A 57671-nucleotide genomic window follows, 5' to 3' on the forward strand; every position below is an offset into this window, starting at 1 on the left:
GGGGGGGGTGGTGGGGGTGGTGGGGGTGGTTGTGATGGCGACGTCGGCCGCGTTCTCCTTGACCACCGTGAGGGCGGACTGAGCCTGGGCCTGGGCCTCGCTCTGCACCTCATGCCGCGCCTTCGCCTGTGCGGCGGCGCGGGCTGCCTTGGCGCCCCGGATGGCCTGGGCGCCCCTCACCTTGGCGGCACCGACCTTGGCGTCCGCCTGACGGTGGGCCCGGTGGGCAGTGCTGGTGACGTCGGAGGCAGTTGACCTCACCGTGCCGACGGTGCCGGTGACGACCCCGTCCACGGTGTCGGTGACCACCCCGTCCACGGTGTCGGTGAGCGGCCCCGCCAGCCCCCCGGCCTCCACGTCCGCGCCGGCGTCGGCCGTCGGGTCCGGGACGGAGAGGGAGGAGGCGGGCAGCTCGTCGGCGCAGGCGACGGTGGAGCCGAGCGCCCAGGCGCCGGTGACTCCGGCGGCCATGACGATGGAGCGGCGGATGTTCTTGTTCATGCGTACGTCAGATCCTTCGGGAATCCGGGACTTCGGGAGGCTTGGAGACATTCCGTGGGCGGGCAGACCTGTGCCGCCCCCGCGCGGCAGGTCCGGGCGGGGAGGCCTGCCCTAGGCGGGGAAAACCGGAATGTCCCGGTACCTGTCCCGGGTACCGGCCGCGTCCGTACGCACGGTGGTGCCCGACATGAGCGCCGACGGCACCCGCTGGTGAGGGGTGACGGCGTGCGCGTCGCCGTGCCGCGAGGTGCCGTTGTCGAGGGACGCCTGGCTGTTCAGCACACCGCTCGAGCCATCACCGGGCGCCTGCTGGGCCGGGAGATGACCGGGGCGGGCGGCACCAGAGGCGTGGGCGTACGGGACCGCGCTGTCCGCCCTGCCTACGACGGCCAGGTGCGGCCCGGGGGGACCGTAGGGGGCGGGAGCGGCCGTCTCGGCTTGCCGGTGGAGTCCGTGATCCGGCTCGCCCGAGGACTGCGTCGGCGTGCCCGACGTCTGCCCGGCCGGGTGTGGCGTGGGCACCGTCACGGGCGCCGCCAGGGGCTGACCCGGTGCGGTGAGCAGATCGGGGGTGCTGGGCAGGTCAGGGGTGTCGGGCAGGTCAGGAGTGTCGGGCAGGCCAGGGGGGTCGGGCAACGACGGCACCGAGGGAGCGGCGGGCTTCGAAGGCAGCGACCGTATCTCCGAGGTCACCGTCGCCTGGGCCGCCTTCTGCGAGGTCACCGGCCGGGAAGTCACCGCCGGTGTCGTCTCCGCCGCCTGCGCCTGTGCTCCGCAGAGGAATCCGAGCACGAGCAAGCCGCCCACCAGCAGCGCCACTTCGAGCGCACGCCGTCCGGCCGCCGTGCGCAGGTCGCGCAGGGCGGCACCGGACAGGACTGCCGGCCAGGTCATGAGAGGGATCGTCCTCCCGTACGGCGGAACGAGGTTCGTGTCGGCGACGGCGCGCCGGAGGCGAGCGGAGCGCGGCGCCCCGCTCGACGAGGCGTCGATCCTGCACGGGACGCCCGAGGTCGCGCAAGCCCTCCGTTACCGATGGGTAGGCATGTCCGGATTTCGTTGGCCGAATATGGTCGACAAATCGTCAGGCGCCCGGGCCCGGCACGGGCAGCGGCCGCTTCTCGATCGCCGCCGCCATCACCTCCGGGAAGAGGTCGGGCGTACAGGCGAACGCCGGTGCGCCGAGCGCCGCGAGCGCGGCCGCGTGCTCACGGTCATAGGCCGGGGCCCCCTCGTCGGACAGCGCGAGCAGCGTCACGAACTGCACCCCGGACGCCTTCATCGCCGCGACCCGCTTCAGCATCTCGTCGCGTATCCCGCCCTCGTAGAGGTCGCTGATCAGGACGACGACCGTGTCGGCGGGCCGGGTGATCCGCGACTGGCAGTAGGCGAGCGCCCGGTTGATGTCGGTACCGCCACCGAGTTGCGTGCCGAAGAGGACGTCGACCGGGTCGTCGAGCTGGTCCGTGAGGTCGACGACCGCGGTGTCGAACACGACGAGCCGTGTGCTGATCGAGCGCATGGACGCGAGCACCGCACCGAACACCGACGCGTACACCACCGATGCCGCCATCGACCCCGACTGGTCGACACAGAGGACGACTTCCTTCTTCACGGACCGCGACGCCCGCCCGTAGCCGATGAGCCGTTCCGGCACGACCGTCCGGTGCTCCGGCAGGTAGTGCTTGAGGTTGGCCGCGATCGTGCGGTTCCAGTCGATGTCGTGGTGGCGCGGCCTGTTCACGCGGGCGCTGCGATCGAGGGCGCCGGTGAGGGTGGCCCGGGTGCGGGTGGCGAGCCGCTTCTCCAGGTCGTCGACGACCTTGCGGACGACGGCCCGTGCCGTCTCCTTGGTCGTCTCCGGCATGGCCTTGTTGAGCGACAGCAGGGTCCCGACGAGGTGCACGTCGGCCTCCACCGCCTCCAGCATCTCGGGCTCCAGAAGAAGCGTGGACAGCCCGAGCCGTTCGATGGCGTCGCGCTGCATGACCTGGACGACGGAGGAGGGGAAGTACGTCCGGATGTCCCCGAGCCACCGGGCCACGGAGGGCGCCGACGCCCCCAGCCCCGCCGAACGGTCCTTCCCCGTCTGCGGCTTGTCCCCCTTCCCGTAGAGCGCGGTGAGCGCTCCGTCCATCCCGGCGTCCCGTCCGGCGAGCGCGCACCCCGTACCGTCCGCCGCCTCGCCCCCGAGCACCAGCCGCCACCGGCGAAGCCTCTCCTGTGCCGGGTCCGCCGGCTCGGTCGTCGGCTCGGTCGCCGGCTCGGTCGTCACCCCCGCACCTCCGTACGGCGCCGGTCCCAGAGCGGGACCACCGTCACCGTCGTGGTCGGGCGGTCCTCCGCGCGGAGCCCGCGCCCGTCCCGGCCGGCCACCACCGCCCCGCCGCTGCCTTCCCCCGGCTGCACCAGTGCTTCGGTCGTCATCCCGTCACCCCCGCGAGGTTGTTGTCATCGTGCTGTTCGCGATCACCGTCGAGTCCCAGCAGCAGCCGCACCACCGGCAGGACGGCATCCGCGCGGTCGGTGTCGAGTTCGGGTGCGAAGCCGGGGGCGCCGGCGGACGCCCCCGCCGCGCTCCCCCTCCGCCCCGGCCCCCGCCGGACCAGTTCGCCCAGCGTCCTGCGCACGCCTGGCTCGTACGCCGAGAACGTCCGTCGCAGCAGCGGCAGCACATCCGTGAACGCGTCCGCCGGTACGCCCGTCAGCCAGGCGTCGACCAACCCGAGGAGCCGTTCGTCGTGCACGAGCAGCATCCCGCCCCCGGACCCGCCCCCGACGAACCCCTCGATCCACGCTGCCGCGTCGCCCGGTGGCGTCCCCGGCGAGAGCACGAGCCCCATCAGCCGCGCCGCCTCGTCCTGCCCCAACTCCCCGTCGTCCAGCAGCAGCCGCACGGCCCGCCCCCGTATGACCCCAGGGATGCCGTCCCGCCCGGACAACACCCGCAACACGGCACGCCACCTGTCACGCAGGTCGCTGTCGGTCCCGCTGTCGCCCGCCGCCGTGGCGTCATCAAGCAGTCCCACCGCCGTGTGCACCCCGTCCACATGTCCGCGCATCTCCTCCGCCGCGTCCGTGGCGAGTGCGGCGCAGGCCGGGGGCAGGCCGACGAAGACGCGCTCCGCGAGACCGGCGGCGACCTCGGCCAACGCGCCGGTGTCCGTACCGCGCACGTCGCCGTAGCGCAGGGAACGGACGAGGGCGGGCAGGGCCTGGGCGAGGTGGCCGACGTCCGAGTCGAGCGCCGCACGGTCGGCGAGGACCTGCATCACGGCGGGCAGCGCGCCGGACAGGCCGGCCAGCAGACAGTGCTCGGCGAGCGCGGTGACCTCGGCGAGACCGTGCGCGGCGACTGCGTCCGCCTCCGCCTTGGCGGTCGCCGCGGCCTGCACCGTCGTCCCCCACACCCCGGCCTCGGCGACCCGCACGGACAGCTCCGGCTCCCAGCGCAGCCGCCAGGTCTCCCGGAACGTACCCGTGCTGCCCCGCGACGCGACCGGCTCCCCCCAGCCGACGCCCAGCAGCCGCAGCCGGTGCAGCAGCCTGCTGCGCTCGGCGTCGGTCTCCTTGCGCAGGTCGAGCTCCGTCTCCCGCTCCCGCGCCTCCGGTTTGAGCCGCAGCCTGCGCTGGAGTCGGTCGAGGTCACGCTGCAACGGCACCGCCGGTGCCGTCCGCGGCACCTCGCCCAGCACATCCCCGACGACCAGCCTGTCCCGCACCAGCGCCAACGGCACGTCCGAGCCCTCGCACATCACCGCTCGCACCGCGTCGGTCGTCTCGCTCAGCCCGGCCAGCGGGCGGCCCCGCATCACCGCGAGAGTCTCGGCCAGCCGGACCGCCTCGATGACGTGCGCCGAGGAGACGATCCGGTCCTCGGCACGCAACAGCCCCGCCACCCTGGTCATCCACCGCTCGACGGGCCGGTCCGGCGCGGCGAAGAGATGCCCGTACCAGCCCGGAGAGTCGATGCCCGCGCCGTACCCGCTGAACCGCGACAGCCTGCGGTACGTCCACGGCACCCACGTCATGTCCGCCTTGACCTTGGGCAGCCCCTTCAGCAGGGCCCGGTCCGCCGCGACGGCGGCCTTCCGGCGCAGCGCGGGCACGTGCCAGGCCCCGCACACCACGGCCACCGCGTCCCCGAACTCCCGCTGCGCCGCGCGCACCTGGAGCCGCATGTACGCCTCCCGCACGAGGTCCCGCTCGTGCCCCCCGCTGCCGTAGGCCTCCCGCAGCGCCCCCATGGCCTCCTCGAGGACGACGAACGGCGCGAACGCGTCCCCCTCGCCCGCACCCCGATGCTCGACCACGTCCTCCCACCACCGCTCGGCGTCGTCGCAGCCCGCGGCACCGGCCAAGGCGGCAAGCGGATCGACACGCACCCCGAGCCCGGCTGCCTCCTCCCCCTCCCCCGTGCCCCCCTCCCAAGCCAGCGTGTGCGTGGCCGGCAGGTCGATGAAGCGTGCCGGGACGCCGTGCTCCAGGGCCCAGCGGATCGCGACCCATTCCGGGGAGAACTCGGCCATCGGCCAGAACGCCGAGCGGCCGGGCTCGTCGACCGCGTGGGCGAGCAGGGCGACCGGCGGCCGCATGTCCTCGTGCGCGGCCAGCGGAATCAGCGCGTCGGCCTCGGGGGGCCCCTCGATCAGCACCACCCGCGGCCGCGCCGCCTCCAGCGCGCCCCGCACCGCCCGCGCCGACCCCGGCCCGTGATGCCGTACCCCGAGCAGCAACGGCCCCACGGCACCGGACCCCCTGTCCCGAGCCGTGCCCTCGCCCACGGCTTCCCCGCCGCCCGCCTCAGCTCCCGCCACGCCGTCCCCCTCCCCTCCGGCCCCACGTCGAGTCGCCCCCGTTGCCACCCGCGGTGCCGGTCCCGCGCCCCGCGCCGTCCAGCCCCCACGCCCCCGCGCGTCCCCCGCAGTTCACGCGCTCACCTCCCGGCAGGCCCGGTAGAAGTCCTTCCAGCCGTCGCGTTCGCGGACGACCGCCTCCAGGTACTCCTGCCAGACGACCCGGTCGGCCGCCGGATCCCGTACGACGGCGCCGAGCATGCCCGCGGCCACGTCACCGGCCCGCAGCACGCCGTCGCCGAAGTGGGTCGCGAGGGCGAAGCCGTTGGTCACGACGGAGATGGCCTCGGCCGTCGACAGGGTCCCGCTGGGCGACTTCAGCTTCGTACGGCCGTCGGCGGTGACCCCGTCGCGCAGTTCGCGGAAGACGGTGACGACACGGCGGATCTCGTCGATGCCGTCGGGCGCGGCCGGCAGGTCGAGGGAGCGGCCGATCTGGTCGACGCGGCGCGCGACGATGTCGACCTCGGCCTCGACGCTCTCCGGCAGCGGCAGCACCACCGTGTTGAAGCGGCGGCGCAGGGCGCTGGACAGGTCGTTGACCCCGCGGTCGCGGTCGTTGGCCGTGGCGATCAGGTTGAAACCGCCGACGGCCTGCACCTCCTGGCCCAGTTCCGGTATCGGCAGGGTCTTCTCGGAGAGGATCGTGATGAGTGTGTCCTGCACGTCGGCCGGGATCCGGGTCAGTTCCTCGACGCGGGCCGTCATCCCCTCCGCCATGGCCCGCATGACCGGGCTGGGCACGAGGGCGTCCCGGCTCGGCCCGCCGGCGAGCAACCGCGCGTAGTTCCAGCCGTAGCGGATGGCCTCCTCCGGTGTCCCGGCCGTGCCCTGCACGAGCAGGGTCGAGTCGCCGCTGACCGCCGCCGCGAGGTGTTCGGAGACCCAGGTCTTCGCCGTGCCGGGCACGCCGAGCAGGAGCAGGGCGCGGTCGGTGGCGAGCGTGGTGACGGCGACCTCGACGAGGCGGCGCGGTCCCACGTACTTCGGTGTGATCACCGTGCCGTCCGGCAGGGTGCCACCGCGGAGGTAGGTGGCGACGGCCCACGGCGACAGCTTCCAGCGGGCCGGGCGCGGGCGGTCGTCCTGGGCGGCCAGCGCGGCGAGTTCGCCGGCGAAGGCGTCCTCGGCGTGCGGGCGCAACACCTCGGTCGGCTGCTTCCCACTCGGTTCCACGAACGTCGGGTCGACGGACACAGACATGGCTGAGGCCCCCTCCAGCTCGGCCGGTTCGGATCTGGTGTCCACCGTGCACCACACCACTGACAACGCGTTCCGACCTGCGAAAACGCCCTGCGGAGGGCATCTGCGGAGGTGGCGGGACAGCCGATTGTCAGTGGTGGGATCTACCTTCGACGGCATGACTCAGCAGGGGGTGCGCTGGACCGCGGACCAGGTGCTGTCACTGGCGCCTGACGCCGCGTCACGCAAAGCGGGCAGCAAACTCGGCGCGGCCGGTCCGTGGTCCGAGGCGGGCAGTTCTGACGGGGGGGCGGTGTGGGGGCTGTGCAAGGGCAGCGGCAGCACGCCGTACCGGACGGTGGTGGATGTCGGGGACGCGTCCGGCCCCGCGTACACGTGCAGTTGTCCGAGCCGGAAGTTCCCCTGCAAGCACGCCCTCGGGCTGCTGCTGCTCTGGGCCGGCGGGGACGGGGCGGTGTCGCGGGGGCAGGAGCCGGACTGGGCCGAGCCGTGGCTTGCGGGGCGGCGCGGACGCGCGGAGGAACAACGGGCGGCCGGTCCGGAGGGTTCCACGTCCGGCTCCGCCGACCCCGAGGCCGCGCGGCGCAGGGCGGAGCGCCGGGCCGAGCGGATCACCGTCGGGGCCACCGAGCTGGAGCAGCGCCTGGCGGACCTGTTGCGCGGCGGCCTGGCCGCGGCGGAGCAGGCGGGGTACGGACTGTGGGAGGAGACCGCGGCCCGCATGGTCGACGCCCAGGCGCCGGGACTCGCTGCCCGGGTCCGGGAGTTGGGGGCAATCCCGTCGTCCGGGCCCGGCTGGCCGGTGCGTCTGCTGGAGGAGTGCGCGCTGCTGCACCTCCTCGACCAGGGCTGGCTGCGGCGCGAGCGGCTGCCCGACGGGCTGGCGGCCACGGTCCGTTCCCGCGTCGGCCTGCCCGGCACGGCGGACGGCCCGCCGGTGCGCGACCGCTGGCTGGTCCTCGCCCAGTACGACACGGGGGACGCGAAGCTGATCACCCGTCGTATCTGGCTCCACGGCGCCGAATCGGGCCGCACGGCGCTGCTGCTCTCCTACGGTGCGGCCGGCCGGGCCCCGGAGCTGACGCTGCCGGTCGGTCTCGTCCTGGAAGCGGAGGTGTCGGCGTATCCGGGCGCGGGGCAGCGGCGGGCGGCCCTGGGTGAGCGGTTCGCTCCGCCCGTGCCGACCGCGTTGCGGCCCCCGGGGGTGACGACGGCACAGGCGGCCGCCCGCTACGGCGAGGCCCTGCGCGACGACCCCTGGCAGGACTCCGTCCCAGTGACACTGGACCGGGTCGTGCCGACACCGGACGGTGACTCCTGGCAACTGGCGGACGCCGACGAGGACTCGGCGCTTCCCCTCACCCCGGCCGCTCGGACGCGCCCCGGGCTGTGGCGCCTGGTCGCCCTCTCGGGCGGCGCCCCGGTGAAGGTCTTCGGCGAGTGCGGCCACCGCGGTTTCACCCCGCTGACGGCCTGGCCGGAAGGCACGGGAGAGGCGGTGCGGCTGTGCTGACGAGCGGTCGAGCACCTCACATCCGGTCCAGCCGGCTCCAGGTCACACGGAGCGGTCCAGGAAGGAACCCATGAACAAGACCTCCGCTCACGCGCCCGATGCGGCAGACCCGGCGACGATGACACCGGCTCACGCCCGGGGTACGGCGGACCCGGCGACCACGACCCCCTGGGAGAACCTCGTCACCGCGGCGCTCCTGGGTACGGACCGGCGTACGCCCCCAGGTCACCGGCCGGGGCGGGATGCGCCGGTGGCGTTGCTGGACGCGGCGGCCGTGGAGGCCGTGCGGCGGCGGGCCGGGTTGCGGCCCGCGCGGGCGGCGCGGCGGCCGGATCCTGCCCCCGAGGACCCTCGTTCGGCGCTGCCCGACGCGGCGGCCCGCCGGCTCTCGATGCTGCTGGCCGACCGTTCCTCGGCGATCGGCGGCGGCCGCAGGGGTACGGCACCGGACCTCATGGAGTTGCTGCCCCAGTGGCTCGCGACAGCGAACTCCCGGGGTTACGCCGCGCCCCCGCAGATGCTGCCCGCCCTGCTGGACGCGGCCCGGGGGCGTACGGACCTGCGTCCGGCGGCGCTGAAGTTCGCCGGCCCGCGCGCGCTGTGGCTCGCCCGGCTGAACCCGGACTGGCGGTTCGCCCTGCGCGCCACACCCGGCGGGGGTGCCGCGCTGCCGGGCCCGGAGGAGACCGCCCGGATCCAGCGGCTGTGGCAGGAGGGCCTGTTCGCGGAGCGGGTCGCGCTGCTCGCGGCGATACGGGCGCGTGAGCCGGCGGCCGCTCGCGAACTGCTCGCGGCGACCTGGCCGACGGAGCGTGCCGAGGACCGGCTGATGTTCCTCGACTCGCTGCGCACGGGCCTCGGTCCCGAGGACGAGCCGTTCCTGGAGCAGGCCCTGTCCGACCGCAGCCGCAACGTGCGGGCGACGGCGGCCGAGTTGCTGTCGGCGCTGCCCGGCTCGGCGCTCGCCGCGCGCATGGCGGACCGGGCCGTTGCCTGCGTGGCCGTCGACCACACGCGAAGCGCTGCGACGATCACCGTGGAGGCGCCGCACGAGTGCGACGCGGGCATGGAGCGCGACGGGGTCGTCGCCAAGGCGCCAGCGGGCCGGGGGGAGCGGTCGTGGTGGCTGGGCCAGTTGGTCGAGTCGGCACCACTCGGCACCTGGCCGGGGCGGCTGGGCGGGCGTACGCCCCGGGAGATCGTGGCGCTGCCGGTGGCGGACGACTGGCAGAGCGAGTTGCACGCGGCATGGTGCCGGGCGGCGGTGCGGCAGCGGGACACCGAGTGGTCGCGGGCGCTCCTGGGGGTGCCCACCGCGCCCGAGGCCGGGGGCCCGGGGGCGGTGTCCCTGGCCGAGCGTGCCAAGTTGCTCGGTGCGCTGGACTCCGTCGAGCGGGCCGAGTGGGTCGCCGGGTTCATCGGAACGCATGGTCTGTCCGAGGCGTTCCAGCTGCTCGGGGTGTGTGCGGTGCCCTGGGCCGCGACGCTCGGACGGGCGGTCGTGGACGCGCTCGACATCGCCCGGGACGCGGGGAGTTACCCGTGGAGTTTCAGTGGGGTGATGGGGCTGGCCGAGCGCTGTCTCGACCCGTCCGAGGCGAACCGCCTCGACGGTCTGCTGGCGGTGCCGGACGAGCCGGAGGACGCCTCGCCCGGCGCCGGCGGCTACTGGGCGGAGGCTTTCCAGCGCCTGGTCACGACGTTGCGCCTGCGCGCGGCGATGGCCGCGGAACTGGGTGCGGCCTAGGCCGTGGGCCGGTCACCCGGCCCACCCGCCTCTTCGGGGGCCGCTGCGGCCCTGGCCGCCGCAGCCGCCGTCCTACGCCTCCGCGGGCTGGCGCACGTTGGCCCGTACCCAGTTCACGATCGACTGGGTCGTCGCGCCGGGGGTGAAGATCTCGGCGACGCCCTTCTCCTTCAGCGGGGGGATGTCCGCCTCGGGGATGATCCCGCCGCCGAAGACGAGGATGTCCTCCGCGTCACGCTCCTTGAGCAGCTCGATCACCGCCGCGAAGAGCGTGTTGTGGGCGCCGGAGAGGATGGACAGGCCGATCGCGTCGGCGTCCTCCTGGATCGCGGTGTCCACGATCTGCTCGGGGGTCTGATGGAGCCCGGTGTAGATGACCTCCATACCGGCGTCGCGCAGCGCCCGCGCGATCACCTTGGCCCCGCGATCGTGGCCGTCGAGCCCCGGCTTGGCCACAACCACGCGGATCGGACCGGCTGCCACACCCATCACTGCCTCCATGAAGCGACTACATCCATCCGTACCGATACATCCATCCGTACCGAGTCATGGGCACCGGCAACCACCGCTCACGCCACTGGTGCCGCCAGGGCTGGCCGGTACCGCACATTCCGCCGCCCACCGCACCGGATGCGCCGCTGGGGCACGGACATGCCGCACCCCGCCGACCGGGAGTGAACGAACGTTATCTCCAGCATCCCGCAACCGGCAGTTTCGCGGTGGACAGCGAGGGGGAAATCACACGATGGGACAAACGTTCACCATGCACCGTTCCCCAGGGACCGGCGCAAAGGGGAGCCGCACACAGCGACACCGGCACGCAGGACAGGTGAGGCAGGACCGCCCTTCGCCGCGACTCCCCCCGAGAGCACCCGGGGGACAAGGCCGTCCTCCGCGTGCCGACAGGAGGTCGGCCATGAAGGTCACCAAGGTGCTGATGCCCTTTCTCCCCCTCTGCCGGCGGGTCCTGCCGAGCAGACTGACCGGCCTCTCCGTGGCGCTGCTGAAGGCGACCGCCCTGGAGCTCGCGATCCTCACGGGCCACCTCCTCCTCTACCCCTACGGCATCACGCAGGAGCGCCGCGAGGACACCACCCCCGGCACCCCCTCACCGGACGCGCCCCGGCTCCCGACGGAGGCCAGGCCCCCGGTCGTCCTGCTGCACGGTTTCATCGACAACCGCTCCGTCTTCGTCCTGCTGCGCCGCAGCCTCGCCCAGCACGGCAGGCAGCAGATCGAGTCACTCAACTACTCGCCACTGACCTGCGACATCCGCACCGCCGCCGAGCTGCTCGGCCGGCACATAGAGGAGATCTGCGCCCGCACCGGAAGCGAGCGGGTCGACGTCGTCGGGCACAGCCTCGGCGGCCTGATCGCCCGCTACTACGTCCAGCGGCTCGGCGGCGACCTCCGGGTGGACACGCTGGTCACCCTCGGCACGCCGCACGCGGGAACACGAGTGGCGCCCCTGGCGAACGCACACCCCATCGTGCGCCAGATGCGCCCCGGCTCGGAGGTCATGGAGGAGCTCAGCCTGCCCGCGCAGGGCTGCCGCACCCGGTTCGTCAGCTTCTGGAGCGACCTCGACCACGTGATGGACCCGCTGGAGACCGCCCGAATCGACCATGCCGATCTGCTCGCGGAGAACGTGCAGGTCACCGGCGTCGGCCACCTCGCTCTGCCCGTGCACCCGGCGGTCGCGACCCGCATACGCCAGGCCCTCGACACCCCCGGCACCGCCCCGACGGGAGCACGGACGGGAGCGCAAGCGGGCCACTCCGGCGGTCTGACCGTGGCGTGAGAACCGCGCGAGGAGCGCCCGTCACAGCCGGATCACAGCACCCTGACAGCCGCCAGTCATCGAACATTCTTCGAACACAAGGCCAAACCCGCGTCCGCAGTTCCCCGAAACACGGCCGAATGCCCCTTTCCCCAGGGCGTGAAACCTGACGAAGATTGTCGTGCCCGCGTACCGCCGGGTACAGTCGCCGCACTGCTCTGGCAGCCCCTGTCGTCGAGGCGAAAGAGAAGTTGGTGAACGATCGTCACCCGTCGGGGGCCATGACCTCCCCGGCTCCGGCCTCGGACGACGCCTCGGCGCACTACGCGTCCTACGGCGGACAGGAGGCCCAGTACGGCGACTTCACCACGTACAGCGGCTATGACGCCAACGGTTTTGACAGCGGCGGTTTCGACACCAACGGTTTCGACGCGGGCGGCCATGGCATCACCCCCACCGCCACCGCCACCTTCGCCACGGACCCCCTCTTCGGCGACCTTCCCGGCGAGGCTCAGACCCCCGGCACCGACACCGGCACGTACGACGCCGCGCAGTGGGCCACGGGCAGCCACCACACCCTGAACTACGACCCGTACGCGGCCCAGCACCACGCCGCCTACGACACGGGCGCCTACGACACCACCGCCTGGGCCACGGACCAGCAGCGGCTCTCCGTCATCCCGTCGCAGGCCACGCCTCCCGACGCCAGTGGCCAGTGGGACGCCGGCGCCTGGCTGCGGCCCGACCAGTCCGGCAGCCCCGCCGACCAGACGCAGCAATGGGAATGGGGCACGCAGGTCTTCGACACCGGTGCCTACGACGCCACGCAGTGGAACTCCGACGGCAGCGCCACCCCGGCGGCCCAGGACTACGAGCAGCAGGCCGCCTTCGAGCACGAGCAGCCTCAGCCGTCCTTCGACGAGCAGCACCAGCCCACGTTCGACGAGCAGCAGGCGTCCGCCGACGAACAGCCCGTGCCCTTCGACCAGATGGCGACCGCGACCTTCGAGCACGTCTCCTTCGAGCCCGCCCCGGGCGACGGCGAACTCGCCGCGACCGGCGAACTGCCCACGGTTGCCCCGCTCCTGGACGGCCAGGAAGAAGTAGTCCCCGTACCGGGCCCGCGCGCCGCGGCCCGCGGCGCCCGTTCCCGCCGCCGTACGCCCCCTAAGCGCTCCGCGCTGATGACCATCGCCGTGCCCTCGGCGTGTGTGATGGGTGTCGCCGGGATCGCCGCCGCGTCGGTCGGGGCCCTGACCGGCGACGACAAGGACACCACAGCGTCCGCCGCGGAGGCGCAGACGAAGGCGGTGAAACCGTCCGCCGCCAACAACAAGCTGGACGACCAGCTCAAGAGCCTGAGCGCCGAGGCCGACGACTTCGCCGACCGGGCCAGCCGTACGCAGGAGCGCATCGACCTCAAGGCGCAGCAGGAGGCCGAGAAGAAGGCTGCGGCGGCCGAGGCTGCCCGCAAGGAGCGGCTGCGTCCGAAGTACGCCCTGCCGGTGGCACAGCACGGGCTCAGCGCCTACTACGGCCAGGCCGGCATCAACTGGATGTCCGTCCACACCGGCATCGACTTCCCCGTCTCGTACGGCACGACCGTGATGGCCGCGACCGACGGCACCGTGCGGACGCAGTACAACGTCGCCTACGGCAACATGCTGATCCTGACGGCGAAGGACGGCACGGAGACGTGGTACTGCCACCTCTCCAGCTACCGGGTCGCCTCCGGTACGACGGTGAAGGCCGGCGAGCCCATCGCGTACTCCGGCAACTCCGGCAACTCCACCGGTCCTCACCTGCACTTCGAGGTGCGGCCCGGCGGCGGCTCGCCGGTCGACCCGCTCCCGTGGCTGCGCAGCCACGCACTGGACCCCACGTAGATCATCAGATCAGCGTAGAGCCACGCAGACCCGTGAAAACGTTCTTGCACGGCCGTCAGCACCCTGCGAGCCCCCGCCGTCCGGCGGGGGCTCGACGCGTCAGAGCTTCTCGACCGGCGCGTACCGCAGCAGCAGCCGCTTCGGCTTGGTGTCACCGAAGTCGATCGTCGCCTCGGCGTTCGCGCCCGTGCCCTTGACCGCGACGACGGTCCCCAGCCCGAACTGGTCGTGTGTCACCCGGTCCCCGACCGCCAGGGAGACCACCGGCTTCTCCGAGGTCCGACGCGTGGCGAAGCCGGACGCACCCGAGGCCGACGAACGCGAGCGGGACGACGACAGCGAGGCCGCGACCCCGGAGACCGGCCCGGCCGGAGCCGCCGGGGCCCCCGTCCGCTTCCACTCCACGTGCTGGTCCGGGATCTCCGCCAGGAACCTCGACGGCGGGTTGTACGACGGCTGCCCCCACGCGCTGCGCAGCGTCGAGCGGGTCAGGTACAGACGCTCCCGCGCACGCGTGATGCCGACGTACGCCAGGCGCCTCTCCTCCTCCAGCTCCTTGGTCTGGCCGAGGGCGCGCATGTGCGGGAAGACGCCGTCCTCCATGCCGGTCAGGAAGACGACGGGGAACTCGAGGCCCTTGGCGGTGTGCAGGGTCATCAGGGTGATGACGCCGGAGCCGTCCTCGTCCTCGTCCGGGATCTGGTCGGAGTCGGCGACCAGGGCCACCCGCTCCAGGAAGTCGGAGAGCCCGCCCGACGCCTCGTCCTCGCCGGACTCCTGCTCGAACTCCAGGGCCACGGCGGCGAGCTCCTGGAGGTTCTCGATGCGGGTCTCGTCCTGCGGGTCGGTGGAGGCCTGCAACTCGGCCAGGTACCCGGTGCGTTCGAGGACCGCCTCGAGGACGGTGGCCGGTCCGGCACCGGACTCGACGACCGTACGGAGGTCCTCCATCAGTGTGTTGAACCGCTTGACGGCGTTGGTCGACCGCGCGGCCATGCCGTACGCCTCGTCGACCCGGCGCAGCGCCTGCGGGAAGCTGATCTTCTCGCGCTGGGCGAGGGCGTCGATCATGGCTTCCGCGCGATCGCCGATGCCCCGCTTGGGCACGTTGAGGATGCGCCGCAGCGGCACGGAGTCCTCGGGGTTGGCGAGCACGCGCAGGTAGGCCAGGACGTCCCGGACCTCCTTGCGCTCGTAGAAGCGGACTCCGCCGACGACCTTGTAGGGCAGGCCGACGCGGATGAAGACCTCTTCGAAGACACGGGACTGGGCGTTCGTGCGGTAGAAGACGGCGACATCGCCTGCCTTGGCGTCGCCCGCGTCCGTGAGGCGGTCTATCTCGTCGGCGACGAACTGCGCCTCGTCGTGCTCGGTGTCGGCGACGTAGCCGGTGATGCCCGCGCCCGTGCCCGCGTTGGTCCACAGGTTCTTGGGACGGCGGGACTCGTTGCGCTCGATGACCGCGTTGGCCGCGCTGAGGATCGTCTGGGTGGAGCGGTAGTTCTGCTCCAGCAGGATCGTCGTCGCGTCCGGGTAGTCCTCTTCGAACTGGAGGATGTTGCGGATGGTCGCGCCGCGGAAGGCGTAGATCGACTGGTCGGCGTCACCCACCACGCAGAGCTCGGCGGGCGGGATGTCGTACTCGCTGGGCGGTACGTCGACGGGGTGCTCGGAGGTGCCGACGAGCTCGCGGACCAGGGCGTACTGGGCGTGGTTGGTGTCCTGGTACTCGTCGACGAGGACGTGCCGGAAGCGGCGGTGGTAGTGCTCGGCGACGTCCGGGAAGGCCCGCAGCAGGTTGACCGTCGTCATGATCAGGTCGTCGAAGTCGAGGGCGTTCGCCTCCCGCAGCCGCGACTGGTAGAGGGCGTAGGCCTGGGCGAGGGTCTTCTCGAAACCGTCGGTGGCCTGCGCGGCGAAGTCCTCCTCGTCGATCAGCTCGTTCTTGAGGTTGCTGATCTTGGCGCTGAAGGACTTGGGCGGGAAGCGCTTGGGGTCGAGGTCCAGATCGCGGCAGACCAGGGCCATCAGGCGCTTGGAGTCGGCGGCGTCGTAGATCGAGAACGACGAGGTGAAGCCGAGCTTCTTCGACTCGCGGCGCAGGATGCGCACGCACGCGCTGTGGAAGGTCATCACCCACATCGCGTTGGCGCGCGGGCCGACGAGCTGCTCGACGCGCTCCTTCATCTCGCCCGCGGCCTTGTTGGTGAAGGTGATCGCGAGGATCTGGCCCGGGTGCACGTTCCGCTCGCCGAGCAGGTGGGCGATGCGGTGGGTGAGCACACGGGTCTTGCCGGAGCCGGCGCCGGCCACGATGAGCAGCGGGGAGCCGGAGTGCACGACGGCGGCGCGCTGGTTCTCGTTCAGCCCCTCGAGGAGCGCGGCCGGGTCGATCGCGGGGCGCGGGGCGCCGTCGCGGTAGTAGGCCTCCCGGTCCGGTGGCACGTCGAACTTCCCGCCGAACAGATCGTCCGGGATCGGCTCCGGTGCGTGATCGTCGTCGGGCGGCGGCGGAGGCTCTTCCCCGTGGCCCTTCGGGGCCTGGAGGTCCGCCAGGAAGCTGTCGTCAAAGAGGCTGCTCATCGCTCTACGAGTCTAGGGCGCCCCACCGACAACCCGCCGCCACCCCGAGAACATCCTGGAAATCCCGCCCTCGCACCCTGCGGAACCACTCCGTCACAATCAGCGACGAACCCGCTTCGCGGGCGCAAATAATCCCAAGTCGCCACATACATCTCCACATGGGCCCCAACAGGTGAAGCCCTGACCTCAGGTCACGAAAATGTATCGGGCATATCACCCATCAACCTTCACAGGGGCCACACCAGTTGGCTACCGTGCCGGGCAGGCCGTACGACCCCCACCGGCGAACCTCGTCGGGCCGCGCGGCCTCCGCCGAGTCCGCCCGCGCCGCAGTGCCGGCCGGAGCCGGGGACCCACCGAGACCTTGGGGTGAATCGGCCCGGCCCCCTGACAGGGGGCAGGCCGTAGGGCAACCCTTCCGAACCACCCGCCCGAACCCGACAGCTAACCCGGTAGGCGGAACATGGAAGGAGCGCCTCCTTGGCGTCGCAGCACCGCAAGCCCCGCTCCCCGGGTACGCGCGTGGCGGGCATACGCACGCCCGCCCTCGCCACGGCCGCCCTCACCTCCGTGGCCCTGCTCTCCCAGACGGCGAACGCCGCCCCCGCGGACGACAAGCCGAGCCTCGAAGAGGTCGAGAAGAAGGTCGACGACCTCTACCGCCAGGCGGAGTCCGCGACCGAGAAGTACAACGCGGCCAAGGAGAAGACCGCGACCCAGCGCAAGCGCGTCGACACCCTCCTCGACGACGTCGCCCAGCGCGCGCAGAAGCTCAACGAGGAGCGCGAGCGGCTCGGCGACTACGCCGCGGCCCAGTACCGCACCGGCGCGGCCGCGCCCGACACCGCGACCTTCCTGCTGGCGGACTCCCCGCAGGACTACTTCGACCAGACCCAGCTGATGGACCGGATGACCGGCCGTCAGAAGAAGGCCGTCGACGACTACTTCTCCGAGCAGTCGGCGACGATGAAGAAGCGCCAGGAGGCGAGCGAGAGCCTCGCCACGCTCACCGACTCGCAGAACGACCTCAAGACCGCCAAGGCCACCGTCCAGAAGAAGCTCGCCGACGCGCGTGGTCTGCTGTCGAAGCTGACGGCGGAGGAGAAGGCGCGGCTCGCGGCGATCGAGAAGCAGAAGCAGGAGGCGGCCGCCCGCAAGGCGGCGGAGCTGGCGAAGCAGCAGGCGGCGGAGCAGAAGGCCCGCGAGGAGGCCGCCGCCCAGCAGGACAGCTCGTCGTCGTCCTCGTCGTCATCCTCCTCGTCGTCCACCTCGACGGCCCCCGCCGACTCCTCCTACGCCACCAAGGCCGACAAGGCGCTCGCCTTCGCCCGCGCCCAGATCGGCAAGCCGTACGTCTGGGGCGCCACCGGCCCCGACTCCTACGACTGCTCGGGACTCACCCAGGCCGCCTGGAAGGCTGCCGGAGTGGACCTCCCCCGCGTCACCTACGACCAGGTCAACGCCGGCACCACGGTCTCCCTGTCCAACGCCCAGCCCGGTGACCTGGTCTTCTTCTACGACGACATCAGCCACGTCGGCATCTACATCGGCAACGGCATGATGATCCACGCCCCGAAGCCGGGCGCGTACGTCCGCGAGGAGTCCATCTACTACGACGGCGAGTCGACGATCCACAGCGTGGTGCGGCCCGCCTGAGGCAGTGGACCGCACACGCGCGGGCGTGGGGCTCTGTCCCGCGCCCGCGCGTATTTCGAGGTGCACGCGCGCGTGGCCCGCTCGCACAGCGCACCGCGCTCCTTAGCATCGGCCCATGCCCCCCTCCTCCCCCCTCCGCGCCTGGTGGGCGCGGCGTTCCCCGGCGGCCGGGGCCGCGGTGATGGCGACCGGCGTCCTGGCGGTCGGCTTCCGGTCGGCGGGGTACGGGGTCCTGGCCCGGATCGCCCTCGCGGCGACCAGTGCCGCATGGCTGGCCCTGGCGGCCCACTTCACCGTGCGGCTGCTGCGGGAGCGCGAGCGGTGGGCGGCGGAGGCGGCCACCCCCGGCGCACTCACGGCGGTCGCCGCGACCACGGTCCTCGGCACCGGCTTCTCGGTCCTGGGACAGCAGACCGTCGCGGCGGCGCTGCTGGCGCTGTCGGTCGTGCTCTGGCCGGGTCTGCTGTTCTCGGTCGTCCTGCACTGGCGCCGGCGCATGACCGGGTCGGTGTTCCTCGCCTGTGTGGCCACGGAGGGGCTCGCCGTCCTGGCCGCCACCCTCGCCGGGGCCGAGGCGACGGCCTGGCTCGCGCAGGCCGCCCTCGTGCTGCTCTGGCTCGGCCTGCTGCTCTACTGCGCCGCGCTGTACTGCTTCGATCCGCGGCAGGTGACCAAGGGCGCGGGTGACCAGTGGGTCGCGGGCGGCGCGCTCTCCATCTCGGCGCTCGCCGGGTCGAGGCTGCTCGCTGCCGGCAGTGCGCGCCTGTACCTGTGGAACGACGACGACGGCGGTGTCCTGCGCTCGGTGACGGTCGGACTGGTCGTGCTCGACCTGTGCTGGTACGTCGTACTCGTCGTCGCCGAGTGCGTCCGGCGGCGACCGCACTACGACGAGCACCGCTGGTCCACCGCGTTCCCCATGGGAATGACGGCGACGGCGCTGCTGTCCGTCGCCGCCACCCTCGACGTCCCGTGGCTGAAGGGGCCGGGTCAGGCGCTGCTGTGGATCGCGGTGGCGGTGTGGCTGGCCGTCGCCGCGGGCGCGGTGCGGGCGGCCGGGGCGGCCGTCCGGGCCGAGGTCACGTCCACAGCACCGCGATGAAGATGTTCGCCGTGGTCAGGGCGCCCACCAGGGCGAACAGGCCCTTGTCCACCTTCTCGTCGTCCCGCTTCACGTAGACGAGCCCCAGGATCACGATCAGCAGGGCCAGCTTCACACCGATCTTGATGTTGTTCACCGGCTGGTCGTCGGCCTGGTTGAGGCCGACCAGGATCACGCCCGTGACCAGCATCGTCAGCGCGCCGTGCAGCATCGCCGGGACGAAGCGGGCGGTGCCCCGTCCCATCGCCTTCATCTGCGTGAGGAAGCCGCCGAGGAGGGAGGCGATGCCGATGATGTGCAGGCCGACGAAGAGATGGATGAGTACGTCCATGGAGTGGGAGCCTAATCAGAGGCCGCGGGACGCCCGACACCGGCCCGGTCACGGCAGGCCCGGAGGCGCTGCATATATGCGCCCCATAGCACTCCGTCCCGCCCACAGGTCCAGGATTCCCCACATCGGTCATCGCTCCGCGTGAAGGAGACGCACCCAGAACCGGATCACGGTCACTTACGGTCACCCTTCGGTCCGCTCGCACCAGTTCCGCACAACGCGTTACCAAGCCGACACAACGGCCTAGCGTCCTCCCCAGGTGACCGGCTCCCCACCGCCGCCCGGGCCAGGGGCGGCAGTCGGCCACCACCGCCGAGAAGGTCCGGCGGCGGCTCGCTCCCCCTGTGCAGGCCGCCGCCGGACGCGGGAACCGTCCCCGGCGGTCGTACGTCCGCTCCGCTCGCGGCTACGTCCCCTCGACGGCCGTACGCCCTCCCCGCGTACGGAGATGGCGGTCGTACGAAAGGACGTGCAGTCCCCATGGCAGCGCACCGCAAGCCCAGACAGCGCTCGCTCGGCGGCAATACGGCCCGGACGGCCGCCACGCTCGCCATGGCGGGAGCCGCGACCGCGACGGGCTTCGACGGAACCGGACACGCAGAGCCGAACCTGACACCGGCGCAGGTCGAGGCCAAGGTGAACCAGCTGTACCAGGAGGCGGAGGCCGCCACCGAGAAGTACAACGGCGCCAAGGAGAAGACCGAGGCGACCGAGCGCCGGCTGGGCTCACTGCGGGACCAGGCGGCACGCAGGACACAGCGGCTCAACGAGGAGCGGGAGGCGCTGGGTTCGATCGCCGCGTCCCAGTACCGCAGCAACGGCCTCGACCCGGCACTGCAACTCGCCCTCTCCGACGATCCCGATCAGTACCTCCGGGGCGCCGCCTTCGCCGAACGGGCCGGCGACCGGCAGGCGGGTGCCGTCACACGCGTCCGCAAACAGCTGCGCGAGATCGAGCAGTTGCGCGGAGCGGCACGCCTCGAGCTGACCTCGCTCAGGTCGCAGCAGGCCCAGTTGCAGCGACACAAGAAGACGGTCACCGGGAAGCTGGGCGCCGCCCGGCGGCTGCTGTCCCGGCTCAGCGCCGAGGAACGTGCGCGGTTCGGCACGGGCGGAGCGGGCACGGACCCGGCCTCACGCGACGCGACGGGCGCCCGCGACAGCCTGGCGGCCCCGGGCTCGGCGACCGCCGCCGCGCCCAACTCCCGTGCCGCCGCGGCCGTCTCCTACGCCTTCAGCAAGCTCGGCAGCCCCTATGTGTGGGGTGCGACCGGTCCCGACTCCTTCGACTGCTCCGGCCTCGTCCAGGCCGCGTACCGCTCCGCCGGCCTCTCCCTCCCCCGCACGACCTACACCCAGATCAACGCGGGCCGCCGCGTCTCCCGCTCCGAACTCCTCCCTGGCGACCTGGTGTTCTTCTACTCCGGAATCACTCACGTCGGGATCTACATCGGCAACGGCCGCATGATCCACGCCCCGAACCCCTCCGCCCCGGTCCGCCTGGCCCCGCTCGACGAGATGCCGTTCGCGGGGGCTGCGCGGGTGGTGTGAGGGAGGAGCGGGGTCTCCCCCGCCCCCACGCAGGCTTCAGACCAGTCGCCGTGCCGTCGCCCAGCGGGTCAGCTCGTGGCGGTTGGAGAGCTGGAGCTTCCTGAGCACCGCGGAGACGTGCGACTCGACGGTCTTCACGGAGATGAACAGCTGCTTGGCGATCTCCTTGTAGGCGTAACCCCGGGCGATGAGACGCAGCACCTCGCGCTCGCGCTGGGTGAGGCGGTCGAGGTCCTCGTCGACCGGCGGGGCGTCGGTGGAGGCGAAGGCGTCCAGGACGAACCCGGCGAGGCGCGGGGAGAAGACCGCGTCGCCCTCCTGGACCCGGAAGACGGAGGCGACGAGATCCGAGCCCGTGATCGTCTTCGTGACGTAGCCGCGCGCTCCCCCGCGGATCACACCGATCACGTCCTCCGCCGCGTCCGAGACGGACAGGGCGAGGAAGCGCACGGGCTGTTCGGGGTCCGCCATCAACGGGGCGCAGCGCCGCAGCACTTCGACCCCGCCGCCGCCCGGGAGGTGGACGTCGAGGAGGACCACCTCGGGCCGGGTCGCGGTGATGACCGTGACCGCCTGGTCGACGTCCGCCGCCTCGCCGACCACCTCGACGCCGGTCTGCTCGGTCTGTCCGATCTCGGCCTGCACGCCCGTACGGAACATGCGGTGGTCGTCGACGAGGACCACCCGGACTCGGCGTCCGGCCGCGCCGCCCGCGCTGCCCGTCGACTGCTCGGGCTCGGCCGTCTCCGCCGCTCCCGCCGTGGTGTCGTGCTCGGTCGGGTCGCTCATGACGTCTTCTCCGCCCTCTCCATCTCCAGCTCGACCTCCGTGCCGCCGTCGGGCACCGCGCGCAGCCGCGCCGTGCCGCCGTTGCGTTCCATGCGGCCGATGATCGATTCTCTGACGCCCATGCGGTCGGCGGGTATCGAATCGAGGTCGAAGCCCGGTCCGCGGTCCCGCACGGACACGAAGACCGTCCTGCCCTCGACTTCCGCGTAGACCTGCACTGCGCCGCCCTCGCCACCGTACTTGGCGGCGTTGACCATTGCCTCACGCGCTGCCTGCATCTGCGCGCCGATCCCGTCGTCGAGCGGGCAGTCGCCCACGACGACCACCTCGATGGGGACGCCGTGCTTGTCCTCGACCTCGGCGGCGTTGCGCCGGACCGCGTCGGCGAGGGTGGACGGTTCGTCGGCCTCGTCCTTGCCGGTGCCCTCGGGCTTGTAGAGCCAGGTGCGCAGGTCACGCTCCTGGGCACGGGCGAGGCGGCGCACCTCGCCCGCGTTCTCCGCGTTGCGCTGGATCAGGGTGAGGGTGTGCAGCACCGAGTCGTGGACATGGGCGGCGACCTCGGCGCGCTCCTGGGCCCGGATGCGCATCAGGCGTTCCTCGGAGAGGTCCTGCGTCATGCGCACGAGATACGGCCCCGCGAGGAGCGTTGTCCCGACGAGGACGGCGAGGGCGGCCTGCAGGACCGAGCCGAGGTGGGCGGCGGAGCCCTGCAGGACGAAGATGCCTGAGACACCGGCGGTGACGAGGAGGACACCGGCGCCCGCGCGCAGCAGCGTGAGCGTGCGGCGGCGGCTGCCCACCTCGACCCAGCGGGCCCGACGGGCATTGTCCGCCTGACGCCAGACGAGGGCGACGCCCGCACCGACGAGCACCGCGGGCAGCAGATACACCTTGGCGCCGCCGCTCAGGTTGACGCTGCCGACGAAGACCATCGCCACGACGACCATGAGCAGCAGGGCGACGATCTGGCCCTTGTCCGGCTTGCGCGCGACGAACCGGCGCCGGCCGTCGGACGAGGTCTCGGCGGTGACGAGGGACGGTGGTCTCTGGTCGCCCACACCGCCGACGCCGAGCGGCACGAAGAACCAGAACGCCCCGTACAGCAGCGCGCCCAGACCGTCCGCCATGAACAGGCCGGCGAAGACGAGCCGCACCCAGATCACGGGCAGCCCGAGATGCCCGGCGAGCCCTCGCGCCACCCCACCCAGCCAGCGTCCGTCGCTGCTGCGGTAGAGCTTGCGCGGGGGCCGCGGTTCGGCGGGTGGCGCTGCGGCGGCTTCCGGCATGGCATCGATGTTCACACGGGCGGCGGCCCGGAGCATCAGGGTCGACCCCTAAGGCGCCCCTGATCTTCGAACGGCGGGTCCGTCGAACGTTTCCCCGCACCGGCTCAGGGGCGATATCAGGGTCCGACCAGGGTCGTTCCGACTGCCGCCGGGGCGCCTCGCCCGTCACCATGGACGCATGACCGATCACCAGCACGCCGCGGACGCGGTGCCCGAGGAGGGCGCCGCGGACGAGGCATCCGTCCACGCACCCCGCACCGCCGGTGACGCCGGTGGGGCGCCCGGGGCCGACGGGCCCGGTGCGGCGGGCGTGCCCGCGGAGGCCGGCGGCCCGCTCCGGTTCCGTCGGGACCGGCGGCAGAAGATGATCGCCGGGGTGTGCGCGGGACTCGGGCGGCAGTGCGACATGGACCCGGTGATCTTCCGGATCACGCTCGCGGTCCTCTCCGCCACGGGCGGCATCGGCCTCATCTTCTACGGCTTCGCCTGGCTCTTCGTCCCCTACGAGGGCGAGGAGCAGAACGAGGTGCGCAGGCTCCTCACCGGCCGGGTGGACGGCCAGGCGCTGGCGGCCGTGCTGTTCGCCCTGGTCGGCTGCGGCGTCTTCCTCTCCATGTTGAAGAACGGCGGCGTGCTGACCTTCGCCGTCGTCCTCTCCCTCCTCCTCGCGGGCGCCGGGTACTGGTCACCGAGACGCGGCGCGCCCGACCCCGACCCGCTGGCCGCACAGGCCGCCGCGGACGCACCCCCGGAGGCCCAGGCGCCGCCTGTTCCCGCCGCCTACCCGTCCTGGTGGCGCGAACCCATCGTCAAGGACGGCACCCACGTCGGGGGCACCGGCTACCTCTGGGGTCCCAGCGACTCCGCCGACCGGGACGTCGCGGCGGCCGTCGCCATCGGCCTCGGCACCGAGGGGCGTCAGCACGCGGACATACAGGCGCTGCGTGCCCGGCCCCGGCAGAAGCCGCGCGGCCCCCGCCGGATCGGCGGCTGGGTGTTCCTGCTCGCGCTGCTCGCGGGTTTCCTCGGCACCCGACTGACCTGGGACGATCATCCGCTCGGCACCAGCCTCCAGACGGGGCTGTCCTTCGCGTTGGTCGTCTTCGGGGTGGGCATAGCCGTCAGCGCGTTCCTCGGCCGAGTGGGAGCCGGGTCGGTGTTCCTGGCGGTGGTGACGGCGGGCCTGCTCGCGGCTTCGGCGGCGCTGCCCAAGGACATCGGAACCCAGTGGATACGTGAGACGTGGAAGCCCACCGCGGTGACGGACGTGCGGCCGAAGTACGACCTCGGCACCGGTGTCGGCACCCTCGACCTGTCCCGGCTCGGCCCGGCCAAGGGGCGGACGGTGACCACGCGGGCCGAGGTGGGGATGGGCCGGCTGCGGGTGATCGTGCCGCCGGACGTGACCGTGCGGCTGAACATCGACGTGGGCCTCGGCGACATCCAACTGCCGGGCGACGACGCGAAGGACGTGGACGTGCAGCCGGGCAAGGACAAGAAGCTGACCCTGGTGCCGGTCTCGGGCGCCGGCAGGAGAGGCGGCACGCTCGACCTCGATCTCCGGGTCGGCGTGGGCCAGGCGGAGGTGAGCCGTGCTGCGTCATGAGTTCCAGCCCGGGAGGCTGGTCGCCGGTGTGTTCCTCATCCTGGCGGGCGTCCTGTTCGCCGGGGACGCGGACGGCCTGTGGGACACGCCCTGGTTCGTGATGATCCCGGTCGTCGCCGGCGGCCTCTGCCTGGCCGGTGCGGTCGGCTTCCTCACCCGCTGGATACGCAGACGCCGCCCACCCGCCGCGGAGCCTGCGTCACCGCGGTCGGCGGGACCGGTCTGAGACCCCGATCCGAACGGATCTTTCCGGAAGAGGCGGAGCGAGGCCTACCGGTACCCGCCGCCCCGCCGCCGCTTCCGGATGACGGCGTCCACGGAGAGAAGGGGAGCGCCGGCCAGGACGAAGGGGAGCCAGGCCATGAGGTAGGGAAGATCATTGCCGTAGTAGTACGGGTCCGAGGCCCAGCTGACGGTCAGCCACAGACTGAGGGAGATCAGCGCGCCGCCGAGTGCGGCGATGCGGGTGAGGAGGCCCAGCAGGGCGCCGATGCCGACGGCGAGTTCGCCGAAGGCCATGGCGTAGCCGAAGCCGACGGGGTTGTTCAGGGCCATGTCGACGAGGGCCGGGATGGCCGAGGAGTCCCGGACGGCGCGCATCGTGTCACCGATCGAGCCGGCGCCGGAGTCCTTCAGGAAGGCGCTGTCGGTGAGTTTGTCGATGCCGGCGTAGATGAAGGTGATGCCGAGGAAGATGCGGAGCGGGATCAGGGCGTAGCGGGAGGCGGTGTCCCGCCAGCCGTGGTCCCCGTCGAGATAGGGGGTGTGGGTGTCTGAACGCATGCCGTGAGTCATGGCTCCTAGCCGCCTCTCCGCCGCCGTGACATGGCCCCTCGAGAGACCTTACGTACGAAAGGGAGGCGCTGCTCACCCCTCTCGTTCACACTGACAGCTTTTTGACAGAGAGGACGGCCCGGCTCACTCCGTCACATCGATCATGTACCGGTTCGTCTCCACACCCGCCGCGGTCACCACCTGGACCTCGACGCGCCCCGGCTCCACGTCCGCGGGGACGGGCACCGTCAGGACGGCGTCGGTGGGGTTGCTGAAGCCGCCGGTGACCGGGACGAGGGGGACGTGGACGTTGACGGGGCCGATGCGGACCACCATCCGGGACAGCCGGTCGGCGGCGTGGGCGCCCAGGGGCACGAAACCGGCGCCGCGGATCTCGATGTCGTCGCCGGTGCGGATCGGGGCATCGAGGTCCCCGGCCTCCCGCGCCCGCACCACGGAGAGGATGACGGGACGACCGCCCTCGGCGTACTTCCCCGCCAGATAGGTGGCCGCCGACACCAGCACCACCACCGAGAGCCCCCACGGCAGGTCGGGCAGCTGGTCGGGGCGGCGGGCGAGGCGCACCGCCGCGAACGCCAGGGCGACGGCGCTGATCACGACGTACTGGATGTCGGCGAAGGTGCCCCGGCCGGAGTCGTCCGTGAGCAGGTCGGCGGCGCGCGGCCGGTCGGCCCTGACCTTCTGCAGCCGCTGTCCGAGCACGCGCAGCCCGACCACCCTCCGTACCAGGACCGCGATCCCGCAGACCACGGCGAGGACGGTCACCACACCGGCGCCGCGGGCCAGTTCGAGCCCGGAGATCAGGGCGTCGCGCCGGGCGTTGCCGGAGGCGGCGGCCAGTTGTCCGACGAGCACGAGGACCGCGTAGGCCACGAACACCACCCAGGCCGTGGCGACCGCGCGCGAGGTGGACAGGCGGTTGTCCTCGCCGATGACGGGCGCCAGCGCCCCGCCCCGGGCCCGGTGGAACCAGGACGCGGCCGTCAGGGCGCCGCCCACCAGCAGCGCGGCGAGCAGTCCGGCGGTGCGTGCCGGCGTCCAGCCGGCGCCGATCGCCGTGAGTGCCTGGACCAGGAGCAGCAGGACGACGGAGGCCCAGACGGTGAACGCGGTGCGGCCCCACAGGCGTGCCAGCCAGGCGGTGCCCTCGGCCCGGCCGCGCTCGGCGACACGTTCCGCGGACTGTGCCAGTTCCTCGGAGACCCACTGCCGGGAGGCCGAGGCCGAGTGGGCCACGGCGGCGGGCAGTCCCTGCCCGGCCGCGAACTCGTCCCGTTGCAGCAGGAACTCGGCGACCGCGCGCCGGTGTCCCGCGCGTGCTCCGTGCGGGCAGTCCCCGCAGGTGCAGCCGCCTCCGTGCGCGCCGATGTCCGCGCCCTGTCTCGCCTCTTGGACCGCCACGTCCGCCGCCCGCCTTCCCCACGAACCAAGCGCCGACGGCCCCCGCGCAACCACCGGTCACCGCCGCACGTCTCCCGTGCCACACCCCTGCGATGACGCGAATTGTGCCCTACGTTCCGGGGTGCGCGTCCGGCAGGTGTGGTCAGTGCGGGTGAGGGTCGCGTCGCCGTATTGACCGGGCCGCGCGAACTTCGATATGGCCGGGAAGATTCGGCGGGACGGCTCCACGGGACGTCTAGCTGAGCAGGCCGGGTTCGCTGCGGCTGATGTCCTGCCACAGCGGCTGGTAGTTGATCCATGCCACCAGGTCGCCGCCGAGTTGTTCGCGGGTCGCCACGGCCAGCTTGTGGTCGATGAGGACGGGCCGTCCGGCCGCCCGGGCCGTGAGCTGGACCTGGCTGGACCGCTCCATCGACAGGAACCACCAGGCCGCCGCGTCGACCGAGTCGCCGACGGTCAACAGACCGTGGTTGCGCAGTACGAGCGCCTTGCGGGAGCCGAGCGCGGACGCGATGCGCCGGCCCTCCTCGGCGTCGACGGCGACGCCGGTGTAGGAGTCGTAGAGGGCGTGGTCCTCGTAGAAGGCGCAGCTCTCCTGGGTCATCGGGTCGAGCAGGTCACCGAGGGCGGCGAGGGCGCGGCCGTGCACGGAGTGGCAGTGCGCGACCGCGACCACGTCGGGGCGGGCGGCGTGCACCTGGCTGTGCACGGTGAACGCCGCCTGGTTGATGTGGTAGCGGCCGTCGATCACCTGGCCGTCCGAGTTGGCGAGAACCAGGTCGCTCACGGTGACGTGCTTGAAGGGCATCCCGAAGGGGTTGACCCAGAAGCAGTCGCTGAACTCCGGGTCACGCGCGGTGATGTGTCCCGAGACGCCGTCCTCGAAGCCGAACCGCCCGAAGATCCGCAGCGCGCCGGCGAGCCGTTCCTTGCGGTGCCGGCGTTCGTCCTCGACCGTGTCGTGCATCGGCGGCATCGCGAACTGCAGCTGGTCGGTGGGCAGTGGCAGGGGCGGCGTGGGCCCGTGCATAGGTCCTCCAGCACTGGGTTGCTTTACGGGGCGGAAGTTACCGTCGGTCAGCCCAAAAGGGCAGGGGTGTTTTGTAAAGATGACGCGCCCAAGCACTGCCCGAGCGCATGCAACCCTTGCCGCGGCTCACTGGTCTGGTGTGCGGAATCCATAATTCAGCGACACCTTTCAGCCATCCGGAGGCTTCCGTGAGCATCGCCGACCGGCACATCACCGCTCTCATGCGGCAGATCTCGACCCGGGACACCATTGAGCTCGTCCATCCCTTCGCCGAGTGGCAGACCTTCGGCGCGCTCGGGTACATCGCCGAGTGCTACGGCTACCGGTACGCGGACGTCCGCCTGGTCGGCAAGCACAAGATCGCGCACGTGTACCTCGTCCCCGACCCGAGCCCCTGGGCGCAAGCGCGTGCGGCGGCCAACTGGGCGGCCTTCCCCGACCCGGGCCCCGGCCGCCCGGTGCCCGGCATGTACCTGGGCTCGCTCACCCCGATTCCGGAGACGCAGAAGGACGTCGATCTGATCACGACGGTCATCCGGTACGACGGTCTTGGCGCCGCCGCCAACCGCAAGCAGCTGCTGACCATGGCGTGGGCCTTCCCGCTGCTGTTCCTGTTCCTGGCGGTGGTGACCGGGGTGTACGCCGTCCTGATCCCGCTCGCCGTCCTGATGCCGGTGTTCCTGCTGGGCGCCCTGCGCATCAACGGCTCCCGGCGCGCCAAACTGGCCGCGCAGCTCACGGCGGCGGGCTGCACACAGATACGGGACGAGTCGGGGCGTGAACGATTCGTACGCCCCATCCCTCACGGAGTGTAACTCTGCGAATACCAGACAGTGGTTGTCGGGTATCGGCGCCACACTCGCCGTATGACAGCGAACTGGGCGACTTTCGCCGCCGCCGAACCCGACCTCGCCGCTCTCGTCCAGGAGCGCTTCGGCGCCTTCACCCACCACGTCCTCGCCACGCTCCGCAAGGACGGCTCCCCGCGCACGAGCGGTCTGGAGGTCCGGTTCCTGAACGGCGAGCTGTGGCTCGGGATGATGCCGAGCTCGCTCAAGGCGCTCGACCTGCGCCGCGACCCGCGTTTCGCCCTCCAGGCCAACCCGGGCGAGGGCACGGGGATGGGCGGCGGGGACGTACGGATCGGCGGGGGGGCGGTGGAGGTCGACGATCCGGCGGTGAAGGGCGTGTACATAAAAGAGGTGGAACCGCCGGAGCCGTTCCACCTCTTCCGCACCGAGCTGACGGAGGTCGTGCGGACCTACGTCGAGGACGACAAGTATCTGGTCACCCAGGTCTGGAAGCCCGGAGAGCCGGTGCGGACTCTCAGGCGCACGTAGCGACTACTCCCACTCGATGGTGCCCGGCGGCTTCGACGTCACGTCGAGGACGACCCGGTTGACGTCCCGGACCTCGTTGGTGATGCGGGTGGAGATCCGCGCGAGGACGTCGTACGGCAGCCGCGACCAGTCGGCGGTCATGGCGTCCTCGGAGGAGACGGGGCGCAGGACGATCGGGTGGCCGTAGGTGCGGCCGTCGCCCTGGACGCCGACGGAGCGGACGTCGGCGAGCAGGACCACCGGGCACTGCCAGATGTCACGGTCGAGGCCGGCCGCCGTCAGCTCCTCGCGGGCGATGGCGTCGGCCTCGCGGAGCAGGTCGAGCCGCTCCTTGGTGACCTCGCCGACGATCCGGATGCCGAGGCCCGGGCCGGGGAACGGCTGGCGCTGGACGATCTCCTCGGGCAGGCCGAGCTCCTGGCCGACCATCCGGACCTCGTCCTTGAACAGCTTGCGCAGCGGCTCGATCAGCTGGAACTCGAGGTCCTCGGGGAGGCCGCCGACGTTGTGGTGGGACTTGATGTTGGCCGTGCCGGTACCGCCACCGGACTCGACCACGTCCGGGTACAGGGTGCCCTGGACGAGGAACTCCACCGCCGGGCCCTCATCCGCGATGATCTCGGCCTGGGCCTGCTCGAAGACGCGGATGAACTCGCGTCCGATGATCTTCCGCTTCTCCTCGGGGTCGGAGACCCCCGCGAGTGCCTCGAGGAACCGCTCCTCCGCGTCGACGACCTTCAGCTGGACGCCGGTCGCGGCCACGAAGTCCTTCTCGACCTGCTCGGTCTCGCCCTTGCGCATCAGACCGTGGTCGACGTAGACGCAGGTCAGCTGGGAGCCGATGGCCTTCTGGACGAGGGCCGCGGCGACCGCGGAGTCCACGCCGCCGGACAGACCGCAGATCGCGCGCTTGTCGCCGACCTGCTCACGGATGGCGGCGACCTGCTCGTCGATAACGTTGCCGGTGGTCCAGTCCGGCTTCAGGCCCGCGCCCCGGTACAGGAAGTGCTCCAGCACCTGCTGTCCGTGCGTGGAGTGCATCACCTCGGGGTGGTACTGGACGCCGTAGAGCTTCTTCTCGTCGTTCTCGAAGGCGGCGACCGGGACGACGTCCGTGGACGCGCTGACGGTGAAGCCCTCGGGGGCGGCGGAGCAGGCGTCGCCGTGCGACATCCACACGGCCTGCTCGGCGGGGGTGCCCTCGAAGAGGGTGGAGCCCGGCTTGCTGACGTGCAGGTCGGTGCGGCCGTACTCACGGGCGCCGGTGTTGTCGACCGTGCCGCCGAGGGCGGTGGCCATCAGCTGGAAGCCGTAGCACATGCCGAAGACGGGGACGCCGGCCTCGAAGATCGCGCGGTCGAGGCGGGGGGCACCCTCCTCGTACACGGACGAGGGGCCGCCGGAGAGGATGATCGCCGCCGGGTTCTTGGCGAGCATCTCCGCGACCGGCATGGTGCTCGGCACGATCTCGCTGTAGACCCGGGCCTCGCGGACTCGACGGGCGATGAGCTGGGCGTACTGCGCACCGAAGTCGACGACCAGGACGGTGTCGGGGGCGGCGGCAGCGGGAGTCGCTGATGACACGGGGGCCTTCCGGCGGTGGGGCGGGGTCTCTGTGCTGGCCAATTCTACCGAGTGGGTGCGCGGCCGGTCCCAACGCCGACCTCACCATCGCGTCTCATGATGTGAACCGCGTTGGACCTCACCCTGCGGCACGGCATACTGACCGCATGCTCACGCACACGACCTTCCTCTTTACCTATGGCACCGGGCCCACCGGCTGCCATGGTCGTGCTGCTTGAGCAACTGACAAGCGACTTCCCAGGCGCCCCGGGCCGACAAGGTCCGGGGCGCCTGGTGCTTTCCGGACCTTGCCGCTCCGGGGCACCCCTCACCGAACCGACGAGGAGCCCCCATGACCGCCATCGACGTGACCGGCGCCCGCACCCCCGAGGCCTCCGACCTGATCAGCGGCGCACGCGAGCGCATCGACGCGCTGGACGACCGGATCATCGGTCTGATCCAGGAACGGATGGCGGTGTCCGCCGTCATCCAGGAGGCGCGGATGACCTCCGGCGGGCGGCGCGTGAACCTCTCCCGCGAGATGGAGATCCTCAACCACTACAGCGAGGCGCTGGGCAGGCCGGGGACGTCCCTCGCCATGACGCTCCTGGAGCTGTGCCGGGGTCGCATCTGAGTTCGCACTTCTTCTCACCCGTACGGCGCGTGACCGCACGCAGGCCGGTTCGTTGGTCGGGGTGTCCGCGCCAGCCAGGGGCGGCGCGCAAGAACCACGCGTGGCTCACTGGAGCGATGAGGCGTGCGGAACGTGCCGTGCGCTGTGGGACCTCGCTCCAGAAGTGACCGGACGGCAGGGGACAGCAGCCCGGTCACCCCTTTGAACGGTCGGCTCCGGGGACGCCCGGGGCCGACCGGCGAAAAATGCAAAAATGCATCAAGGCCGGGCCAAACGGTTGCGGAGGCCGCGTCCATCCAGCACGATGCGTAGAAGGATCCCGAGCGTCTCTCGGAAGTCCGCCAAGTCCCGTCGCGGACAACCGCGTTGCGATGCCCAATGGTGTCGCGGCGCACCGCCAGACCGCCAAAGGTCGAGACCACCCAGGCGCCCCGTGTGCGCCGGGGCGCCGACCACAGCACGCCAGGCAAGCGGCGCAACCCCCCGGCGCCGCTCCCGAGGCACCGGCGCTGCCCTGACGCTGGTGCTGACGAAGAAGGGCCCCGCGGCTCCGTCCCGCGGGGCCCTTCGCTCTGCGTGAGCTGCTTGTACCTTGTCTGAGGGCGGGCCCGGGTCAGACCCGGGACACCGTCCCGCAGTCCGCCGAACCGTCCTCGTCGAGTCCCTTGCTGCGGTCGTACGGGTCGGTCGTCGGACCGGTGGGCGAGGGGCCGGTGGACTCGGTGCGGGAGAACTCCGGGTGCAGATAGCCGTCGTAGACGTCGCAACTGGAGTTGCCGACCTCCTGGTCGTGCTTCAGGACGGCGAGCCGGCCGGGGGTGGCGTCGTAGTGGGCGGGGTCGGAGAGTTCGACGTCGAGGACGCGGCGCACGATGGTGCGGGTCACCTCGGTGGAGCCGTCGGTGCGGACGACGGGGTAGACGAAGGTGTAGTCGGCGTGCACGGCGACGCCGTTGTACGCGCCCTTCTTGAAGGTGACGCGCCCGCGCGTCTTGACCACGTCGCCCACGAGGCGGACCTCGTCGGGGTCGAACCGGCTGAACATCTGGAGCGGGTCGCGCTTCTTGCTCGGTGAGCGCAGCCCCGCCTTCAGGTGGTCGACCAGGTTGGGCTGCTTCGGGTCGAGCACACCGAGCGCTGCCGTGGGCCGCTCGCCGCGCAGCACCTTGGGGTCGAGGTTCGCCCCCACGACCAGCTTCCTGGTGAGCCGCAGCGCCTGCTCCACGCGCTCCTTGGAGGCACCGCCGACCGCTCTCGCCTTCGGCAGGACGATCCCGGCCTCACCGTCGGCCCAGCGCAGGGCGGGGGAACCGGCGAAGGGCGCGTCGAGGGTCGGGGTCTGCGGCGGGGCCTCGGCGGGCGCGTCGGTCGGGGCGGCGGTCTCGGCGGGCAGCGGAGAGGCGGCGACATCCGGCCCGCCGGTGCCGAAGGGGTCACCGGGCAGCAGGGACGGCTTGAGTGCCACGGCCACGACAGCGACGGCGGCGACCACCCCGACCGCCGTCCAGACCCGCCTGCGGCGCACCTTCCGCCCGTTCATCTCCTCCCACGTGGGCCCGGCCCGCCACCCCGCGGGCGTCTCTCCGCGAGCGTCCTGCTGCCGTAACCGCTCCGCCACGATCCGCGCCCGGGCGGACGGCTCCTTCGGAGCGTCGCCCACCGCCCCGCTCTCACTGTCCCGGAGGAACTTCTCCCATTCCTCGTCGGGTATCGAGTCCCCTGCTGGTCTCTCGGTCACGCCCCCGTGCCTCTCTGCGAGTTGGCCATTGGCGGTAGAGCGTACGACAGCCGGACAGCACCACATGCCGGTGAGCCAGGTCACATAAAAGTGGTGTGAGGGAGGACAACCCTTCACTGGACTCGTGGATCAAACCATCGGAACCACGGGCCACTCCCGCGCCCCACACGCGGAGGCCTCCCTATGAACCACCGAGGTCTTCATGAAGTTTCGCCGCGCCATGGCCACTGCGGCCGCGACGGCCGCAATAGCCCCCCTCGCCCTCCTCTCGGCGCCCGCCGCCTTCGCCGAGGAGCCGTCCTCCACTCCGAGCAGCACGACGTCGGCCACCGAGAGCTCCTCCGCCTCCGCGAGCACGTCGGCCGGCGAGTCCGCGTCCGCGAGCACCTCCGCGTCTTCGTCCACCTCCGCGTCCTCGTCGGCGAGCGCCTCGTCGTCGGCGAACCCGGTGGCGCCGACCACGCCCACCGGTACACCCACCAGCACGCCCACCACGAGTGCGCCCGGCGTCGAGCCGTCGGGGTGCCCCATCGACGAGGACGGCACCGACAAGGACTCCCAGCTGAGCCTCGCCGTCTCCGGCCTGCCCGGCAAGATCGTCGCCGGCAGCGGCTGGCACAACTTCGCGTTGACCGCCGCCAACCACAGCGACACGTCCCTCGGCACCGTCCAGTGGCTCGCGCTCGTCGACAACGACTCTCTGAGCGACGACGAGAACGACTGGCTGAGCACCTACGCCAAGCTCGAGTACTTCGACCCCAAGACCAAGTCCTGGCAGTCGATCGCCGACGTGGTCGGCAACGGCATCTTCTTCGGTCAGACCAGTCTTGGTCCCAAGAAGACCGTGACCATCAAGCTGCGCGTCGACATCACCGCGAAGGCGCCCGTCGGTGACGGCTTCACCGTGGGTCTGGGCGGCTACGTGGACGAGGAGAAGAACTGCGTGCACAGCGCGTACGGGCAGTTCGAGTTCACCGTTCTCAAGCCCGGCAGCAGCAACGACAACCCCGGTGAGGCCAAGCCCGGCAAGGGCCAGAAGCCGGCCGGCGGCAAGACGCCGCAGGGCGGGTCCAGCGAGATCCCGGCCACCGGCAACCTCGCCGAGACCGGTTCCAGCTCCGCTCTGCCGATCATCGGGCTCGTCGGTGGTGTCGCCGTCGTCGCCGGTGCGGGGGCCGTGTTCGTGGTGCGTCGGCGGAAGACCGGGGCCGACGCGTAAGGGTTGACGCAAGACGGGGAGAGGGACTTGCGCTCGGAGGGGAGCGCGAGTCCCTCTTTCTTTTGCCACGCCGGGCTGCCGCCTACTTCTTCGGCGGTACCGCCGGCATCCCCAGGAACGGCAGTCGCAGCGCGCCGAACGCGTCCGCGGGGACCGTCGGGGACTGGGGTTCCACCGGCTTGAGGCGTTCGTAGGCCGCTCCCTGGGCGGGGCGGGGGTCGGTCTCGCCCTTGTTGGGCCAGAAGGACATCGCACGCTCCGCCTGGGCGGTGATCGTGAGGGACGGGTTCACTCCGAGGTTCGCGGAGACCGCGGAGCCGTCGACGACGGAGATGCCGGGGTGGCCGTAGAGGCGGTGGTACGGGTCGATGACGCCGGTGTCGCGGGAGGAACCGATGGGGCAGCCGCCCAGGAAGTGGGCGGTCAGAGGCGTGCCCATCAGCTCGCCCACGTTGGAGCCGGCGAAGCCGTTGATGTCGGCGGCCAGGGCTGACGCGGCCTCCGATGCGGCCCTGATCTGCTTGGGGTTGGGGGCGCCGTGGCCCTGTCGGGCGGTCAGCAGCCCCTTGCCCGCGCCCGTCGGCTTCAGGTACGTCGTCAGGGAGTTGTCCAGCGACTGCATCACCAGGCCGATGATGGTCCGCTCCGACCAGCGCCGGTTGGACAGGGAGCGGAGGACGAGCAGGGGGTGGCGGGCGGCGTTGCCCAGCCAGCCCAGCACCCTCGACGAGCCCTCCGCGTAAGGCACCTGAAGGATCGACAGGCCACCCATCGCGTTCGAGCCCCTGCCGTAGCGGACCGGCTCGATGTGGGTGTTCTCGTCCGGGTGGATGGAGGACGTGATGGCGACTCCCCTGGTGAAGTCGGCCTTCGGCTCGCCGGTCACCTTGCGGTAGCGCCGGTTGTCCGTCTGCGCTCCCACCAGCGCCTCGGAGTTGGTTCGGGTCAGCTCGCCCAGGCGGTCGGAGAGGTACGGCAGCTGTCCGTTCGCCTTCATCCGGTGGAGCAGGGTCTGGGTGCCGTAGGTGCCGGCCGCCAGGACCACCCTGCGGGCGGTGAACGTCCGCCCCTTCGACTTGCGGTCCTCCGTGGGCAGCGTGGCGATCGCGTAGCCGCCCCGCGAGTCGTCGGTCACCGACACGACCGTCGTCATGGGGTGCACGACCGCGCCCGCCTTCTGAGCGAGGTGGAGGTAGTTCTCGTTCAGCGTGTTCTTCGCGCCGTGACGGCAGCCCGTCATGCACTCGCCGCACTCGGCACAGGCCTTGCGGGAGGGTCCCGCCCCGCCGAAGTAGGGGTCGGGCACCTCCTCCCCCGGCTTCGCCCGCACCGTGCCCCCGGCGTCATCGCCGTCGCCGAAGAACACCCCCACCGGCGCCATGTGGAAGCTGTCCCCGACACCCATCCGCTCGGCGGCCGCCTTCAGATGGACGTCCGACGGGGTCATCGTCGGGTTCAGCCGTACGCCGAGCATGCGCTGCGCCTGGTCGTAGTACGGCTTCAGCTCGTCCTGCCAGTCGGTGATGTCACGCCACTGGGGGTCGTCGAAGAAGGGCTTCGGCGGTACGTAGAGGGTGTTGGCGTAGTTGAGGGAGCCGCCGCCCACGCCCGCGCCGGCCAGGACCATGACGTTGCCCAGCAGGTGGATGCGCTGGATTCCGTAAAGGCCGAGCCTGGGGGCCCAGAGGTAGTTCTTCAGATCCCAGGAGTTCTTGGGGAGGGTGGCGCGGGTGTAGCGGCGGCCGGCTTCCAGGACGCCGACGCTGTAGCCCTTCTCGGTGAGGCGCAGGGCGGTGACCGAGCCGCCGAAGCCCGATCCGACGACGATGACGTCGTAGTCGTAGGCGGGGGTGTCCTGGGGCACGTTTGCTCCTCGTCGAGTGTCCGTGCGGGCCGGATGTGGTGGGTTACTTGAACCGGAACGCCTTCATCAGCCGCAGGCTCCTGCTCATGAACTGCGCGTACTTCTCGTCGTCCATGCCCAGGGACGGCGCCATCGGGAGCAGGCGCTGCTGGGCGACGGTCTGGGCCTCGGTGTACTTGAGGATGCCCTCGGAGCCGTGGCGGCGGCCGAGGCCGGAGTCCTTCATGCCGCCCATGGGGGACTGGACGCTGCCGTAGGCCGGGGCATAGCCCTCGTTGACGTTGACGGTGCCGGTGCGCAGCCGGGCGGCGACCTCGCGGCCGCGGCGGCCGTCCTTCGTCCAGACCGACGCGTTCAGGCCGTACGGCGTGGAGTTGGCGAGCTCGATCGCCTCGTCGTCCGTGGCGAAGCGGTAGATCGAGACGACCGGGCCGAAGGTCTCCTCCGTGCACACGGACATGGGTGCCTCGACGCCGTCGAGGATCGTGGGCTCGTAGAAGTACGGGCCGATGTCCGGGCGGGCCACGCCGCCCGCGACGAGCTTCGCACCCTTGGCGACGGCCTCGTCCACGTGTCGCCGCACCGTCTCCAACTGGCGTTCGCCGACGAGCGAGCCCATGTCCGCGCCGTAGGCGAGGGAGGTGCCGAGGCGCATGGCCTTGGTGCGGGCGGCGAAGCGCTCGACGAAGGCGTCCGCGATCGACTCGTGGACGTACAGCCGCTCGATGGAGATGCACAGCTGGCCGGCGGAGGAGAAGCAGGCGCGGACCGCGCCCGCGGCCGCCTTCTCCACATCGGCGTCCTCGAGGACCAGCATCGCGTTCTTGCCGCCGAGTTCGAGGGAGACGCCGATCAGACGGTCGGCGGCGCCCCGGGCGACCTCGCGGCCGGTGCGGGTGGAACCGGTGAAGGAGACGTAGTCGGCGTGCTTGACGACCTCGGGGCCGACGACGGGGCCCTCGCCGAGGACGACCTGGAAGACGTCGGCGGGCAGGCCGGCCTCGACGAGCAGGTCACGGGCCCACAGGGCGGTCAGGCAGGTCTCCGTGTCCGGCTTCATGACCACCGCGTTGCCCGCGACGAACGCCGGGAGCGCGTCGCCGACCGACAGCTCCAGGGGGTAGTTCCAGGGGGCGATCTGGCCCACGACCCCGCGCGGGTGGCGCAGTTCGGTGACCTTGGTCAGGGTGGGCATGGCGCCGGCGTGCCGCTTGGGCCGCAGGTAGGCCGGGGCCTTGCGGCCGTAGTGGCGGGCCGCGACCGCGACGGCCTGGACCTCCTCGTGGGCGTGCAGACGGGCCTTGCCGGTCTCCAGCTGGATCAGGTCGAGGACTTCGGCCTGGCGCTCGAGGACCAGGTCGTGGAAGCGGAGCAGCACGGCCGCCCGCTGCCGTACGGGGGTCTGCGCCCAGACCGCCTGGGCGGCGCGGGCCCGCTCGTAGGCGAGGACCACGTCCTCGGGTGTGGACTCGGGCAGGTCGGCGAGCTTCTCGCCGGTGAACGGCGTGTGGTTGGCGGTCCGGCCGGAGCCGGTCACACCCTTGGTGAGCTGGGCGACCAGTTCGGGGGTGACCACGTCCGCGGCGGTGCGTACGCCGATGGGGGCGGGAGCGAGGGGGTTCGTGCCGGTGGCGGGAGCGCCCGTCGTCTCGGTGCCGGTCTTCTCGGGGGCCTGCGAGTCCGTCATGCGCGCAGGGTATGACGCGAGGAGGACTTTGGGTACCCGCCGGTAATAGGGATTCACCGGGTGCACACATGGCGCCAGTGGTCACTGGCAACGAACGCGCTGATCAGGGCGTTGAACGGTGCCGTTCCACCGACGCCGGTCGCGATTCAGTCTTTCTCGATCTCCAGGCGGTCGCGGGCGCCCTTGAACACCGCCGTCCCCTTCTTCTCCGCCGGTGTCCCCTTGGGCATGGAGACGCGCAGCTCGTACATGCGGCCGGCGTCGGTGCGGACGACCAGTTTCAGCACGCGGGTGGGCCTGCCGTCGGGGTCGTAGGTGGTGTCGGCGAGGACGGCCTCGTGGCCGTCGAAGGTGGTGCGCGTGTACTGGGGGGTGCCGTGCTCGTACTCGCCCCACAGTTCCGGTTGTTCGGCCTGCCCCTGGGCCGAGCCGGGTGCCTCGTCCCACTGGATGAGAGCGACCGCGATGCTGCCGTCGTCGCCGCCGTAGACGACCTGCCGGGAGGGGCCCTTCGCGACTCCCGTCTCGTACAGCCGCTCGTACGCGGTGGGAACGGAGAGGACGGCGCCCAGGTCCTTCTCCTGGTGGGCCTTCCAGGCACCGGAGGGCGCGCGGGCTCCGGAGGCCCCGGGGGTGTCGCGGCGCGCCGTGGTCTTCTCCGCGGCCGACGCGGAGCCTCCTTCGGTCTCCATCAGGGCGGAGGAGGTGCCGAGCCATACGCCGCCCAGGAGGAGCACCCCGAGCAGGACTGCGGCGACGGGTGCGGTGCGGCGTTTGGGGCGGACTTCGGGCGTCGGGGCGGGAGGGGGAGCGGGGGCGGGGGCGGGCCCCTCCGAGGTCTCCCGGGACTCCGGCGAGTCCGGGGCATCAGGCGCACCCGGCACATCCGGCGCATCCGGGCCATCCGATCCATCCGGGCCATCCGGGGCACCCGAGGCACCCGAGGCACCCGAGGCACCCGAGGCACCCGAGGCACCCGAGGCACCCGAGGCACCCGAAGCATCCTCCGGGTCCGGCGCCTTCGTCGGTACGGCTCGGCCCTCGGCCACCGCCTTCAGTGCCGCCGCGACCTCCTCCGCGCCGGGCCGCCGGTCGGGGTCCCTATCCAGGAGCCCTACGAGGAGGGGGCCGAGCGGGCCCGCCTGCTTCGGCTCGGGCGGGTCGGCGGCGAGGATCGCGGCGACCGTGGACTCCGGGGTCGTACGACGGAAGGGGGACTCACCCTCCACGGCGGCCTGCAGGAGGACGCCCAGGGACCACAGGTCGGAGGCCGGGCCGGCGGGTCCTCCTCCCGACATCCGCTCGGGGGCGACGAACTCCAGTGAGCCGACGAACTCCCCACTCGCGGTGAGGGATTCCTCGCCCTGGACGTGAGCGATGCCGAAGTCGGTGAGGACGACACGGCCGTGCGCGCCGAGCAGGACGTTGGCCGGTTTCACGTCCCGGTGCACGATGCCGACGGCGTGGGCGGCACGCAGGGCGCCGAGAACGGCGAGGCCGATACGGGCGGACTCGGCGGGGTCCAGGGGGCCGCGTCGGAGTACCTCGTGCAGGGACTCTCCGCGCACCAACTCCATGACGATCCAGGGCAGTCCGTCCACCACACCCTGCGCGCCCCCGTCCTCCTCCTCGACGACGACGTCGTGGATCGTGACGGCGCAGGGGTGGTCGACACGCGCCGCGGCGCGAGCCTCGCGGTAGAGGCGGTGGGCGGCCCGCCGACGGTGCTCGTCCTCGGGGTCGCCGGACAACCGGGGTTGTTTGACGGCGACTTCGCGGTCCACGAGCTCGTCGTGCGCCCGCCACACGGTGCCCATCCCGCCGGAGCCGATGCGTTCGACGAGCCGGTAACGCCCGCCGATCGTCCGCCCCGTACCGCCGCCGGGGTCCCCGTCGTTGCTCATGCCTCATGCCTACCGTGCGGGGCGCCCGCTTGTCGACGCGAACATGCCCAGCCCGTGGATACCGACGGGGCCGGTCCTGGCACCGGCCGCCGCGCGGGAAGTACCGCCTCGACCGCGGCCGGGCGCACTCGCCGCTCGCGGAGTCGCCGGAGGTGGTGCGGTGAATGACGGGGGCGGTGACGGGCGGCCGAAACCGGCGGTGCTGGCGACCCCGCGACGACGGCCGCTTTGCGTGCCCTCCACGCCAATCTGGCGACCGTGTGCGGGGAAACCGGATACGGCATCCCGTATGCGCTGTCGCGCGCCTTCAGTCGAAGAGGCCGGAATCACCCGGGCCGGTTTCGCGGAATAAAGCATTCCGCGGTCTCGGTATGAATCTCGTACAAAATCGAGTCCTTACCGTTACCCGACCCCGTAACCCAGGCGTCACAAGCGCCAAACGATCAACGCACCGCGCTTCACCACAAACCGGGGCGAACGACCTGCAAAATCTGTGATGGAGATCACGCAATTGGCCGGTTTTGATCGGCCAGTTCACCGCCGAGTCATAGGCATCTCATGATACCTTCACATTCCCATTGGCGTCTTCCCCAAGCAAATGGCACCCGAGCCGTCGTACCAGAACCAAGACCGTCGGTGTTGAGGCCGTCCATCCAGGTGGGGTGCTGCCCCTTATTCCTGGAGAGCTTGACGATGGCCACCCCCACCGTTTCGGTAATTATCGCTGCCTACAACGCGATGCCTTATCTGACGCGGTGCCTCGAATCCGTCGTCGAACAGACCATTGGTCAGTCCGCGCTGGAAGTGATCGTCGTCAACGACGGTTCGACGGACGGAACACCCGACGAGCTCGAGCGCTTCGCGGGCCTCTACCCGAAGCTCATACGCGTCTTCCACCAGGAGAATTCCGGCGGCCCCTCCGCCCCCCGCAACGTCGGTCTCGGCCACGCCCGGGGCGAGTACGTGTTCTTCCTCGACGCCGACGACTGGCTGGGCACGGAGACCCTGGAACGCATGGTCGCCATGTCCCGGGAGAACGGCACCGACATCGTCCTCGGCAAGATGGTCGGCGTGAACGGTCGCGGCCTGCCCGCCTCGATGTTCAAGAGCACCCAGCCCAAGACCGATGTCTTCCACTCCCGCGTCTACTGGGCCCTCAACCCGCTCAAGCTGTTCCGCCGCGAGCTGATCGAGAAGAACAACCTCCGCTTCCCGACCGGTCTGCCCATCGGCGAGGACCAGCCGTTCACGGCCCTGGCGTACCTGGCGGCCAAGGGCGGCATCTCCGTCATCGCCGACTACGACTGCCTGTTCTGCACCCTGCGCGACGACGGCGGCAACACCACCTCGCGCACCAAGGGCTCGGAGCCGCGGCTGCGGTTCCTGCCGACCATGATCGACCTGCTCCTGGAGAACGTGCCGCCGGGCCGCGACCGCGACCACCTGGCCCACCGTCACCTCACCATCGAGGTGCAGAACCTCCTGGCCCACATCTCGCGCGAGCCGGCCGACGAGGCCGACAAGACCCTCGCCCGGCTCGCCGACACCATCGAACCGCTCTGGCACGAGGGCATCAACGACCACCTCTCCGCGATGGCCCGGCTGCGGCTGTACCTCGTCCGGCACAAGATGCTCGACGAGTCCATGGAACTCCTGCGCTTCGAACGCTCGCTGGCCAAGCGCAAGGTGTCCACGCCCGTCCTCGTCGAGAACGGCCGGATCTACGCGCGCTACCCCTTCTTCCGCGACCCCGAGCACGTCGTCCCCGACGAGTGCTACGACGTCACGGACGCGATCGGTGTACGCCACCACGTCAGCCGCGTCGAGCTCACCGGCTCCACCCTGCACCTGGCCGGCCACGGCTACCTGCACCGCGTGGAGACCCGCGACGTGACGACCGAGCTGGTGCTGCGCGAGCGCGACACCAAGGTCGAGTACCGGCTGCCCGTGCGGCACACCGAGACGCCCGGCCTGGGCTCCGACGAGGACGAGGGCGTCTACGTCTACGACAACGCCGGCTTCGAGGCCGCGATCGACATCGACACCGCCGCCGACGGCAAGCCCCTCGCCGACGGCCTCTGGGACATCTCCCTCGCTATCGGAGCCCAGAGCGCGGTCCGCGAGGTCCGCATCGGCAGCAAGCGCGCCAAGAACCTCAGCGGCAAGCCGGAGACGCAGGTCGTCCAGACCGTCAAGGGCAACCGCGCGGCCACCGTGTACACCACCAAGCCGTTCGGCAACTACACCCTCGACCTCGGCGAGCAGAAGCACAAGGTCGCCCGGCACCTCCTCATCGACTCGGCCCGCTGGTCCGCCAACGACAACTCCGAGCTGGTCATCAGCGGCCACAGCACGCTCACGGCGTTCCCCGAGGGCGAGCTCACCGCCGTACTGACCAGCGACAGCGGCGAGAGCGCGGCGTTCACCGCCGAACGCACCCCGCACACCGAGCTGTTCACCATCCGTGTCCAGGTCGGCCGGCTCACCCCCGGACTGTGGACCGGCGAACTGCGCCTCGGCACCGCCTGGTCCGTCCCGCTCCCGCCGCTCCCCCTCACCCTGGAAGCGGCCAAGTGGCGCAAGGGCGGCAAGCCCTGGTACGCCAAGTCGATCCCCAGCAAGGGCAAGACCAAGAGCTTCGCCCTCCGCGTCGACAAGGTCGACCTGGTCCGCGCGGTCCTCGGCCGCCTCTCACGCTGAGGCGCGTGGGCTCATCTCGCACTGACGCGCGCGGCGCTGTCGCAGCGCCGCGCGCCTGCACCCCCCACCTCGACGTCACTGGGCGAACGAGCTCGACCGTCTGGCCGAGGCCCACCCGGACCTCTTACCCGTCATCCACCAGGAGAACTCCGACGGCCCCTCGAAGCCCAGGAACGCATGGTCACCATGGCGCAGGAGAACGGCACCGACGTCATCCTCGGCAAGACGGCCGGAATCGGTGGCCGCAGCGCGCCGAAGTCGATGGTCCGGCGCTCACTGTTCGAGCAGCACGGCATGCGCTTCGCGACACATCCGTTCGCACGTCACACGCGCACGTCGAACAACCCCGCGCAGCACGCCCGCGGGACGCGAACCGTCCGCGTCCACGGGATGTCTCAGAGCTCGTCCACGTCCAGGTTCGTGATCACCGTCCGGGCCACCTCGCGTCCCCGGCTCGTGAAGTCGCCCTTGCCCGGGTAGCCGATGGTGAGTCTGTACAGGTCGCCGGCTGAGGTCTTGTAGTAGAGCATCCTCAGTTCGCGCGGGCGGGGGTCCTGGCTGTCGTCGGTGGTGTAGGTGATCGTGTTCTCGGCCGACGGCTTGCCCTGGTACGTCGTCTGCTCGGGGACCGTCTTCGCGCCCTTGGGCATGTCGAGGTCGTAGTCGCCGCTCTCCTTGAACTTGCCGTCGTCGTCGTACATCTCGGCGGCGGCGGAGTCGGCTATGTTCCTGCTGGTGTCCTCGGACTTCTTGGTGAGGGTGAGGACGACCGAGATGGCACCGCTGGCGTCGCTGTAGCCGACCCAGTGGGTCTGGTCCGTCTTCCGGTCGGGCACGCTGCGCTCGTAGTCGGCGGGCACCGCCAGGGTCGCGGCGACGTCCTTCTCGTGGGCCGTCTTCCAGCCGTCGGGCAGCGGCCCCGCGAAGGGATCGGTGAGTACGAGGTACGCCGCCACCGCCGCCGCGACGACCGCGGCGCCGAGCCCGAACCACGCCTTGCGGCCCAGCCGCACGCCCCTGCCCGGTACGTCGACGTAGCGCACGGGCTGTGTGGGCTGCGGCGCCGGCGGATCCGCGGCCGCCTCCAGCAGCGCGCGCACTTGGGCCGCCGCCGGGCGCCGGGCCGGATCCTTCTGGAGCAGCCCGTTGATGGCCTCCGCGAGCGGTCCCTGCGCGGCGGCGGGCGGCGCGGGCACGGCGTTGAGGACGGACTGGAGCGTCGCGGGTGTGTTGCTGCGGCGGAACGGGGAGACGCCCTCCGTCGCCGCGTACAGCACCACACCCAGCGACCACAGGTCCGACGCCGGGCCGGGGCGCTGGCCCAGCACCCGTTCCGGCGCGATGTACTCGGGCGATCCGACGAACCCGCCCGTGTCCGTCAGGTTCGTCTCGCCCTCGATGTGGGCGATGCCGAAGTCGGTGAGGACGACCCGGTCGTGGCGGCCCAGCAGCACGTTGTCCGGCTTGACGTCCCGGTGCAGGATGCCCGCCGCGTGTGCCGCCTCCAGCGCGCCGAGGACCTCCAGGCCGATGCCGGCCGCCTCCCGTGCGCTCAGCGTGCCCTCCTGGAGAGCATCACCGAGTGAACGTCCCCGCACCAGCTCCATGACGATCCACGGCCGATCGTCGACCACCGCCACGTCATGCACGTTCACGACGGCCGGGTGGTCGAGCCGGGCCGCGGCCCTCGCCTCCCGGCGCATCCGCTCGAACGCGGTGGCCCGTTCACGTTCGGAAAGGTGATCGGGGACGCGCGGCTCCTTGACGGCGACCTCCCGGTCCACCGTCTCGTCCTTGGCCCGCCACACCGTGCCCATGCCTCCGTGGCCGAGCTTCGCGAGCAGGCGGTAGCGGCCGGCGATGAGCCGCCCGGTTCCGGGGTCCCGCTCGGGGGCGCCGCCTTGCAGGGGGTGCGGTGCGGCAGGCGGAGCGGGTGTCGCGTACGGGTTGTCGGGGTGCGGTAGCGCAGCCTGCGGGCTCGGCGGTTGCAGAGCGAAACTCGTCGGCTCGTCAGTCCCGTGGCGGGCTCCCCCGTTGTTGCTCATGCGTCCATCCATATCGCGGCAGGCGCGGGTGCAGCCACCTCCGGCGCTTTTCGGTCACCGAGCCGTGACCCTTCACGTACACGTCACGTACACGTCACGTACGGACGAACGTGTCGACCGCGACGTCGAAGTACTCCCTCGCCTCCCGCACCTTCCCGACCGGTGCCGACACCCACACGTCGTACATCCGGCCGCCCTCCTCCCAGCACAGGTCGTAGGTGTGCCGGGCGCCCTCCGTCGCGTTGAAGCCGTTCCAGGTGAACTCCCAGAGCGCGGCGGGGCGCCCGCCCTGGGTGGTCTCGGTGACCCGGCCGTCCCGGTAACCGGGGTTGGTGTCCGGGCCCTTGGCGGCCGCGCGCCGCATCACCGCGAGGGGGCCGCCCGGTTCGGGGTCGGTGACCTTGACGCCGATGCGGAAGGTGTCGCCGGGCGAGAGGTAGAAGACCCGTTCGCCCTGCGAGTCACGCCGGAAACCGTCCGGGACGGCGAAGGAGAACCCGGCAGGGTCGCGCGCGACGCGGTAGCCGGAGGGGGCGGTGGTGAGTGCGGGGGCGGGCGCGGTCGACGTGTTCGGCGCCCCCGACGACGTACGCGCGGCCGGGGATGTCGTACTCGTGGCCGAGGACGATGTGTGCGCGGCCGTGGACGACGTGTCCGCCGGGGTGTGCGGCGCCGAGCTCCCCGGCCTGCCGTCTCCGTCGTCGTCGCCGTTCATCAGCAGGGCCGCGGCGGAGACGCCCGCGCCGGCCATCGCCGCGACCAGGAGCGCGGCCACCAGCATGCCCCGCGTGGACTGACCGGCGCGGGGCGGTGCGGCGGCGGGAGGCTGCTGGCTGGGCAGGTCGCGGTGGGTCGGGGTGTAGCCGTGCTGCCGGTCCGTCGCGGACGGCGGGGAGGCTGGGACCTGCGAGGCCTGGGGGGTGCGCCCGGTGTCCAGGAACGTACGCAGCATCCGCTCCGCCTCCGTCGCGCCCAGCCGCCGTTCCGGATCACGCTCCAGCAGGCCCTGTACGACGGGCAGGAGTGGCGCGGCCTGGTCGGGCGGGCTGAACTCGGCGAAGACCACGGCGTGCAGGATGCCGCCCAACGAGTCCCGGCGGAACGGCGATTCCCCGCTCAGGGCCGTGCACAGCAGCGCGCCCAGCGACCACAGGTCGGACTCGGGTCCGGTCCTGGACCCGGACATCCGCTCGGGCGCGGTGTACTCGGGCGAGCCGACGAAGGACCCCGTCTCGGTGAGCGTGGTGGCGCCCGCGACCTGGGCGATGCCGAAGTCGGTGAGGACGACGCGGTCGCTGCCGGACTCCATGAGCACGTTCGCCGGTTTGATGTCCCGGTGCAGCACGCCCGCCGCGTGCGCAGCGTTCAGGGCGCTCAGCAGGGCCACGCCGATCCGGGCGACGTCCTGCGCGCCGACGGGACCGCCTGCGGAGATGCGGTCGGCGAGGGAGCCGCCCTCGATCAACTCCATCACGATGTACGGCCGTTCGTCGTCCACGACGACGTCGTGCACGACGATGATGTGCGGGTGGCTCAGCTGCGCCACCGCACGGGCCTCGCGCAGCGTCCGGTCGCGCTGTTGGCGGGCCTCCTCGGCCGAGAGGGAGTTGTCCTGGGCGATCTCCTTGACCGCCACCCGCCGGCCGAGCAGCTGGTCCGTGGCACGCCAGACCACGCCCATGCCGCCGCGCCCGAGCCTGGCCTCCAGCCGGTAACGGCCCGCGATGACCCGGATGTCGGCCCCCTCGGTCCCCATGAGCCCCATCATGCCCCACGAGCCGGGGCACCTGGTCAGCCACCTTTCGGCCGCCACCCAGGGGGTCAACCGGCTCCCCCGGTCAGGCCCCCTTCGGCCGCCATCCCTGCAGGACCGTCTTGAACTGCTTGCCGGTCGTCGCCCAGTCCTTCGCGGGCGCCGACATGTAGATGGCGTACTCGACTCCGTCGCGGCTGAAGTACGTCTGCTCGATCGCGCGGCGCGGTCCGGGGAACGGGGTGTCCTTCGCCTGTGCGGTCCACGTGTACTCCCACAGGGAGCCCTCGCGGTCGCGGTAGAGGTTCTTCTCCATCCTCACGCGTTTGTAGTCGACGAGCCGGTCGAGCTGCTGTTCGAGGTCACGCTGGTGCTCGTAGGCGTCGTTGAAGTCGGAGGACGTGTCGACGGCGATGCGGACGAAGTGCTCGCCGCCGTCGGGCGTGTAGTCGATCTGCTTGAGGTCGCCCTGGATGCTGAAGACCTCGCGCTTCCAGGTCTTGTCGGGCAGGGACAGTTCGAAGCCCAGGGGGTCCTCGACGGAGACCCATGTGCCGGTGCCCGCGCCCTTCCCGGCCGTCGTGCCGCCCGCGGAGGTGGAGTCGGGTGACGCGGAGGCGGTGTCGTTCCGCTGCCTGCTCTCGTCCACCTTCTGCAGCAGCACCGCCGTACCGCCGCCGACCAGCGCGGCGACGGCCACCACCAGGGCGAGCGTGCGCAGCCGGCGGTGCCTGGTCGGCGCGGACGCGGGTCCCGAGGGCCCGATCGAGGTCGGTGCCGAGGCCGGGCCGGTCATGTGGTGGACGGGCGAGGCCATCGGCTCCGCCAGGGGGTGGGTCGAGGTGCCCGGACCGGGATGACCGGCCGTCCCCGCGCCCGGTACCGCGTGGGTCGCCGACTCGAAGCGGTCGCCCATGTGCCGTGTCGGCACGTAGACCTGCGCGGCGTCGGGCCGCCGTCCCTCCGCCGCCTCGGCGAGCAGCTGTTCGGCTTCCACGACACCGGGCCGGTCGGCCGGGTCCTTGCGCAGCAGTGCGGTGATGACGGGCTCGAGCGGACCGGCGTACCGCGGCTCGGCGGCCTCCTCCTCGACGACCGCCTGCATGGTGCCGAGGGGCGAGGTGCGGCGGAAGGGCGACCTGCCCTCCACCGCCGTGTACAGCGTCGCGCCGAGCGCCCACAGGTCGGAGGACGGGCCGGGGTCGTGGCCGCGCACGCGTTCGGGGGCGAGGTAGTCGACCGATCCGACGACCTCTCCCGTACGGGTGATGGTGGTGTCGCCCTCGATCTGCGCGATGCCGAAGTCGGTGAGCAGGACCCGGCGGTCGTGGCCGAGGAGAACGTTGCCGGGCTTGATGTCACGGTGCAGGACCCCGGCGGCGTGCGCGGCGCGCAGGGCGCGCAGCACCCACAGGCCGATCCGCGCCGCCTCCGTGGGCTCGACGCGGCCGTCCTCCTTCACCGCGTCGGCCAGCGAGCGGCCCTCGACGAGCTCCATCACGATCCACGGCCGGCCGTCGTGTTCGAGCACGTCGTGGACGGTGACGACAGCGGAGTGGTTGATCCGCGCGGCCGCGCGCGCCTCCGCCCGGGTACGGGCGAGCAGCCGTTCCTGGTCGCTCTCGGAGACGTAGAGAGCGGCGGTCAGCTCCTTGATGGCGACGGCGCGGTGCAGCACCTCATCATGGGCACGCCACACACGGCCCATACCGCCGCTGCCGATGGAGTCGGCGAGCCGGTAACGGCCGGCGACGAGCTGGCCCTGCATCTGATTCACGTTGCCCCGCAATGCTCTTGACAGGGTCAGACTAAGGACCGGCCCGCGTCCAGGGAACAAGCGGGGTCCCAAGGAAACCGCACTGTGATGGTTATCGCTTGCAGGTCAATGTGGGAACCGCCGGGGAAGACGGGGCCTCAGCCGGTGTACCGGTAGGTGGCCGACGCCTGTTCGTACAGGCGGGTCACCTCGTCCCGTTCGGCCTCGGGGCCACGCATCTGGAGGACGTGGTAGCGCCCGCCGAGGAGGATCGCGATGTTCCGCACGAACAACTCCTTCCCCTCCGCGCCGGTCCAGGTGAACTGCCCCTCGGCCATGGACCGTCCGCCCACCTCGATGGTGCGCAGCCCGGTGGAGGTGGCCCAACTGGAGGCGCGGTACGGCTGCAGCTCGAGCTCCTTCTCCCGCTGGTAGACCATCGGGTCACTGCCGTACTTCTTCGCGGTGTCCCGCCCGGGCACGACGAGCAGCTCGAAGTCGCCGTGCGTGTACCGGACCTGGCCGAGCCCGTTGCGCGGGGTGCGGTCCCAGCCGTTGGCGACAGCCACGCGGAAGCCCTCGGCGTCCTTGCGCAGGGTGAAGCCGTCGGGGACGTCGGGGTCGTCGCCGGCCTGCGTCCCGGTGGAGCCGCCGGACTCGGACGGCTCCGGGTTCTGTTGCGGCGAGGTCTGGTCGGGCCGGGGCTCGCTGCTCGCGTCGGGTGCCTGCTCGACCTGACCGGTGGCCCCCGTCCGCTCGGCCCCGCCCGCCCCGTCGGCGCCGGCGTTCTCGCCGGCCTTGGGCATGAACAGCACGGCGTACGCGATCGCCGCGGCCAGCGCCAGCAGTATCACCACGAGCAGCGTGCGGCCCAGGCTGCGCGGTGAGCGGCCCGTCTCCCGCCTGGCCCGCTTGTGCCGCCCGTGCGTGGAGACGGGCAGCCCGGCGCGTCGCCTGCGCACCAGCTCGCCCCGGCGGCGGACGATCGGCAGCCGGTGCGGATCGACGGGCGGAGCGGCGATGACGTGCGCGCCGGCCTCCGGCTCGGGCGCCGAGCGGACCAGTGACCGCAGCCAGCCCCGCAGTTCCTCGAAGTCGATGCGCTCGGTGGGGTCCTGGCGCAGCAGCGACTCCACGACCGGCCGGAGCGGCCCGCACTCCTCGGCGAAGGCGGGCGGCTCCGCGCACACCATCTGCACCAGCTCGGCCGTCGACTCCTCCGGATACGGCGCGTGCCCCTGCACGGCCCTGAAGAGCAGCGCGCCCAGCGCCCACAGGTCGGTCGCGGGCCCGATCGGCGCGGCCAACTGCCAGTTCTCGTGCACCGGCCCGGCCTGCTCCGGCGCCCACCGCTCGGTCACGGGCCCCACCACGGCCATCCGCGCCTGCCGCGCCCGTTCGGCGGCCAGCGCCGTCGCCGGCCCCCGCCGCACCGGCCCACCGGCCGGCTCACCCCAGCCCGCGCCGGGCACCCCCGCCGCGGGCACGGGCTCGGGCAGCACGGGGCCGCTCCCCTGCGCGGGCACGGACACACCGCGCACCCCGTGAGGGTCGGCCATCCGCCCCTGGGGCACACCTGGCCGCGCCACCTCCGAGCCGGGCCCGATGGCGTACGGCCCCTGCGACGAGCCGTCGACCTGGCCACCCGGCCCGATCTCATACGGCGCCTGCGACGAACCGTTGGCGTAGGGGCGGGTCTCGCCCTCGGCGGGAGGCCGGGCGCCGGGAAGCGCCGTCCGACCGTTCTGCGCCTCGTGCACCCGGGCCGCGGCCCGCGCGCCGGCACGATACGCGGCGATCGCTCCGGCACGTGCGGCACGAATGTCATCGCCGCTCTCCGGAGTGGCTCTCCGAGCGAGCGCGGACGAATCGCTCGCCCCGCCGATCCCGTGCGCGCCCTCCGCACCGGCAGCCGGCAACGCGCCCGCCGCCCGCGCCTGAATGGCCGCCCGCCGAGCAGCCTCGGGATCCACCCCGCCACTCACACCACCGAGACCGCCGGCACCCAACGCTCCCCCGGGCGCGCCCGCCCCACCACTCGCCCCGCTTGCCCCACCGGGCCCACCGGGCCCACCAAAGCCGACCGGGCCTCCACCGGGCGGGCCCCCGAACTCCCCGGGTCCGCCGCCCGCCTCATCCTCCTCGGGCGGCACCGGGTCGTACCCGCACAGCGCCTCCTCCGCCGCGCCGACGGCCAGTCCGGTCAGCATGACCCGGCCGTCGTCGCAGATCAGTACCGTGCGCGCGGTGATGTTCCGGTGCACCCAGCCGTGCCCGTGCAGCACCCGCAGGGCCATGAGCACGTCGGAGGCGACCTCGGCCGCCCGGTACGGCGTCAGCGGCTTCTCGGCGAGCAGCGCGGCAAGCGGCCGTGCGGCCACCAACTCACTCACTATCCACAGCGACCCGCCCTCGGCGAACACGTCGAAGACCTGGTCGAGCCGCGGGTGGTCGGGAATCCGGGCCGTGGCCTGCGCGGCCTCCACCGCACGCCGCACCACCGGATCGGCGGGCCGCCGGGTGCCGGCTCCGGCCCGCTGCGGGCGGCCCACCCCACGGTCACGCGCTGTGAACCCCTCGGGCAGTCCCTCCGCGTCGAGCACCTCCGCCTCGACGACCTCCGGCAACGGCACCTGCCTGACCAGGACTTCCTGCCCGCTGTAGGTGTCGAAGGCGCGGATCTCGCTGAGTTCGTACTCGTCGGACGGCGGCAGCGGCAGGCGGTAGCGGTCGGCGAGTACCCGTCCCGCATAGTCGTCCACGATGCCTCCCCCGGCTGCCCGGTCGCTCAATTCCGCTCGTTGCGCGGCCCGATTCCCGCACAACTCGATGCGTACGGTCCGCAGCCATTCACGATACGTGCCGGAGGCAACCTGCAAAGGGGGATACCGGATCTGACGCCCCGACTCCCGCCCCGAACGCCGGGGCGGGCCAGGTCACTTCTTCGGCTGGAAGGTCTCCGTCAGCGTCCGCCACGTGGCCTTGCGCAGCTCCGAACCCCACTCGCCGGCCTTCGCCGTGTACATCAACGCGTACCCGATGTGGTCGTTGACGACGAACCCACGGTCGATCGTGCGGTACTTCGTGCCGCTCTCCACATAGGTGAACTCCCAGTCGGCGGTGCTCCAGCCGCGGTAGTTCACGTCCTCTATTCGGATCCGGTCGTACTGCGAGCGCACCATGTAGCGCTCCTGGTTCTTCCAGTCCGCCACGGGGTCGCCCTTGGGCGTCGACGTCCAGGCGATGAGCAGCTTCTGCCGGTCGGGGCCGGTGAAGCGGTCGCCCGCCGAGCCCGAGGACTGGTACTTCCAGCCGTTCGGCAAACCGATCGAGTACCCCTGACTGCCCTGGTGAGTCTTGGCCACGGCACCTTCGCCCGAGCCACCGGACCCACCCGCACTCGCCCCGCTGCCGCCGGACGCGCTCACCTCGGTGCCGGGCGTGTTCCCTGACTGCGACCCGGCCGCCGCGGACTTCGACGCCTCGCCGTCCGTGCGCGTACCGCCGCTCTCGTCTTCCTTGGTGTCCGTACGGGCGCTGTCGCTGGCCACGGTCCTGGAACCGCCGCCGCTCTTCGATCCGTTCGCGTCCTTGTCGTCCCCGCTGAACGCGATGGCCAGCACGGTACCGATCACGGCGAGCGCCACGACCACCGCGATGATCACCAACGTCCGCCGCGGCACCACGTCGGTGATCGGCGCCCTCGGCACGGGCCGTGGCGGCAGATCCAGATCCGGCGGCGTCATCACGGGCCACCCGGAACTCCGCCCGCTGCCGCCCGCGTTGCCATGCGGAGCTCCCGGCCCGCCCGGAGTGCCCGAAGCACCCGCGGCACCTGAAGCGGTCTGCGTACCGCGCGCACCCTGGGCACTCCGCGCACCCATGGCCCCCGTCGCCCCCTCGCCACGCCGAGCAGCGGGAACCCCGGACGCGCCCTGCGCACCCCGCTCCCGAACGCCGGCCGCCGAGCCACTCGCCCCGCTCGAACCACCCGGCCTGCCCGAAGCCCCGGAGCCGGCACTTCCCGCCGAAGCCCCGCCACCGGATCCCGAAGCGGAACTCGAAACGGAGCCGGAAGCGGAATCAGAGGCGGAATCAGAAGCGGTCGTCCCGCTCCCGGACTTGGCCCGCGCGGCGGCCGCCGACGTGGCCGCCCCGGCCGCGACGGCCGCCTTCCGCACGGAACGCAGCGCGCCCCGCAGCTTCTCCGCGGCCTCCTCGCCCCGCTTGCCCCCGGCGTCCGCCGAACCGCCCTCGTCCCCGGGCTCGTCCGGCTGCGCGGGCAGCGGAACGACCCGCGTGGCGTCGAGCGGCGGCTCCGGTTCGGCCGTCTTCGGCTCGGGCGCGTGGATCACCCGGTTGAGCATGGCCCGGACACTCGCGTCGTCGAGCCGCTTCCCGGGGTCCTTGTTGAGCAGGCCGTAGATGACGTCCCTGAGCGGTCCGGCGTTCTTCGGCTCGTCCAGCGGCTCGGTCATCACCGCGGTGAGCGTCGCGATCGCGGAGCCCTTGTCGTAGGGCGGTGCGCCTTCCACCGACGCGTACAGCAGCCCGCCGAGGGACCACAGGTCGGCCGCCGGTCCCGGCTTGTGCCCGCGGGCCCGCTCCGGGGAGATGTAGGAGGGCGCGCCGACGAGCATGCCGGTCGAGGTGATCGACGGGTCGCCCTCGACCTGGGCGATGCCGAAGTCGGTGAGCACAACCCGGCCGTCCTCCGCGATCAGCACGTTGGACGGCTTCACGTCACGGTGCAGGATTCCCTCGCGGTGGGCCGAGCGCAGCACGTCGAGGACCGCGAGTCCGACCTCGGCCGCGCGCTTCGGCTCCAGCACGCCGTCCTCGCGGATGACCTCGGCGAGCGACTTGCCCTCGACGAGCTCCATCACGATCCACGGCCGGTCGTCCTCGTCGACCACGTCGAAGACGGTCACCGCGCTGTTGTTGCGGATCCTCGCGATGGCCTTGGCCTCACGCAGCGTCCGCGTGATGAGCCGGCGCTTCTCGTCCTCGTCGATGTTCCCCGGGAACCGCAGCTCCTTGACGGCGACCGTCCGGCCGAGGGTCTCGTCCTCGGCGCGCCAGACCGTACCCATGCCGCCGCGGCCGAGCACTTCTCCCAGCCGGTACCGCCCGGCGAGGAGACGTTCGCTCTTGTCCTGACGGGATGTCCCCGCCCGCTCCGCCTCCGACATGCGTCCCCTCATGCAACCCGCCCTGACAGAGCCTCCATTGTCCCTCACCCGACAAGTGCCCAACGCCCAGGGTGGCCCTTGGGGCACCCGAATCCTCCACACACCTCTTCCGAGGTCCCCTTACCGGCGGCCCGGAAGCCGTCGTGCCGCGCTGCATGATGGGCGGTGAAGAGGAAGGACGAGGTAGGACGAAGGAAGGACCCCACCGATGCCGCCGCTTCGGACCCTCCTGGCCGTGCCCGTGTCCCTGGCCGCCCTCGCCCTGGCCTCATTCGGTTCGCAGGCGACCGCGAAGCCGCCCACGGACGCGTTGCTCCCGCTGCTGGTCCCCGGGGGGAAGGGGCGCGCGGCAGCGCTGCTGGTCCGCGAGGAGAGCGGCGCCCGCTACACCCGGACCGGACGGGCCATCAGCCGCACCGACCGTTTCCGCGCCGGCAGCATCACGAAGACCTTCGTCGCGACGGTCGTCCTCCAACTGGCCGCGGAACACCGACTGTCCCTCGCGGACACGGTGGAGCAGCACCTGCCGGGACTGGTGCGCGGGGCGGGAAACGACGGGCGCGCGCTGACCCTCCGTTCCCTGCTCACCCACACCAGCGGCCTGTACGACTTCACACAGGACACCGAGGGCGCCGTCCCCGTGACTGCTCTTCAGGCCGTACGCATCGCACTCACCCACCCCCCGGCCGACCGCGGCCGCTTCTCCTACTCCAACACCAACTACGTTCTGCTCGGCCTGGTGGTCCAGCGGGCCACCGGCCACTCGTACGCCACCGAGACCGAGCGGCGCATCATCGCTCCGCTGGGTCTGACGGGCACCTCCTTTCCTGGCTCCCGCACCTCGCTGCCCTCTCCGCACGGGCGGGCCTACGCCGCCGACGGAACCGACGTCACCGATCTCGACCCGCGGGTGGCCGGGGCCGCGGGCGAGCTGGTGACCACGCTCGCCGACCTGGACCGCTTCTACGCGGCGTTGCTCGGCGGCGAGCTGCTTCCCCCGCGCCGGCTGCGGGAGATGCTCGACACCCGTGCCGCACGGGGTTCGTACGGCATGGGGCTGTTTCCGGAGAAGCTGCCGTGCGGCACCACGGTGTGGGGGCACAACGGCCGGATCGCCGGCAGCTACGTGCGCACCGCAGCCACCGTCGACGGCCGACGTGTCCTCACCTTCCGGGTGAACACGACCGCGATCGCAGATCCCCGCCTGGAACCGGCCCTGCTCGCGGCCGAGTTCTGCCCTCGCACTCCTTGAACGAGCTGGTTCCGCCCGACGATCCCGACCCGCGGCACTCGTTCGGGTGAACCAGCCCGTGTGCCCCCGCCCCTACCGCGGCACGATGTCCGGTGCCCCCAGTCGCGCCGCGTCCGCCGTCAGGTCGTCCGGCTGTCGCTGGGACTCCCGTTCGGCCTCCACCCGCTTCTCGTAGTGCTCGACCTCGCGCTCGATCTGGTCCCGGTCCCAGCCCAGCACCGGCGCCATCAGCTCGGCGGCCTCACGGGCGGTGCGGCTGCCGCGGTCGAAGGTCTCGATGGAGATGCGGGTACGCCGGGTCAGAACGTCGTCCAGGTGCCGAGCGCCCTCGTGGGAGGCGGCGTAGACGATCTCGGCGCGCAGATAGTCGTCGGCGGCGCTCAGGGGCTCGCCGAGCGAGGGGTCGTCGGCGATGAGGTCGAGGAGTTCCTCCGTCAGCGCGCCGTAACGGTTCAGCAGGTGCTCCACCCGCACCACGTGCAGCCCGGTCCTGGAGGCGATGCGCGCTCGCGCGTTCCACAGGGCCCGGTACCCCTCCGCGCCCAGCAGCGGAACGTCCTCGGTGACGCACTCGGCGACCCGCATGTCGAGTCCGTGCACGGCCTCGTCGACGGCGTCCTTGGCCATCACCCGGTACGTCGTGTACTTGCCGCCCGCGACGACGACGAGCCCCGGCACGGGATGCGCCACGGTGTGCTCGCGGGACAGCTTGCTGGTGGCGTCCGACTCCCCGGCGAGCAGCGGGCGCAGTCCCGCGTACACGCCCTCGACGTCGTCCCTGGTGAGGGGCACCGCGAGCACCGAGTTCACGTGCTCCAGGAGGTAGTCGATGTCCGCGCTGGAGGCGGCCGGGTGGGCCTTGTCGAGGTCCCAGTCGGTGTCGGTGGTCCCGATGATCCAGTGCCGGCCCCAGGGGATGACGAACAGCACGGACTTCTCGGTGCGCAGGATCAACCCGGTCGTCGAGTGGATGCGGTCCTTGGGCACGACCAGGTGGATGCCCTTGGAGGCGCGGACGTGGAACTGTCCGCGCTCACCGACCATGCCCTGGGTGTCGTCGGTCCACACGCCGGTGGCGTTGACGACCTGCTTGGCGCGGACCTCGTACTCGCCGCCGTTCTCCACGTCCTGCACCCGGGCGCCGACGACGCGCTCGCCCTCGCGCAGGAAGGCGGTGACCCGCGCGCGGTTGGCGACCTTCGCGCCGTACGCCGCGGCCGTGCGCACCAGTGTGGCCACATAGCGGGCGTCGTCCATCTGGGCGTCGTAGTACTGCAGGGCCCCGACCAGCGCGTCCTTCTTCAGGGCGGGGGCGACGCGCAGGGCATGACGGCGGGTCAGGTGGCGGTGCAGGGGCAGGCCCCGGCCGTGGCCGCGGGCCATCGACATGGCGTCGTAGAGCGCGACGCCCGAACCGGCGTACAGGCGTTCCCAGCCCTTGTGCTGGAGCGGGTAGAGGAACGGGACGGGTTTCACCAGGTGGGGGGCGAGCCGCTCAAGCAGCAGGCCGCGTTCCTTGAGCGCCTCGCGGACGAGGGCGAAGTCGAGCATCTCCAGATAGCGCAGTCCGCCGTGGATCAGCTTGCTGGACCGGCTGGACGTGCCCGAGGCCCAGTCGCGCGCCTCGACCAGTCCGGTGGACAGGCCGCGGGTCACGGCGTCGAGTGCGGTGCCCGCGCCGACCACGCCGGCGCCGACGACCAGGACGTCCAGTTCGCGCTCGGCCATGGCTGCCAGTGACTCGGCGCGCTGCGCCGGCCCCAGTGTCGCTGTCCTCACCGCTGCCTCCCGCTGTCTGCCGGGCCGACCGCACCCTCAGGGCGATGCCCGGTTCGGTTCCCCCTGCCCACAATCCTGACCGCGTTGCCCGACTTCAGCCACCACTCACCCCTGGCCTGTGGACAACCACCACATGTCCACCGAAGAAACACAGCCGACCAATCCCGCATAACGGTCATATTTACTCCTAGTCTGACATTGCGCTCGCCCATCCTGTCCACAGGGCTTGCGTACCTGTCCCGCTTCGGCTACTGGGAAGGACGGCCCACGTCATGCCCGCAGATCTCGCCGTCATCGGACTCGGCCCCTTCGGTCTGCCGCTGGCGCAGGCCGCGGTCGCCGCCGGCATCTCCACGCTCGGTTACCGGACCGGGCCGGAGGCCGGATCCCTCAGCCCCGCAGAACTGCGCCGGATGCTCTCGGGGGGCTTCCGGCCGGCCACCGACCCCGCCGAGCTCGGCCGGGTGCGCACCGCGGTCATCTGTGCGCCGACCCCGCGCCACACGGACGGCGGGCCCGACCTGAGCCAGGTGGAGGCGGCCGCCCGCACCCTGGCCGCACACCTGCGCCCGCACACCACGGTGATCCTGGAATCGCCCGTCTACCCCGGCACCACGGAGGAATTCCTGCGTCCACTTCTCGAGGAGGGCTCGGGGCTGCGCGCGGGCCGCGACTTCCACCTGGCCCACTCCCCCAGCCGCGTCGACCCCGGCAACCGGGACTGCGCCCCGGCCGGCACCCCCAAGGTCATCGGCGGCCTCACCCCCGCCTGCACCGAGTCGGCCGCCGCCTTCTACGGGCGGCTCACCGACAAGGTGGTACGCGCGCGTGGACTGCGGGAAGCGGAGACCGTGCAGTTGCTGGAGACCAACTACCGGCACGTCAACATCGCCCTCGTCAACGAAATGGCCGTCCTGTGCCACGACTTGGGCGTCGACCTGTGGGACGTCATCCGCTGCGCGGAGACCAAGCCGTACGGCTTCCAGGCGTTCCGCCCCGGCCCCGGCGTGGGCGGCCACTCCGCCGCACAGGACCTGGCGGGCCACGGCGGCCGCCCCGGCAGCCCCCTGCGGATGGTGGAGCTGGCCCAGCAGGTCAACAGCCGGATGCCCCGGTACGTCGTCCAGCGCGCCGCCGCCCTGCTCAACGAGCACGGCAAGTCCGCGCGGGGCGCGCGCGTGCTGCTGCTCGGCGTCACCTACAAGCCCGACCTGGCCGACCAGCAGGCGACCCCGGCGCGCGAGATCGCGATCAACCTGATGGACCTCGGCGCGGCCGTCAGCTACCACGACCCGCACGTCCCGTCCTGGAACGTCCTCGACCGCCCGGTCCCCCGCGCGGACTCCCTCTACGAGGCCGCCGCCGACGCCGACCTGACGATCCTCCTCCAGAACCACCGCACGTACGACCTCCAGGGCTTGTCGGTGAAGGCACAGTTGCTGCTGGACACGCGGGGGGCCACGCCTACGGGGGCGGCGCATCGGTTGTGAAGGGGGCGCATGGGGTTGCCGAGCCGCCGAGCTGGTGGCGTACGCCCTCGCACGCCGATACCGTGAGACAGGCGGAGCCCACCGCAGGGGGTACTGCGGCAGGCTCCTGGATGGATCACGGAGTGTCCGCCCCTAG

The 57671-nt window shown here is 71.9% G+C and carries 41 protein-coding genes, 1 pseudogene and 1 riboswitch; of the genes and pseudogenes, 16 read left to right on the plus strand and 26 right to left on the minus strand.

Annotation, left to right across the window (positions count from 1 at the left end):
* The 6 genes and pseudogenes from IG99_RS34645 to IG99_RS34665 form a co-directional block, all read right to left on the minus strand.
* Positions 1 to 501: pseudogene (locus IG99_RS34645) on the minus strand (hypothetical protein); the annotation flags it as partial.
* Between the two features lie 111 nt (positions 502 to 612).
* Positions 613 to 1395, minus strand: coding sequence for a hypothetical protein (locus IG99_RS34650; protein WP_037681227.1), 783 nt, complete (start codon positions 1393 to 1395; stop codon positions 613 to 615).
* 190 nt (positions 1396 to 1585) lie between these two features.
* Positions 1586 to 2776 carry a VWA domain-containing protein gene (locus IG99_RS34655; RefSeq protein ID WP_037681230.1) on the minus strand — a complete coding sequence of 397 codons (1191 nt, stop codon included), beginning with the start codon at positions 2774 to 2776 and terminating at the stop codon, positions 1586 to 1588.
* Complete coding sequence (locus tag IG99_RS49185; RefSeq protein ID WP_158973299.1) at positions 2773 to 2928, minus strand: hypothetical protein; 156 nt, start codon at positions 2926 to 2928, stop codon at positions 2773 to 2775. Before IG99_RS49185 ends, IG99_RS34655 begins: the two co-directional genes overlap by 4 nt.
* Entirely contained in the window at positions 2925 to 5318 is a 2394-nt protein-coding gene (locus tag IG99_RS34660; protein WP_394298058.1) for a DUF5682 family protein, read from the minus strand. The genes IG99_RS49185 and IG99_RS34660 overlap by 4 nt, the downstream gene beginning before the upstream one ends.
* Before the next feature lie 111 nt (positions 5319 to 5429).
* Entirely contained in the window at positions 5430 to 6560 is a 1131-nt protein-coding gene (locus IG99_RS34665) for an ATP-binding protein (protein WP_037681335.1), read from the minus strand.
* A gap of 157 nt (positions 6561 to 6717) precedes the next feature.
* On the opposite strand from IG99_RS34665, the gene IG99_RS34670 reads away from it, so the two are divergent.
* Together IG99_RS34670 and IG99_RS34675 are read left to right on the plus strand one after the other, a co-directional pair.
* Positions 6718 to 8073: an SWIM zinc finger family protein gene (locus tag IG99_RS34670; RefSeq protein WP_037681337.1), complete on the plus strand. Its 1356-nt coding sequence runs from the start codon at positions 6718 to 6720 to the stop codon at positions 8071 to 8073.
* Between the two features lie 118 nt (positions 8074 to 8191).
* A complete protein-coding gene (locus IG99_RS34675) occupies positions 8192 to 9820 on the plus strand; it encodes a DUF5691 domain-containing protein (protein ID WP_037681341.1) in 1629 nt (542 codons plus the stop codon).
* 72 nt (positions 9821 to 9892) lie between these two features.
* On the opposite strand, the gene IG99_RS34680 is transcribed toward IG99_RS34675, so the two are convergent.
* The gene (locus tag IG99_RS34680; RefSeq protein WP_037681234.1) at positions 9893 to 10309 is read right to left on the minus strand and encodes a cobalamin B12-binding domain-containing protein; all 417 of its coding nucleotides are present in this window, start codon (positions 10307 to 10309) and stop codon (positions 9893 to 9895) included.
* A gap of 427 nt (positions 10310 to 10736) precedes the next feature.
* Here IG99_RS34680 and IG99_RS34685 point away from each other — a divergent pair, with 427 nt between their 5' ends.
* Both IG99_RS34685 and IG99_RS34690 read left to right on the plus strand, forming a co-directional pair.
* Entirely contained in the window at positions 10737 to 11621 is an 885-nt protein-coding gene (locus IG99_RS34685) for an esterase/lipase family protein (protein ID WP_037681236.1), read from the plus strand.
* A gap of 233 nt (positions 11622 to 11854) precedes the next feature.
* On the plus strand, positions 11855 to 13486 hold the full coding sequence (locus IG99_RS34690; RefSeq protein ID WP_078948085.1) for a M23 family metallopeptidase: 1632 nt from the start codon (positions 11855 to 11857) through the stop codon (positions 13484 to 13486).
* A 99-nt stretch (positions 13487 to 13585) separates the two neighbouring features.
* On the opposite strand, the gene pcrA is transcribed toward IG99_RS34690, so the two are convergent.
* Positions 13586 to 16069, minus strand: a complete 2484-nt coding sequence (gene pcrA, locus IG99_RS34695) for a DNA helicase PcrA (RefSeq protein WP_037681240.1) — start codon at positions 16067 to 16069, stop codon at positions 13586 to 13588.
* Positions 16070 to 16384: 315 nt separating this feature from the next.
* Positions 16385 to 16543: riboswitch (cyclic di-AMP (ydaO/yuaA leader) on the plus strand.
* Positions 16544 to 16549: 6 nt separating this feature from the next.
* Between pcrA and IG99_RS34700 the strand changes: the two genes are divergently transcribed.
* Positions 16550 to 17725 carry a C40 family peptidase gene (locus tag IG99_RS34700; RefSeq protein WP_037681242.1) on the plus strand — a complete coding sequence of 392 codons (1176 nt, stop codon included), beginning with the start codon at positions 16550 to 16552 and terminating at the stop codon, positions 17723 to 17725.
* Between the two features lie 115 nt (positions 17726 to 17840).
* The gene (locus IG99_RS34705) at positions 17841 to 18827 is read left to right on the plus strand and encodes a tellurite resistance/C4-dicarboxylate transporter family protein (RefSeq protein ID WP_037681245.1); all 987 of its coding nucleotides are present in this window, start codon (positions 17841 to 17843) and stop codon (positions 18825 to 18827) included.
* Here the strand turns inward: IG99_RS34705 and IG99_RS34710 are convergent.
* On the minus strand, positions 18805 to 19158 hold the full coding sequence (locus IG99_RS34710) for a hypothetical protein (RefSeq protein WP_037681246.1): 354 nt from the start codon (positions 19156 to 19158) through the stop codon (positions 18805 to 18807). The two genes, IG99_RS34705 and IG99_RS34710, sit on opposite strands and share 23 nt — an antisense overlap.
* A gap of 480 nt (positions 19159 to 19638) precedes the next feature.
* Here IG99_RS34710 and IG99_RS34715 point away from each other — a divergent pair, with 480 nt between their 5' ends.
* Entirely contained in the window at positions 19639 to 20709 is a 1071-nt protein-coding gene (locus IG99_RS34715) for a C40 family peptidase (RefSeq protein ID WP_037681249.1), read from the plus strand.
* A 36-nt stretch (positions 20710 to 20745) separates the two neighbouring features.
* Here the strand turns inward: IG99_RS34715 and IG99_RS34720 are convergent, their stop codons facing one another.
* Together IG99_RS34720 and IG99_RS34725 are read right to left on the minus strand one after the other, a co-directional pair.
* Positions 20746 to 21498 (minus strand): LuxR C-terminal-related transcriptional regulator, encoded by a 753-nt coding sequence (locus tag IG99_RS34720; protein WP_037681253.1) that lies wholly within the window; start codon positions 21496 to 21498, stop codon positions 20746 to 20748.
* Positions 21495 to 22787, minus strand: coding sequence for an ATP-binding protein (locus tag IG99_RS34725; protein ID WP_037681343.1), 1293 nt, complete (start codon positions 22785 to 22787; stop codon positions 21495 to 21497). Before IG99_RS34725 ends, IG99_RS34720 begins: the two co-directional genes overlap by 4 nt.
* A 178-nt stretch (positions 22788 to 22965) precedes the next feature.
* Here IG99_RS34725 and IG99_RS34730 point away from each other — a divergent pair, with 178 nt between their 5' ends.
* Complete coding sequence (locus tag IG99_RS34730; protein WP_037681256.1) at positions 22966 to 24393, plus strand: PspC domain-containing protein; 1428 nt, start codon at positions 22966 to 22968, stop codon at positions 24391 to 24393.
* Entirely contained in the window at positions 24380 to 24619 is a 240-nt protein-coding gene (locus IG99_RS34735; protein ID WP_037681258.1) for a hypothetical protein, read from the plus strand. The genes IG99_RS34730 and IG99_RS34735 overlap by 14 nt, the downstream gene beginning before the upstream one ends.
* 44 nt (positions 24620 to 24663) lie before the next feature.
* Here IG99_RS34735 and IG99_RS34740 read toward each other — a convergent pair whose 3' ends face one another.
* From IG99_RS34740 to IG99_RS34750, 3 genes are all read right to left on the minus strand, one after another.
* Positions 24664 to 25188: a DoxX family protein gene (locus tag IG99_RS34740; protein WP_037681260.1), complete on the minus strand. Its 525-nt coding sequence runs from the start codon at positions 25186 to 25188 to the stop codon at positions 24664 to 24666.
* Positions 25189 to 25311: 123 nt separating this feature from the next.
* Entirely contained in the window at positions 25312 to 26589 is a 1278-nt protein-coding gene (locus IG99_RS34745; RefSeq protein ID WP_037681263.1) for a hypothetical protein, read from the minus strand.
* Between the two features lie 235 nt (positions 26590 to 26824).
* A complete protein-coding gene (locus IG99_RS34750) occupies positions 26825 to 27619 on the minus strand; it encodes a class II aldolase/adducin family protein (RefSeq protein ID WP_037681266.1) in 795 nt (264 codons plus the stop codon).
* Positions 27620 to 27807: 188 nt separating this feature from the next.
* Between IG99_RS34750 and IG99_RS34755 the strand changes: the two genes are divergently transcribed.
* Positions 27808 to 28434, plus strand: coding sequence for a hypothetical protein (locus IG99_RS34755; protein ID WP_037681267.1), 627 nt, complete (start codon positions 27808 to 27810; stop codon positions 28432 to 28434).
* Between the two features lie 51 nt (positions 28435 to 28485).
* Positions 28486 to 28959 carry a pyridoxamine 5'-phosphate oxidase family protein gene (locus IG99_RS34760; protein ID WP_037681269.1) on the plus strand — a complete coding sequence of 158 codons (474 nt, stop codon included), beginning with the start codon at positions 28486 to 28488 and terminating at the stop codon, positions 28957 to 28959.
* Positions 28960 to 28962: 3 nt separating this feature from the next.
* Here IG99_RS34760 and guaA read toward each other — a convergent pair whose 3' ends face one another.
* Entirely contained in the window at positions 28963 to 30543 is a 1581-nt protein-coding gene (gene guaA / locus IG99_RS34765; RefSeq protein WP_037681271.1) for a glutamine-hydrolyzing GMP synthase, read from the minus strand.
* Between the two features lie 331 nt (positions 30544 to 30874).
* Between guaA and IG99_RS34770 the strand changes: the two genes are divergently transcribed.
* The gene (locus IG99_RS34770; RefSeq protein WP_037681272.1) at positions 30875 to 31156 is read left to right on the plus strand and encodes a chorismate mutase; all 282 of its coding nucleotides are present in this window, start codon (positions 30875 to 30877) and stop codon (positions 31154 to 31156) included.
* 613 nt (positions 31157 to 31769) lie between these two features.
* Here IG99_RS34770 and IG99_RS34775 read toward each other — a convergent pair.
* On the minus strand, positions 31770 to 32894 hold the full coding sequence (locus IG99_RS34775; protein ID WP_037681274.1) for a hypothetical protein: 1125 nt from the start codon (positions 32892 to 32894) through the stop codon (positions 31770 to 31772).
* A 129-nt stretch (positions 32895 to 33023) separates the two neighbouring features.
* On the minus strand, positions 33024 to 33356 hold the full coding sequence (locus tag IG99_RS50765) for a hypothetical protein (protein WP_234312059.1): 333 nt from the start codon (positions 33354 to 33356) through the stop codon (positions 33024 to 33026).
* Between IG99_RS50765 and IG99_RS34780 the strand changes: the two genes are divergently transcribed.
* Entirely contained in the window at positions 33343 to 34113 is a 771-nt protein-coding gene (locus IG99_RS34780; protein ID WP_234312060.1) for an LAETG motif-containing sortase-dependent surface protein, read from the plus strand. The genes IG99_RS50765 and IG99_RS34780 overlap by 14 nt on opposite strands.
* Before the next feature lie 82 nt (positions 34114 to 34195).
* On the opposite strand, the gene IG99_RS34785 is transcribed toward IG99_RS34780, so the two are convergent.
* The 3 genes from IG99_RS34785 to IG99_RS34795 form a co-directional block, all read right to left on the minus strand.
* Positions 34196 to 35977, minus strand: coding sequence for a GMC oxidoreductase (locus IG99_RS34785; protein ID WP_037681278.1), 1782 nt, complete (start codon positions 35975 to 35977; stop codon positions 34196 to 34198).
* A gap of 43 nt (positions 35978 to 36020) precedes the next feature.
* Entirely contained in the window at positions 36021 to 37664 is a 1644-nt protein-coding gene (locus tag IG99_RS34790; RefSeq protein ID WP_037681280.1) for a succinic semialdehyde dehydrogenase, read from the minus strand.
* A 146-nt stretch (positions 37665 to 37810) separates the two neighbouring features.
* Positions 37811 to 39568: a serine/threonine-protein kinase gene (locus IG99_RS34795; protein WP_037681283.1), complete on the minus strand. Its 1758-nt coding sequence runs from the start codon at positions 39566 to 39568 to the stop codon at positions 37811 to 37813.
* Between the two features lie 693 nt (positions 39569 to 40261).
* Between IG99_RS34795 and IG99_RS44450 the strand changes: the two genes are divergently transcribed.
* Complete coding sequence (locus tag IG99_RS44450; RefSeq protein WP_078948087.1) at positions 40262 to 42268, plus strand: glycosyltransferase family 2 protein; 2007 nt, start codon at positions 40262 to 40264, stop codon at positions 42266 to 42268.
* A 395-nt stretch (positions 42269 to 42663) separates the two neighbouring features.
* Here the strand turns inward: IG99_RS44450 and IG99_RS34810 are convergent, their stop codons facing one another.
* The 5 genes from IG99_RS34810 to IG99_RS34830 form a co-directional block, all read right to left on the minus strand.
* On the minus strand, positions 42664 to 44313 hold the full coding sequence (locus IG99_RS34810) for a serine/threonine-protein kinase (protein ID WP_037681288.1): 1650 nt from the start codon (positions 44311 to 44313) through the stop codon (positions 42664 to 42666).
* 94 nt (positions 44314 to 44407) lie between these two features.
* Positions 44408 to 46069 (minus strand): serine/threonine-protein kinase, encoded by a 1662-nt coding sequence (locus IG99_RS34815; protein ID WP_037681291.1) that lies wholly within the window; start codon positions 46067 to 46069, stop codon positions 44408 to 44410.
* Positions 46070 to 46151: 82 nt separating this feature from the next.
* On the minus strand, positions 46152 to 47834 hold the full coding sequence (locus tag IG99_RS34820; RefSeq protein WP_037681294.1) for a serine/threonine-protein kinase: 1683 nt from the start codon (positions 47832 to 47834) through the stop codon (positions 46152 to 46154).
* Between the two features lie 146 nt (positions 47835 to 47980).
* Positions 47981 to 50584 (minus strand): protein kinase, encoded by a 2604-nt coding sequence (locus IG99_RS34825; RefSeq protein WP_037681297.1) that lies wholly within the window; start codon positions 50582 to 50584, stop codon positions 47981 to 47983.
* Between the two features lie 174 nt (positions 50585 to 50758).
* Positions 50759 to 53014: a serine/threonine-protein kinase gene (locus tag IG99_RS34830; RefSeq protein WP_037681299.1), complete on the minus strand. Its 2256-nt coding sequence runs from the start codon at positions 53012 to 53014 to the stop codon at positions 50759 to 50761.
* Between the two features lie 208 nt (positions 53015 to 53222).
* Between IG99_RS34830 and IG99_RS34835 the strand changes: the two genes are divergently transcribed.
* A complete protein-coding gene (locus IG99_RS34835) occupies positions 53223 to 54266 on the plus strand; it encodes a serine hydrolase domain-containing protein (protein ID WP_037681302.1) in 1044 nt (347 codons plus the stop codon).
* Between the two features lie 72 nt (positions 54267 to 54338).
* Here IG99_RS34835 and IG99_RS34840 read toward each other — a convergent pair whose 3' ends face one another.
* Entirely contained in the window at positions 54339 to 56045 is a 1707-nt protein-coding gene (locus IG99_RS34840; RefSeq protein WP_037681304.1) for a glycerol-3-phosphate dehydrogenase/oxidase, read from the minus strand.
* A 272-nt stretch (positions 56046 to 56317) separates the two neighbouring features.
* Here IG99_RS34840 and IG99_RS34845 point away from each other — a divergent pair, with 272 nt between their 5' ends.
* Complete coding sequence (locus tag IG99_RS34845) at positions 56318 to 57535, plus strand: nucleotide sugar dehydrogenase (protein WP_037681307.1); 1218 nt, start codon at positions 56318 to 56320, stop codon at positions 57533 to 57535.
* Positions 57536 to 57671: the final 136 nt, after the last annotated feature.

It is taken from the genome of Streptomyces griseus subsp. griseus, from assembly GCF_000720255.1.
GTDB classification, from domain to species: Bacteria; Actinomycetota; Actinomycetes; order Streptomycetales; family Streptomycetaceae; genus Streptomyces; species Streptomyces griseus_I.

Coding starts and splice junctions, on each gene's coding strand:
- IG99_RS34740 (WP_037681260.1), bottom strand. CDS start 25,188: ATGACTCACGGCATGCGTTCAGACACCCACACCCCCTATCTCGACGGG.
- IG99_RS34835 (WP_037681302.1), top strand. CDS start 53,223: ATGCCGCCGCTTCGGACCCTCCTGGCCGTGCCCGTGTCCCTGGCCGCC.
- IG99_RS34705 (WP_037681245.1), top strand. CDS start 17,841: ATGCCCCCCTCCTCCCCCCTCCGCGCCTGGTGGGCGCGGCGTTCCCCG.
- IG99_RS34830 (WP_037681299.1), bottom strand. CDS start 53,014: ATGTCGGAGGCGGAGCGGGCGGGGACATCCCGTCAGGACAAGAGCGAA.
- IG99_RS34650 (WP_037681227.1), bottom strand. CDS start 1,395: ATGACCTGGCCGGCAGTCCTGTCCGGTGCCGCCCTGCGCGACCTGCGC.
- IG99_RS34845 (WP_037681307.1), top strand. CDS start 56,318: ATGCCCGCAGATCTCGCCGTCATCGGACTCGGCCCCTTCGGTCTGCCG.
- IG99_RS49185 (WP_158973299.1), bottom strand. CDS start 2,928: ATGACGACCGAAGCACTGGTGCAGCCGGGGGAAGGCAGCGGCGGGGCG.
- IG99_RS44450 (WP_078948087.1), top strand. CDS start 40,262: ATGGCCACCCCCACCGTTTCGGTAATTATCGCTGCCTACAACGCGATG.
- IG99_RS34760 (WP_037681269.1), top strand. CDS start 28,486: ATGACAGCGAACTGGGCGACTTTCGCCGCCGCCGAACCCGACCTCGCC.
- IG99_RS34725 (WP_037681343.1), bottom strand. CDS start 22,787: ATGCCGGAAGCCGCCGCAGCGCCACCCGCCGAACCGCGGCCCCCGCGC.
- IG99_RS34710 (WP_037681246.1), bottom strand. CDS start 19,158: ATGGACGTACTCATCCATCTCTTCGTCGGCCTGCACATCATCGGCATC.
- IG99_RS34795 (WP_037681283.1), bottom strand. CDS start 39,568: ATGAGCAACGACGGGGACCCCGGCGGCGGTACGGGGCGGACGATCGGC.
- IG99_RS34810 (WP_037681288.1), bottom strand. CDS start 44,313: ATGAGCAACAACGGGGGAGCCCGCCACGGGACTGACGAGCCGACGAGT.
- IG99_RS34820 (WP_037681294.1), bottom strand. CDS start 47,834: ATGCAGGGCCAGCTCGTCGCCGGCCGTTACCGGCTCGCCGACTCCATC.
- IG99_RS34685 (WP_037681236.1), top strand. CDS start 10,737: ATGAAGGTCACCAAGGTGCTGATGCCCTTTCTCCCCCTCTGCCGGCGG.
- IG99_RS34790 (WP_037681280.1), bottom strand. CDS start 37,664: ATGACGGACTCGCAGGCCCCCGAGAAGACCGGCACCGAGACGACGGGC.
- IG99_RS34750 (WP_037681266.1), bottom strand. CDS start 27,619: ATGCACGGGCCCACGCCGCCCCTGCCACTGCCCACCGACCAGCTGCAG.
- pcrA (WP_037681240.1), bottom strand. CDS start 16,069: ATGAGCAGCCTCTTTGACGACAGCTTCCTGGCGGACCTCCAGGCCCCG.
- IG99_RS34730 (WP_037681256.1), top strand. CDS start 22,966: ATGACCGATCACCAGCACGCCGCGGACGCGGTGCCCGAGGAGGGCGCC.
- IG99_RS34815 (WP_037681291.1), bottom strand. CDS start 46,069: ATGGGGACCGAGGGGGCCGACATCCGGGTCATCGCGGGCCGTTACCGG.
- IG99_RS34720 (WP_037681253.1), bottom strand. CDS start 21,498: ATGAGCGACCCGACCGAGCACGACACCACGGCGGGAGCGGCGGAGACG.
- IG99_RS34675 (WP_037681341.1), top strand. CDS start 8,192: ATGACACCGGCTCACGCCCGGGGTACGGCGGACCCGGCGACCACGACC.
- IG99_RS34770 (WP_037681272.1), top strand. CDS start 30,875: ATGACCGCCATCGACGTGACCGGCGCCCGCACCCCCGAGGCCTCCGAC.
- IG99_RS34665 (WP_037681335.1), bottom strand. CDS start 6,560: ATGTCTGTGTCCGTCGACCCGACGTTCGTGGAACCGAGTGGGAAGCAG.
- IG99_RS34680 (WP_037681234.1), bottom strand. CDS start 10,309: ATGGGTGTGGCAGCCGGTCCGATCCGCGTGGTTGTGGCCAAGCCGGGG.
- IG99_RS34715 (WP_037681249.1), top strand. CDS start 19,639: ATGGCAGCGCACCGCAAGCCCAGACAGCGCTCGCTCGGCGGCAATACG.
- IG99_RS34670 (WP_037681337.1), top strand. CDS start 6,718: ATGACTCAGCAGGGGGTGCGCTGGACCGCGGACCAGGTGCTGTCACTG.